At 43.6% G+C, this 46,306-nt stretch carries 44 protein-coding genes; 29 read left to right on the top strand and 15 right to left on the bottom strand.

The window, feature by feature from the left end; all coding sequences use genetic code 11:
* Window positions 1–204: 204 nt before the first annotated feature.
* On the bottom strand, window positions 205–1,176 hold the full coding sequence (locus BCU94_RS11960; protein ID WP_102476501.1) for a LysR family transcriptional regulator: 972 nt from the start codon (window positions 1,174–1,176) through the stop codon (window positions 205–207).
* Between the two features lie 250 nt (window positions 1,177–1,426).
* Here BCU94_RS11960 and BCU94_RS11955 point away from each other — a divergent pair, with 250 nt between their 5' ends.
* Both BCU94_RS11955 and mog read left to right on the top strand, forming a co-directional pair.
* Entirely contained in the window at window positions 1,427–2,011 is a 585-nt protein-coding gene (locus BCU94_RS11955; protein WP_102435897.1) for an NlpC/P60 family protein, read from the top strand.
* 110 nt (window positions 2,012–2,121) lie between these two features.
* On the top strand, window positions 2,122–2,655 hold the full coding sequence (gene mog / locus BCU94_RS11950; RefSeq protein ID WP_102435899.1) for a molybdopterin adenylyltransferase: 534 nt from the start codon (window positions 2,122–2,124) through the stop codon (window positions 2,653–2,655).
* A 72-nt stretch (window positions 2,656–2,727) separates the two neighbouring features.
* Here mog and BCU94_RS11945 read toward each other — a convergent pair whose 3' ends face one another.
* Window positions 2,728–2,907 (bottom strand): hypothetical protein, encoded by a 180-nt coding sequence (locus tag BCU94_RS11945; RefSeq protein WP_102435901.1) that lies wholly within the window; start codon window positions 2,905–2,907, stop codon window positions 2,728–2,730.
* A 164-nt stretch (window positions 2,908–3,071) separates the two neighbouring features.
* Here BCU94_RS11945 and BCU94_RS11940 point away from each other — a divergent pair, with 164 nt between their 5' ends.
* Window positions 3,072–4,076: a helix-turn-helix domain-containing protein gene (locus tag BCU94_RS11940; protein ID WP_102476500.1), complete on the top strand. Its 1,005-nt coding sequence runs from the start codon at window positions 3,072–3,074 to the stop codon at window positions 4,074–4,076.
* Window positions 4,077–4,241: 165 nt separating this feature from the next.
* Here the strand turns inward: BCU94_RS11940 and BCU94_RS11935 are convergent, their stop codons facing one another.
* From BCU94_RS11935 to BCU94_RS11925, 4 genes are read right to left on the bottom strand one after another with little or no spacing between them, the layout of a single operon-like run.
* The gene (locus tag BCU94_RS11935) at window positions 4,242–5,375 is read right to left on the bottom strand and encodes an ABC transporter permease (protein ID WP_102476499.1); all 1,134 of its coding nucleotides are present in this window, start codon (window positions 5,373–5,375) and stop codon (window positions 4,242–4,244) included.
* Window positions 5,375–5,497 carry a hypothetical protein gene (locus tag BCU94_RS19890; RefSeq protein ID WP_277869075.1) on the bottom strand — a complete coding sequence of 41 codons (123 nt, stop codon included), beginning with the start codon at window positions 5,495–5,497 and terminating at the stop codon, window positions 5,375–5,377. Before BCU94_RS19890 ends, BCU94_RS11935 begins: the two co-directional genes overlap by 1 nt.
* Window positions 5,497–6,231 (bottom strand): ATP-binding cassette domain-containing protein, encoded by a 735-nt coding sequence (locus BCU94_RS11930; RefSeq protein ID WP_102435907.1) that lies wholly within the window; start codon window positions 6,229–6,231, stop codon window positions 5,497–5,499. The genes BCU94_RS19890 and BCU94_RS11930 overlap by 1 nt, the downstream gene beginning before the upstream one ends.
* Window positions 6,232–6,233: 2 nt before the next feature.
* The gene (locus BCU94_RS11925; RefSeq protein ID WP_241904993.1) at window positions 6,234–7,784 is read right to left on the bottom strand and encodes an alpha/beta hydrolase; all 1,551 of its coding nucleotides are present in this window, start codon (window positions 7,782–7,784) and stop codon (window positions 6,234–6,236) included.
* Between the two features lie 664 nt (window positions 7,785–8,448).
* On the opposite strand from BCU94_RS11925, the gene BCU94_RS19885 reads away from it, so the two are divergent.
* The 3 genes from BCU94_RS19885 to BCU94_RS11910 all read left to right on the top strand — a co-directional run bounded on the left by BCU94_RS19885 (window position 8,449) and on the right by BCU94_RS11910 (window position 11,103).
* Window positions 8,449–8,583: a hypothetical protein gene (locus BCU94_RS19885; protein ID WP_277869669.1), complete on the top strand. Its 135-nt coding sequence runs from the start codon at window positions 8,449–8,451 to the stop codon at window positions 8,581–8,583.
* Between the two features lie 119 nt (window positions 8,584–8,702).
* The gene (locus tag BCU94_RS11915) at window positions 8,703–10,496 is read left to right on the top strand and encodes a long-chain fatty acid--CoA ligase (RefSeq protein WP_102476497.1); all 1,794 of its coding nucleotides are present in this window, start codon (window positions 8,703–8,705) and stop codon (window positions 10,494–10,496) included.
* 196 nt (window positions 10,497–10,692) lie between these two features.
* A complete protein-coding gene (locus BCU94_RS11910) occupies window positions 10,693–11,103 on the top strand; it encodes a thioesterase family protein (RefSeq protein ID WP_102476496.1) in 411 nt (136 codons plus the stop codon).
* Between the two features lie 13 nt (window positions 11,104–11,116).
* On the opposite strand, the gene BCU94_RS11905 is transcribed toward BCU94_RS11910, so the two are convergent.
* Window positions 11,117–11,542, bottom strand: coding sequence for a thioesterase family protein (locus BCU94_RS11905; protein ID WP_102476495.1), 426 nt, complete (start codon window positions 11,540–11,542; stop codon window positions 11,117–11,119).
* 148 nt (window positions 11,543–11,690) lie between these two features.
* Here BCU94_RS11905 and BCU94_RS11900 point away from each other — a divergent pair, with 148 nt between their 5' ends.
* The gene (locus BCU94_RS11900) at window positions 11,691–12,959 is read left to right on the top strand and encodes a hypothetical protein (RefSeq protein ID WP_133149788.1); all 1,269 of its coding nucleotides are present in this window, start codon (window positions 11,691–11,693) and stop codon (window positions 12,957–12,959) included.
* 103 nt (window positions 12,960–13,062) lie between these two features.
* Here BCU94_RS11900 and mtnC read toward each other — a convergent pair whose 3' ends face one another.
* Window positions 13,063–13,743, bottom strand: coding sequence for an acireductone synthase (mtnC, locus tag BCU94_RS11895; protein WP_076541452.1), 681 nt, complete (start codon window positions 13,741–13,743; stop codon window positions 13,063–13,065).
* Window positions 13,744–14,003: 260 nt separating this feature from the next.
* Here mtnC and BCU94_RS11890 point away from each other — a divergent pair, with 260 nt between their 5' ends.
* From BCU94_RS11890 to BCU94_RS11875, 4 genes are all read left to right on the top strand, one after another.
* Window positions 14,004–14,453: a cytidine/deoxycytidylate deaminase family protein gene (locus tag BCU94_RS11890; RefSeq protein ID WP_102435917.1), complete on the top strand. Its 450-nt coding sequence runs from the start codon at window positions 14,004–14,006 to the stop codon at window positions 14,451–14,453.
* Between the two features lie 345 nt (window positions 14,454–14,798).
* Window positions 14,799–15,125, top strand: a complete 327-nt coding sequence (locus BCU94_RS11885) for a c-type cytochrome (protein WP_102435919.1) — start codon at window positions 14,799–14,801, stop codon at window positions 15,123–15,125.
* A gap of 186 nt (window positions 15,126–15,311) precedes the next feature.
* Window positions 15,312–17,039 carry a DUF3373 domain-containing protein gene (locus BCU94_RS11880; protein WP_102476493.1) on the top strand — a complete coding sequence of 576 codons (1,728 nt, stop codon included), beginning with the start codon at window positions 15,312–15,314 and terminating at the stop codon, window positions 17,037–17,039.
* Window positions 17,040–17,077: 38 nt separating this feature from the next.
* Complete coding sequence (locus tag BCU94_RS11875; protein WP_102476492.1) at window positions 17,078–18,469, top strand: tetrathionate reductase family octaheme c-type cytochrome; 1,392 nt, start codon at window positions 17,078–17,080, stop codon at window positions 18,467–18,469.
* Window positions 18,470–18,639: 170 nt separating this feature from the next.
* On the opposite strand, the gene hutI is transcribed toward BCU94_RS11875, so the two are convergent.
* The gene (hutI, locus tag BCU94_RS11870) at window positions 18,640–19,884 is read right to left on the bottom strand and encodes an imidazolonepropionase (RefSeq protein ID WP_102476491.1); all 1,245 of its coding nucleotides are present in this window, start codon (window positions 19,882–19,884) and stop codon (window positions 18,640–18,642) included.
* A gap of 121 nt (window positions 19,885–20,005) precedes the next feature.
* Here hutI and hutC point away from each other — a divergent pair, with 121 nt between their 5' ends.
* The 3 genes from hutC to hutH all read left to right on the top strand — a co-directional run bounded on the left by hutC (window position 20,006) and on the right by hutH (window position 24,019).
* The gene (gene hutC / locus BCU94_RS11865; protein ID WP_102435927.1) at window positions 20,006–20,710 is read left to right on the top strand and encodes a histidine utilization repressor; all 705 of its coding nucleotides are present in this window, start codon (window positions 20,006–20,008) and stop codon (window positions 20,708–20,710) included.
* A gap of 91 nt (window positions 20,711–20,801) precedes the next feature.
* Window positions 20,802–22,475, top strand: a complete 1,674-nt coding sequence (gene hutU, locus BCU94_RS11860; RefSeq protein WP_102476504.1) for a urocanate hydratase — start codon at window positions 20,802–20,804, stop codon at window positions 22,473–22,475.
* Complete coding sequence (hutH, locus tag BCU94_RS11855) at window positions 22,475–24,019, top strand: histidine ammonia-lyase (RefSeq protein WP_102476490.1); 1,545 nt, start codon at window positions 22,475–22,477, stop codon at window positions 24,017–24,019. The genes hutU and hutH overlap by 1 nt, the downstream gene beginning before the upstream one ends.
* 104 nt (window positions 24,020–24,123) lie before the next feature.
* Here hutH and BCU94_RS11850 read toward each other — a convergent pair whose 3' ends face one another.
* Complete coding sequence (locus tag BCU94_RS11850; RefSeq protein WP_102476489.1) at window positions 24,124–24,660, bottom strand: hypothetical protein; 537 nt, start codon at window positions 24,658–24,660, stop codon at window positions 24,124–24,126.
* Window positions 24,661–24,948: 288 nt separating this feature from the next.
* Between BCU94_RS11850 and BCU94_RS11845 the strand changes: the two genes are divergently transcribed.
* Entirely contained in the window at window positions 24,949–26,205 is a 1,257-nt protein-coding gene (locus BCU94_RS11845; RefSeq protein ID WP_102476488.1) for a mechanosensitive ion channel domain-containing protein, read from the top strand.
* Here BCU94_RS11845 and BCU94_RS11840 read toward each other — a convergent pair.
* Window positions 26,202–26,774 (bottom strand): lysophospholipid acyltransferase family protein, encoded by a 573-nt coding sequence (locus BCU94_RS11840; RefSeq protein ID WP_102476487.1) that lies wholly within the window; start codon window positions 26,772–26,774, stop codon window positions 26,202–26,204. The two genes, BCU94_RS11845 and BCU94_RS11840, sit on opposite strands and share 4 nt — an antisense overlap.
* A 643-nt stretch (window positions 26,775–27,417) precedes the next feature.
* On the opposite strand from BCU94_RS11840, the gene BCU94_RS19800 reads away from it, so the two are divergent.
* Window positions 27,418–27,816 (top strand): SgcJ/EcaC family oxidoreductase, encoded by a 399-nt coding sequence (locus tag BCU94_RS19800; RefSeq protein WP_102435939.1) that lies wholly within the window; start codon window positions 27,418–27,420, stop codon window positions 27,814–27,816.
* A gap of 30 nt (window positions 27,817–27,846) precedes the next feature.
* Here the strand turns inward: BCU94_RS19800 and BCU94_RS11830 are convergent, their stop codons facing one another.
* Together BCU94_RS11830 and BCU94_RS11825 are read right to left on the bottom strand one after the other, a co-directional pair.
* On the bottom strand, window positions 27,847–28,623 hold the full coding sequence (locus BCU94_RS11830; protein ID WP_102476486.1) for an NRDE family protein: 777 nt from the start codon (window positions 28,621–28,623) through the stop codon (window positions 27,847–27,849).
* A gap of 100 nt (window positions 28,624–28,723) precedes the next feature.
* A complete protein-coding gene (locus tag BCU94_RS11825; RefSeq protein ID WP_102476485.1) occupies window positions 28,724–30,343 on the bottom strand; it encodes a metal transporter in 1,620 nt (539 codons plus the stop codon).
* 224 nt (window positions 30,344–30,567) lie between these two features.
* On the opposite strand from BCU94_RS11825, the gene BCU94_RS11820 reads away from it, so the two are divergent.
* The 3 genes from BCU94_RS11820 to BCU94_RS11810 all read left to right on the top strand — a co-directional run bounded on the left by BCU94_RS11820 (window position 30,568) and on the right by BCU94_RS11810 (window position 34,045).
* Window positions 30,568–31,161, top strand: a complete 594-nt coding sequence (locus BCU94_RS11820; RefSeq protein WP_102435945.1) for a YhgN family NAAT transporter — start codon at window positions 30,568–30,570, stop codon at window positions 31,159–31,161.
* A gap of 211 nt (window positions 31,162–31,372) precedes the next feature.
* Window positions 31,373–31,654, top strand: a complete 282-nt coding sequence (locus BCU94_RS11815; RefSeq protein ID WP_102435947.1) for a hypothetical protein — start codon at window positions 31,373–31,375, stop codon at window positions 31,652–31,654.
* Between the two features lie 12 nt (window positions 31,655–31,666).
* Entirely contained in the window at window positions 31,667–34,045 is a 2,379-nt protein-coding gene (locus BCU94_RS11810) for an immune inhibitor A domain-containing protein (RefSeq protein WP_102476484.1), read from the top strand.
* Between the two features lie 82 nt (window positions 34,046–34,127).
* Here BCU94_RS11810 and BCU94_RS11805 read toward each other — a convergent pair whose 3' ends face one another.
* Window positions 34,128–34,706, bottom strand: coding sequence for a chorismate lyase (locus BCU94_RS11805; protein ID WP_102435951.1), 579 nt, complete (start codon window positions 34,704–34,706; stop codon window positions 34,128–34,130).
* Between the two features lie 107 nt (window positions 34,707–34,813).
* On the opposite strand from BCU94_RS11805, the gene BCU94_RS11800 reads away from it, so the two are divergent.
* A complete protein-coding gene (locus BCU94_RS11800; RefSeq protein WP_102435952.1) occupies window positions 34,814–35,215 on the top strand; it encodes a flagellar basal body-associated protein FliL in 402 nt (133 codons plus the stop codon).
* Between the two features lie 11 nt (window positions 35,216–35,226).
* A complete protein-coding gene (gene rlmF, locus BCU94_RS11795; protein ID WP_241901053.1) occupies window positions 35,227–36,279 on the top strand; it encodes a 23S rRNA (adenine(1618)-N(6))-methyltransferase RlmF in 1,053 nt (350 codons plus the stop codon).
* A 73-nt stretch (window positions 36,280–36,352) separates the two neighbouring features.
* Here rlmF and BCU94_RS11790 read toward each other — a convergent pair whose 3' ends face one another.
* A complete protein-coding gene (locus BCU94_RS11790; RefSeq protein ID WP_102435956.1) occupies window positions 36,353–37,192 on the bottom strand; it encodes a formate dehydrogenase accessory sulfurtransferase FdhD in 840 nt (279 codons plus the stop codon).
* Window positions 37,193–37,593: 401 nt separating this feature from the next.
* On the opposite strand from BCU94_RS11790, the gene BCU94_RS11785 reads away from it, so the two are divergent.
* From BCU94_RS11785 to BCU94_RS11750, 8 genes are all read left to right on the top strand, one after another.
* Window positions 37,594–38,058: a DUF3305 domain-containing protein gene (locus BCU94_RS11785; protein ID WP_076541409.1), complete on the top strand. Its 465-nt coding sequence runs from the start codon at window positions 37,594–37,596 to the stop codon at window positions 38,056–38,058.
* Entirely contained in the window at window positions 38,058–38,681 is a 624-nt protein-coding gene (locus tag BCU94_RS11780) for a DUF3306 domain-containing protein (protein WP_102476482.1), read from the top strand. Before BCU94_RS11785 ends, BCU94_RS11780 begins: the two co-directional genes overlap by 1 nt.
* A gap of 152 nt (window positions 38,682–38,833) precedes the next feature.
* Window positions 38,834–40,513, top strand: coding sequence for a 4Fe-4S binding protein (locus tag BCU94_RS11775; RefSeq protein WP_102435960.1), 1,680 nt, complete (start codon window positions 38,834–38,836; stop codon window positions 40,511–40,513).
* Between the two features lie 10 nt (window positions 40,514–40,523).
* Window positions 40,524–41,219 (top strand): molecular chaperone TorD family protein, encoded by a 696-nt coding sequence (locus BCU94_RS11770; protein ID WP_102435962.1) that lies wholly within the window; start codon window positions 40,524–40,526, stop codon window positions 41,217–41,219.
* Window positions 41,220–41,355: 136 nt separating this feature from the next.
* Entirely contained in the window at window positions 41,356–41,559 is a 204-nt protein-coding gene (locus BCU94_RS11765; RefSeq protein ID WP_102476481.1) for a twin-arginine translocation signal domain-containing protein, read from the top strand.
* A gap of 17 nt (window positions 41,560–41,576) precedes the next feature.
* Window positions 41,577–44,426, top strand: a complete 2,850-nt coding sequence (locus tag BCU94_RS11760; RefSeq protein ID WP_102476480.1) for a formate dehydrogenase subunit alpha — start codon at window positions 41,577–41,579, stop codon at window positions 44,424–44,426.
* A 26-nt stretch (window positions 44,427–44,452) separates the two neighbouring features.
* A complete protein-coding gene (gene fdh3B / locus BCU94_RS11755; RefSeq protein ID WP_102435967.1) occupies window positions 44,453–45,049 on the top strand; it encodes a formate dehydrogenase FDH3 subunit beta in 597 nt (198 codons plus the stop codon).
* Between the two features lie 48 nt (window positions 45,050–45,097).
* On the top strand, window positions 45,098–46,108 hold the full coding sequence (locus tag BCU94_RS11750; protein WP_102476479.1) for a formate dehydrogenase subunit gamma: 1,011 nt from the start codon (window positions 45,098–45,100) through the stop codon (window positions 46,106–46,108).
* Window positions 46,109–46,306: the final 198 nt, after the last annotated feature.

The raw sequence follows: 46,306 nt of genomic DNA, 5'->3' as shown, positions 1-46,306 counted from the left end.
TCAAGTCGAAACTAATACACTTTATTTGAGTACCATACATTTCCTAATCCCATGCCCCATCTTTAGACCTTTTGCTCTAACTCGTTTCTGTCCAGAAGTGAGTTTGAAACAGATCAAACGTTATTTTGCCATTATACTTACGGGCAAACTCTATTGTCGCTGCACAAGCTTGTTTATCGCGCCAGAGCAGGGTAAACAAGCTCACTACTGCAGCTGGGTATTTTCATAGCAAGCCTGATATTCAGCTAGGTTCGTTGTCATCACCTGAGTTAACGCATCTGTGAACTCTTGCTCATGGGAATCATGGTATTGCAATGAATGTAGTGGTACTTTCCATTCATGCATGATCTTAATATTTTTATTATAAAAGTCAGTTATATCAACCAGTTCAATATCATCGCGTTTTTCACCAATAAAGTAGGGAAATATCGTTGATGCCAAGCAAATATCATTAGAATTTACCACTTTTTCAAATGCCATAAATAGGCTTGAAGTCATTAAGCTTACCTCGGGTTTCTGGTTAACTTTTTGCGCGCAAAGTTCAAAAAGGTCATTCAAGTCTGCAATGGGACCATTATTGGTTAATACCAGTTTGTGATTAAAAATGGCCTCCATGGTGATTTCATTTTTCAAAATAGGGTGGTTCTTTTTAACGGCTAAAAACCAATATTTCACCTCAGCTAACGTGCTAATTTGGACATTTTCCTGCTGACGAGTACGAGTGCCAAAAGCGTAATCAATTTTACCTTGGGCAATATATTGTTCAACGTTGTCAGCCCAGGGGTGGATGTCAACGGTTCTAGATATGCCTAAGTCTTGATTAACCTGTTCAATGGCATCAAGAATAAAGCTCGACATATGCTCTGGCGCAGCGATATGTAGCACTTTCTGCTGCAATGGCTGTCTGTTTGCAACCTGGGCCATTTCATCGTAAGCGGCAATGATGGCTTTCGCTAAAGGGTATAGGCGCGAGGCCATGGCGTTGGGCTGTAAGCCATATTGCTTTCTGATAAACAGTTCATCATGGATAACTTCACGCATGTTGCTTAGCGCTCGGCTTATCTTAGGCTGAGTGCTATTGAGTTTCTCTGCCACTATGCTGCCATTTTTAAATTCGAATAAACCGATCAGCACTTTTAACGTAAAATAATCTAGTCTTGACAGTTGTTTTTGCATAGTTTTTTACCAAGTGAGCCAGTCTGGATGAGTAAGTTAGCATAATATGTAGTTGCTAAAGTGTGCTTAAATCACACAAATACCTAAATAGGGGTATGTTTTGGGTTTTGTACGATCTATTTCTCACTATATTCAGTTAGATACTGCATTAATTTGAGGTGCTTGTTGTTGGTTTGTTCTGGTTTGGTGACGTTGAGGTTTAAGATGCTAAACTTTTATCTGCCTTGTTGGTCACAGGGGGCTTTAATTAATGAAAACCATTCCCAATACGCAGATAAAGCGTAAAAGTATTGATAGTTTCCTAGATAATGGCGAGTTAGTAGCGGAATACATCACAGAGGTGACTTTGTACAAAAAAATCCTTATTGCGTTTATTGCACTTGTCATTAGTGGTTGTGCTGCACGTATTGAGCAAACTGCTGGCAATGGCATTGCTGTCGATGGGTATAGCGTAATGACTGATGCTCAACGATGGAATGAAGCTCGTTTACTGCAATTTCACCAGCAGTGGCAGGGCACACCATATCGATTAGGCGGATTAACCAAAAAAGGCTTAGATTGTTCTGGTTTGGTGTATGTGGCTTATCAAGATCTCGTGGGGCCCAGTATTCCAAGAACTGTGCAAGGTCAAACAAGCTTAGGTATTCGCATTGCTAAAAGTGACTTACAAAGTGGTGACTTAGTGTTTTTTAAAACCACGGGCAGTGGACGTCATGTTGGGGTGTATTTGTCTGGTAATCGCTTTTTACATGTATCGACCAAAAAAGGGGTGATTATTTCCAGTATGGATAATGTTTATTGGAAACCGCGATACTGGTTTGCTAGTCGTATTTAACACCGTTTCGCTATCTGTTGATCAATCTCTCCGCTATGGCAGATAAATTATGTTATTTTAGCCTCATCTAAGTCGTTATTGTTTATGTGATCAAGTTTAAGGACCCAGTCATGACTAAAGCTAAAATCGGTATTGTTACTGTAAGTGATCGTGCCAGTGCAGGTGTATACGAAGATTTATCAGGTAAGGCCATCATTGCTGTACTAAATGAGTACTTAACCTCTGAATGGGAACCTGTTTATAAAGTTATCCCTGATGAGACAGATGTGATTGAAGCCACCTTGATAAAAATGGCCGATGAGCAAAATTGCAGTTTGATTGTGACCACTGGTGGTACCGGCCCTGCTAAGCGTGATGTGACCCCTGAAGCCACAGAAGCGGTGTGTGATCGCATGATGCCAGGCTTTGGTGAGCTAATGCGCGCTGAGTCATTAAAGTTTGTACCAACGGCTATTTTGTCTCGTCAAACAGCAGGTTTACGCGGTGATTCACTGATTGTTAATTTACCAGGCAAGCCTAAGTCAATTCGTGAATGCTTAGATGCAGTGTTCCCAGCGATCCCTTACTGTATTGATTTAATGGATGGCCCATTCTTAGAATGTGATGAAGCGGTAATTAAGCCATTTAGACCGAAAGCTAAATAATGAGCTGAGAAGTTTGTTATAGCGATGAATAAAAACCAGCCGCGGCTGGTTTTTATGTTTGTAATCTAGCATTTAAGCCCCTTTTCGGAGGATTAAATTGGCACTGTAACCGGTAAATAACACCAAACTTGGTATGGCAACAAGGTGGGCAAATATATCGGGTTCAGTACTAAAGTTTAGCCAAAATAGTAATCCCCAGCTTATTAATAAATAGCCAATGCTGAGTGCGATATGTGGTATGTACTTTTTCATTGTAGTTTCCTTACTGGGTATTTCATTCACTAAGTTGTTACTGGCTGAGCTCCTCAATGACCAGCTTTAAACTTACCTCTATCAGTATAAAAACTAGACAATCCGTTCGTAAGTGTCATTATTGACAAAATCAGGGTCGATAGTGACATTGTTTGGGGTTTATCATGAAAAGGATTTACATTCTTGCTGCGGGTAATGTTGTCGCAGGTGGTTTAGTCAGTTTTCTCGATGTGTTCAGTTTCTGTAATAGTTATTGGCGGCGGATGCATGCCGAGGTGACTGAAGACTTATTCCATTGTCAGGTCATTTCCAGTGATGGCGAAAACGTTAAAACCACCCAAGGATTCGAAATTCCTGCCAAAGGCTTTGAGCATCCTGAAGATATTTTGCAAGCTGATGCGGTTATTTTGGCAGCCTCTTTTGTGACCAATCGGCAGGAATTTCAAGCGCTGTTAACCGATTTTGAGCCATTGTTTGCGCCGCTAGCCACCTTTGTGGAAAGTGAAAAACCGTTAGCGGCTTATTGTTCTGGGACACTATTGCTAGCGGCATCGGGGCTACTTAACCAAAGGCGAGCCACGACGGTGTGGTGGCTAAGGGAAATGTTTGAGCGCAACTTTAAAGAAGTTGATTTGAGTATGGATACATTCATTGTGTCTGATGGTCAGTTTCACACCGCTGGGGCGACCACCTCAAATTTAAGTTTGGCGCTGCATTTGGTATCAATGTTGGCTGGCGAGGAGCTGGCGCAACAGATGTCGAAGATATTATTGATTGACCCCAATCGCTCTCAACAGCCTTTTATGACCATGTCTATTAATCCTGAGCAACATAATGATGAGCTGATCCAAAAGGTGCAGTTATGGATGCAAGTAGATTTGAGTCAGCATTGGTCATTGGATGACATTGCCGATAAATTTGCGGTAGGTAAACGCACGTTAATAAGACGCTTTAAAAAAGCGGTTAATGAAACCCCAGCCAGTTATATGCAGCGCTTACGTGTGGATGAGGCGAAACGCTTACTGGAAACTACCGATCTTGCCATTGAGCATATTGTTCAGCGGGTCGGCTATGAGGATGTCAGTTCATTTAGAAAGCTGTTTATTCAACTCACCAGCTTAAGCCCTAGGGCATACAGGCAAAAATTTAATATGAATATCCGTTGGTAACTTTAATCTGGTTATTCATGATGACGAAGTCTATGACAATTACAGTCAATTAATCAGCTGCTTAAGTTCATCGCCTGTTTCAGTGTAAACTCCTTGTAGATGATTGAACATGACTGGCTCGATGTTACTTGAGCCAGTCATGTTCAAATGATTAATTAACAGGCATTACAATCCAAAGACCACTTTTTCACTTTTAAGTAGTCGCTCTAACCCTAGTGCAAGGGCGATTGAAATCACTATGGTGGCAGCTGATGAAACTAACAGCTGCAACATAGGCACTTCACGGCCTTTAATAAACGCCATTAACGCTTGCTGCTGGCCTGAAACCGGAAGCCACTCAAGTACATCTGGAGCAATGTTATAACTGGCGGCCATGGATAATGCCAGCGGCACAAATAACACCATAGTCAGATAAGACTGCGCCTCTTTAAAACTCTTTGCCATAAATGACACAAACAGTTGCAGTGTTGCTGCCATAATCGCTAATGGGATGCCAATGAGTAGCATCAGCGCCATAAAGTCAGGCGAAATAGTGACGCTAAAGCCCAGCTGCTGCCAAGGCACAAAGGTATAAGCGAATTTAGAGACGATTAAAATCAAGATTAACCCCAGCAAGGCAAAGCAAGTAACGGCAATAATTTTGCCTAACACTAACTGGCGGGTGCTAATCGGGTGGCTTAACAGTAATGCCAGCGAGTTACGTTCACGTTCACCGGCACTGGTATCAATGGCCAAGTTCATGCCAGAGATAAACACCGAATAAATCATGGTGAAAATGGCAATGCCGAGAATAAAGCCGCCTTTAGAGTCAGGTGTCGCCTGATCTTCTACAACAACTTTAACTGGCTGTACAACCGCTGGATTAATTCCGCGAGCAATTAAGCGTAAACTGCCCATTTCACTGCTGTAAGCTTGCAACTGTAGCTCAACTCTACGAATTGATTTTTGTAGCTTTTCATTAGAGTTATCTGCAATTAAGGTTACTTCAGCAGGTTTAGCTGCCGCCATTTGTGCGGCGTAATCAGCACTGATGAGCAGCTCTATTTCTTTGGTGTCGTTATCATCAGTATGGGTAATACCGCGATTATTTAAAAAGCGCACTAAGTCAGGGGCATTGTCAGCATTGCTGATTTTAATGTTGAGATCTTCTGGGCTTGAAAGCTGACCAATAAGCACCATAAACATGCCGCACATTAAAATAGGTGTACCAATGGCGTAATATAATCCCGCCATCACCGAACGCTTGTCACGCATTGCATCAATCAGTTCTTTTTGAACCATAGCTATCACTGTTTTCATTAGGCTGGCATTCCTTTGTCAGTATTGAAATCAAGATTGATCAATGCGGGGTTATTTGCTGGCTGCATTTTACTTTTGAACGGGATAAGTTCTTTTTCAATTATGGCTAATATGGTTTTCATTAGGCTGCGATCCCTTCGTCAGTTCCAATCAGTTTTATAAAGGCTTCTTCTAATGAGTCTTCGCCTGTTTGCTGGCATAACTCGGCAGGGCTACCAGTGGCAACAACCTTACCGTCGGCCATCACAATCACTTGGTCACACAGCGCGGCGACTTCTTGCATCACATGGCTTGAGAACAGCACACAATGACCGGCTTCTTTAAGCTCGATTAGAATGTCACGCAGTAAGCGGGTACTCATCACATCCAAACCACGGGTTGGCTCATCCAAAATAATATTAGTTGGCTGGTGGACTATGGCCTGGGCTAATGCTGTTTTCATCCGCTGACCTTGGGAAAACCCCTTACAACGTCTATCGGCAATATCTTCTAGCTTAAGCTGTGCAATCACATTAGTGGTTGCTTGCTTAGCATCAGCTTTTGACATGCCGCTAAGTTGGGCAAAATAACTGATATATTCTCTAGGAGATAAACGCTCATAGAGGCCAAATGGATCAGGAAATAAGCCTAACTGGGCTTTGGCTTTAGTGGGCTCTTTGGCGACATCAATACCGTCGATTTCAGCATGACCTTCATCGGCAGCGAGTAAGCCAAATACTGTGCGCAGACAGGTGGTTTTACCTGCGCCATTGGGGCCAAGTAGGCCAGTAATATGGCCGTCATGGGCACTGAAACTTAAGTTGTCTAACGCTTGTACGTCACCAATTTTCTTCGAGAGATTAGATACGGTAATCATGATTATTCTTCCCCTGCTGGAATGGTTTCAACAGTATTGGCATTGAGGTAAAAGCTGCGGCGGGTGTCTTGTTCAAGGCATTCAGCATCGATACCGTCAATTGAACCTGACTTGACTAAATCGGCGATTAACTCATTACCACAGCTTTGATAAGCCACGCCGTGAGTCGCATACTGAGAGGTAAAATGTTTCGCATTAGTCAATTTTTCAGTGGCCATATCGCCCCAGCTTGGCGGTGTTGCTGGGTCTAACTCACCTGATAGTAAAAGTGTTGGTATATCACTTTCAATTGCGTCGCTGAAACTGTCATCTACCGTCGGAATTGCCCACACGTTACAGGTCGCTTCTAAGCCTTCGAGCATGGTTCTACTCATATAAGAGTTTTGCGCTTGCTGGCGTATATCATCGGTAATGCGGTGAATATCTTCACCACACACGACAGAAGCGTGCATGCCCATGGCGATACCTGTGCTATCAGCTGTCAGGGTGTAAATACCAAGTATTGGTTGGTAATTCCCTAATGCCGCTTGATGAATAGCATGAGGGATTAAAGCGCGAATATTGGGCATATATAACGCCATTCTGATAGCGCCATTATATTTACCGCGAGTGAGGGTAAAGCTGGCTATCTCATCGGTTTGTGGGTCGCGAGTTTGGGTAATAATAGGCGCTTTAGCTAGGGCTGAGTCTACCGTTTCAAACTCTTGCTTCAACTCAGGGAACTGCTGCTGACATTGGGCGTTTTGCTGGCAATCTTTAAATAATAAATCATAGCCACGGTCAATAGCGCTGCCAATGGCGATAACACTTTGCTGCATTGGCACAACGCCATCTAAGGTTACTGTGGCTATGGCTTGCGGGTATTCACGCATATAAAGCTGCGCCATGCGGGTACCGTAAGATACACCATAAAGGTGCAGTTTTTCATAACCTAAATGCTGACGCACGGCTTCAAAATCGATTAGTGCAGTTAAGCTGCCATATTGGCTGACATCGGCATCAAGGTTATCAAGGCATTCTTGGGTGTCTTTGGTGATATCAATATCGTCATCATTAAAAGATAGCATCGACATATTGTCATCATCACAAGCCAGCAGGTTTGATTGGCCCGTGCCGCGCTGATCTATCAGTAATATATCCCTATCTTGGCGTACTTTGGCTAACATGCGATCAAAGCCCGCGGCATTTTCAATGGCCGATTGACCAGGGCCGCCTGCAATGGCGAGCATGGCTTGTTTTTTAAAGCTGGGCTTGATGGCTGGCAATACTGCGTAATGAACCGCAATTTGTTTGCCATCAGGTTTGGCTGGGTTTTCAGCAAGCTCAAGTGAGCCACATTGCATTTGCTCTGATAAACCATCGAGGTAGCAGCTAGATAAGATGTCGCTGTTACTTACTGCAATCTTGTTTTGACTAGCATCAGCCAAAGCGGCGCTACTAAGCCCCAAGCTACAGATGCTCATAGCAACGCTTAGACCAATACTGATGCTTAGCGCCGAAAGTAATAAAGACGAACGCTTTTTGCTGCCCACCTTTATTGGTTGGTTAACCATGTCTGACTCTCCTTGTGACATTAGTTGGTTGATGTTCATGATATCTTTCCTTTTTGCATTTCATGATGATTATGGATAAATCATGACTGCTTGCTTAAGTGCGACCGTCGTTAAGGAGGCTGGCAAAGGACCTCACAGTTAATCCGACGGCAATTTTTAGCTTTAATAAATGCTGAAAATCTCTAACTTGTAGCTTTAACTCGCACTGCGATAGCAGTCATGTTGTAAATTCTTAAATTGATTCTAAATAACATTGCTGTCAATTACTTAGAGTGTACTTATTTATAAGCTCACTATGAAGCTGTCAATTAAGGTTATTTGAGCATTATGACTTAATCACCTGTTAGCTACTGGCGGTGTGTTCACTAATTTATCGAACACGTGTCCAGTATTGTCTATGTACCTCAAGTGTATTTGTATTGCCAAATTTTAGCGCGAAACAGGGTTTAGCGGGTCCATTTTGTAAGCCTCAACAGCGCTTGTTAATGACTATAACGCGAATAATGAGGTTACTTTTTTGCTGCTAGTCGCTTTAAAGCCACAATATCGCAAGTTGTAAGGCTACATTGTCCGATGACAATTGTTAGATAAGTTGATCAATATAGTAAACCACAGCCAGTCGCTAATTATCATGCTCATACAGCTTATATGGTTAGCGAGTGTCTTGTTGCAGTTACCAGAGCAGGGCGAGATTGAGGTAATATATTATTGCGGTGACATCGAGTTACTGGTGTTAATGGCTATTTTGCTGGTTATCAACAAAGACAAGTTATGGGAAAAACCTGTTGCGCAAATGTAAAAATCGACCTAAAACTGTGAATTGCGCTTAATTTAGACTAAAAACGCTTATTATTCCTGATGGCTTGCAGTAGAATGCCCGCAAAAGCGGAACACTTGTAAGCTTAAAGGTGGTTAGTAATGTCTCTTGAAAAATTTCACTTAGTAAGACTGCTACAGCAGCAAAGCCAAGCATTAAAAGATAAAATCGCCCTCGAAGGATTTGAGATGGCCGCTCCATGGAATAAAGTTTCTTGGAGCCAGTTTGATACTATTACCAACAAAGTCGCACAACTGTTGATCGACTTTGGACTAAAAGCCCAGGACAAAGTTGTCATTGTGGCGCAAAACAGCCCCCAGTGGAGCTGTGCTGATATCGGCGCATTAAAAGCCCGTACTGTTGTCGTACCTGTATACCCAACAAGTACAATGGAACAAGCGGTGTTTATCGTTAACGATGCTCGCGCTAAAGTTATTTTTGCTGGTGATGAAAGCCAGTATGTCACCGCTCGTAAAATTCAAGCTCAATGCCCAAGTGTTGAGCACGTGATTGTATTCGACAGTCAAGTCGCATTAGTATCAGATGAGCATTTTCATTTTGATGACTTATTAATTTCTGAGACCTCGCCAGCAAGTGCAACCGAGCTAGAGTCTCGTTTATCACAAACCAGCCTTGATGATTTACTGACCCTTATTTATACCTCAGGCACCACAGGTGACCCAAAAGGTGTGATGCTGGATTACCGTAATATCGCTTCTATGGTTGAGCAGCATGATGCTGAAATCGCCTTTAAATCAGGTGATGTATCGTTAGCCTTTTTACCATTAAGCCATGTATTTGAGCGTGGTTGGACCTTCTACGTACTTTGCCGCGGCGGTCATAATGTATATCTAAATGACACCAACCGCGTTAAAGAAGCCATTGCTGCGGTTAGGCCTCATACTTTATGTGTGGTGCCACGCTTTTTAGAAAAAGTGTATAGCGCAGTTCATGACAAGGTGAATAGCGCCCCGGCAATCCGTCAAAAGCTGTTTAACTGGGCAATCGGTGTGGGTGCGCGTCAGTTTGAAGTAAGCCAAGGCCGTAAACGTGCCAGTTTCGCTTTATCTACACAGTGGAAATTGGCCAACAAATTAGTCTTTAGTAAATTGCAAAATGTACTGGGCGGACGCCTTAAATTTATGCCTGTGGGCGGCGCTGCATTAGATGTTAATGTCGGCGGTTTTTTCCATAGCATTGGCGTACCTATTTTATGTGGTTATGGCATGACAGAAACCTGCGCTACAGTAACCTGTAATACGTTAGATAACCGAGTATCGGGGTCAAACGGCAAGCCATTACATGCAATGGAAGTTAAAATTGGCGATAACAACGAAATTCTAATTCGCGGTGAGACGGTAATGCGTGGTTATTATAATCGCCCACAAGATACCGCAGAAGCTTTTGAAGAGGGTTGGTTAAAAACCGGTGATGCCGGCATGCTAGATGCTGAAGGTAACTTATATATTACCGATCGCATTAAAGAGTTAATGAAAACCTCAAACGGTAAGTATATTGCGCCGCAACGGGTTGAAGGTAAGGTCAGCTGTTGTCCGTTCATCGAGCAAGTGGCTATTGTCGCAGATGCGCGCAACTATGTTTCTGCTTTGATCGTACCTGCATTTGAGTCGTTAGATGCGTGGGCAAAACAGAAAGGTATTACTTACGAGTCGCCGCTGGAATTACTGCGTCACTCTCATGTGATTGAGCATTTTGAGCAACGTTTAAAAGAGCTACAACATGAATTGGCTGGGTTTGAAAAAATTAAAAAATTCACCTTACTACCGGAAGCATTCTCGACTGAGTCAGGGTTAATCACCCCAACCATGAAGTTGCGTCGTAAGAATATTTATACTAAATATGACCGTGAAATTAATGCGATGTACGCTCGCTAGTACGGATTAAATCAGTACGGCAGTACGAATAAGTTACTGGTTTACATTTATTTCAAAAGGGAGCTGATAGCTCCCTTTTTTTGTGGCCATTATTTATAGGTGACTCAAACACGAAGGTCGCTTAAGCTATCGGCTGCCGAGTTTAAATCCGCTGGTTATAACAGCTTAAAAACAATAATAATAAAAGGACTTACCTGTGTCTGATACTCAATTTACCCTGAATCTTACGCCACGTTTTTGCGAAACCGATGCCTTAGGCCATATCAATAACACAGTGATCCCAGTGTGGTTTGAAGCGGCGCGTGAGCCGATTTTTGAGATTGTGAATCCCGGCCAAGATTTGTCGAAATGGAACATGATTATTGCTGGTTTTACGATAGCTTTTAACGCACCGACTTTTTATGGTGCTGAAGTAACGGTAAAAACCTATGTGAGCCGAGTGGGTAACAGCAGTTTTGAAATAGCTCAAAGCTGTTGGCAAAATGGTCGCCAAACAGCAGAGGCCAAAACCACTATGGTGCATTACGATTATCAAGCAGAAAAGAGTAAGCCGTTAACTGATGCAGTAAAAAGCCAACTAGCGCAACTAACTGGCCCTGCAGAGTAATCTAGCTTATAAGCTATTCGCCATGCTGCTCTAATGCTGCTAATAATTCAGCAGTCAGAGTGGCTTTTTGGCCAGTTTTAAAGTTAAACATCACCACTTTTGCGCTGCCTGTAGTGGTAATCGCTTGTTGGGCTTTACTAAAAACACGGTAATGCATCATAAAGCGGTCTTGTTTAATATCGCTGATAGTGATGCCAACCAGTAGCGTGTCAGGAAAGGTCACTGGGCGCTTAAATTTCGCTTGAGTTTCACTAAGCACTGGGCCCACCGAGGTTTTTTTCAATTCATCCATCATGTTTATTTGACTGAAAAATTCAATTCTTGCGGTTTCAAAATAGCGAAAATACACCGCATTATTGACGTGATTAAGAGCATCCATTTCTCCCCATGCCACAGGGATTTCAGTAATAATTGAGTTTTGCGCGATAAACTGTTCCATAACACCACTTTATTTAAACGTTCGTTTGAATTTTGTGCAGCATATCAGTCGCTAACAAATTCAACAACCTCGGCTAATTCTTTGCTATCGATTTGCCAATATGCTTTGATGATTAATAATGATGTCATTGCTAGGGAACGCGCAGAACTTGAAATCCTTAAACTATGCTCGCTTGCAGCAGCTAATCAGCGAACCCATAAATAGTTGGCGCGCCTTGCCAGGCGCTATTATCACCTACTTTAAAACCGTTATCGGCAAGCTCACCGTGGCGCAAAAGCTATACTTTATTGCGTTTCTGCTGATGCTGGTTTTTGATGGTTTCACCTTAGTGGCTATCATTGCCATGATTGCGATGATGGTCGAGTTTTGGCCACTATTTACTAAAACCTGGCATAGTTTGGCCGGCAAAGCCTTTTTATTATTATTTTATGCGGTGATAGCTAACTTTTCACTAGTATGGGCTGGTACCGTGGTGAATGAAGTCACCGGTATTTCGGCTCAGCACTTAGCTTATACCCACAATTTAGTGGTGCTGCTGTATATGCCTGTGTGGTTTGTGGTGATCAGTGGCATCGCTTTAATGCTGCTTCAGTTTGCTATCCCACTATATTTTGTATTCCGACCATTTTTTAAATTGGTTGGTGTGAAAGCGATTAGCTTTACCAACAGCGAGCATTACCGTAAACGGACTATTTTGTTACGGGTGATCCTGGCTTATATCGTGCTGACCAATATCTTGCTGCTGGGAGATTTTGAACACAGTTTTGATAGCATTGACCCCAAGGCCAGAATGGCGAGCTTATTAAAAGAAGAAGCCAGTGTGCAGGGAAGAAATGTTGTTAAAGCGCCAGAGCCTACAACGCAAGAGCCAATTTCTGCAAAGCCAATCGCTGAAGAGAAAATCCCCCAAGAGCTTGAACAGCTGGTTAAAGATATGACGGGTAATTCTATCGCTGAAATTAACCAGGGTAATTTAGCGCCAGCGGATATTACTGCAGATTTAGCAGAGCCTACCTCTGAACAATCAACACCTGAACAAGTTGGCTTTGAAGAAGTTGAATCTGAAAAGACTAAGCAGCTGATTGAAGATATTACCGGAGAATCAACCGAAGATATTGAGGCCGCTGATTCATTTAATATTAACTTTAGCGATGAAAATACTGAGCGCCGTTATGACTTAGTGCGTGAAGCTTACCGAGTGTTGGTAAGAAGCATGGTAGCAGGCTTTGTGTATTATTTTGAAGCTGACCAATTTTCTCGTTGTGAGCACATTAAAGACAGTAAAGTGGTTGAGCTTAATGACTATGAAATTTTAGAGATTAGCGCTGATAAAGAGAAAGGTAAATACGGCTACACATTTACAGTTAAGCAGTGTATTTCTCCTGCGTTTCCAGCGTCTTATTATTCGGCCCAATAAGTGGTTTTGCAAATTTGAAGGCTGGTTTTAGATAGCTTATTTTGTAAGACGTAAGCCATAAAAAACGACCATCAAGGTCGTTTTTTATGGTCGTTAATCATGCTTAATCAATGGTTAACTCAGCAAAGCTTTTGATTTGCGCAAACTTAGCCGTTTTTTGGTTTTCAAAACGCACCATATGGCGGGTATGTAGACCTGCTGCTTCAGCGGCTTTTAGCTCTTCTACCACATCAGAGATAAACAATACCTGCTTAGGGCTCAAGCTGATGGTATTTAAGATATTGCAGTAGGCCTGCTTATCTAATTTGTTACCGGTACGGGTATCAAAATGGCCACTAAATTTAGGGGTTAAATCACCCGCATCGCTGTGGCTAAATAATAGTTTTTGCGCTTCAGCAGAGCCTGACGAAAAGCTATAAAGACGAATATTGCTCGCTTCTAAGCCTGGCATGGCATCAATAAAATCTGGATAGATATGGCCTGTAAACTCGTTAGCGGCATAACCTTGCTTCCAAATTAACCCTTGTAAGGTTTTTAATGGCGTAGCTTTGCGGTCTTCATCAATCCATTGAGAGAGGATTTCAGTAACGCGTTCAATTGAAGCGTCTGCTTCTAATGCTAAGTCGCGTACATCACTGATACAGTATTCAACTAGCGGGTTATGTTGATTTTGCGCTAGAAAATCACCCATAGCCTTTTTTGAATAAGGAAATAGTACATCTTGAATAAAATCTAGATCAGTGGTGGTGCCCGCTGTATCTACGATAATCGCTCTAATACCCATAATGAATATGTACTCCAATCCTTAAGTTTGCCTGCTGAAGATCCTAAGCTTTATTGGGGCTATTGGCTAGTCCAAATAACAACTTGTGGCGCAGTAACGCACAAATCAGTCGGCAGTATTTATATTTTTGCTAGCTACGCAGATGAAAACAGCCAATATTCAACAATCTTACTGTAGAAAAGGTGAGAATGTTAACAACATTAGGTATGATGAATTCAGTTACTTAGCTAAAAACATCATCATCTTAAAAGGCTATTACTATGATCTCAAAATGGGCAAAACGATTTTTCCAAATGGCAGAACTGGTAGGCTCTTGGAGTAAAGATCCCTCTACCCAAGTGGGCGCGGTGATCACCAAGCATAACCGTATAGTGTCTGTTGGCTTTAATGGTTATCCCCATGGTATTTCTGACAGTGCAGAAACCGATGACCGTGATATGAAGCTACTTAAAACCCTGCATGCGGAAGAAAATGCCATTTTATTTGCTAAGCGAGATTTAGATGGTTGTGATATTTGGGTGACCCATTTTCCTTGCCCTAACTGTGCTGCCAAGATTATCCAAACCGGGATAACCGGGGTGTTCTGCCCAGAGCAAAGCACAGACTTTTTGTCTCGCTGGGGCGACAAGATTAAAATTAGCCAAGATATGTTTTTACAAGCTGGGGTTAAAGTGAACTGGTTACCGATAAACGAACTTAGCGACGATTAACCTTACTGTAACTAATACGCTGAAGAAGTCGCCTTATTGGCGACTTTTTTGTGGTTGATTTTCGGGTTATAGCTTGCGTCATTTTATTTCACTGCTGTACTCATTCACCCCCTAGCTAAGTTTTTCACAACTTACTAATACTTAAAAAGTATAAAAATCAGTATTGTTATTACTCGCTCAATTAGATTTTATTCAATTATATTTTTATCAATTAGATTTATCTCATGAATATGATCAAGGTCAAATTAATGTCTACCTATTTTAAGTAACATCTTTAACAAGGCATTAAAGATTTGGTTTGTCTTGATTGATAAAAAGAACTAAAGAAAAATTGATGAGGTAGTAATGATGAACAAAAAAATAGCGATGACAGTAGCCTTAGTGGCAATGTGCATGATTGGCGGCAGTTTTGCAGCTGATGGCGGCAACCCTAAAAAGGGTAAACATCTGTATAAAAAACAATGTAAAGCTTGCCATAGTGTCGGCACCGAAGGCCCTGAGTTAACCCCAATGGCAAAAACCATGAGCCAGTGGGACAGATTTTTCAAGCGCGATCAACATAAGGCTAAGCCTGAAGTATTCAAAGCCCTATCAGAAAAAGATCTGAAAGATATTCAGCAGTTTTTATATGACCACGCAGCGGACTCTGATCAGCCACAAACCTGCGGCTAGCGGAAATCGTGCGTCCTGATGGCGGCTTAGACTTAATGCAAAAGTCAGAATAAGCCAGCAACACCATCAGTTAATCCAGATAAAAAGCAGAAAAATTGAGTTTATCGCTCAGGGATTTCTGCAGCCAAAATTTAGCCTAAACCTATGTATTTGGATGGTTTAGGCAAAATAAAAGGAAGCCAAATTATGCGTACCTTAATATCAATACTCGTTGCCAATGCATTAGCGTTTAGTGGTGCGGCCATGGCCGCAGCACCGTCATCAGCCAATGATGATGCTCAAAAAATGGCAGAGCTAAAACAGCAATTAACCGAAATAACCGAAGAGCTTGACGATCTTAATTCACGGGTGGATAAAACTGAGCGCCATAGCGCCTTAGATAGATTAACTATCACAGGTGACTTTAGAACCAAAGTGCATTCATTACACTATCAAGATGTGACTTGGAATCCTGCCATTAATGTTAATTTTTCAGATTTTGGCGCCAAAGCCATGTCAGGAGCATTTGGCGACCCTACTAGCGCTGACTCACCACTTGGGCAAATGATGGCGACCAATCCTGCTTTAGCTCAAGCATTTCAAAGTGGCCAATTACAAGGTGTTATGCCCTATGTACTCGCGCCTAAAACAGTTCAAGACATCGACAATGACTTACTTTATACCACTCGTTTACGCTTAAATATGAAAGCTAAAGTGTGGGATAACGTCAGCTTTGCGGGTCGTTTATCTATGTATAAAAACTGGGGCGATTCAACTGGCACACAAGTGTTTGATTCATGGCGCTCATTCACCATGGATGGCACCAGTAGTGGCAATACCAGTGGTGATTGGCTCAGAGTGGAAAGAGCCTATTTTGACTGGCGTAATATAGGTGGCAGTCAAACTTACCTGTCAATTGGTCGTCGTCCATCAACTTACGGCCCACCAAGTCATTACCGTGAAAACGAAATGCGTGGCGGTACCCCATCTGGTCATTTAGTTAACTTTAACTTTGACGGCGCCACTTTAGGTTACAAACTCGGTGAAATTACTGGTATTGATGGCCAAGTGGTGCGCTTTTGCTATGGCCAAGGTTTTGAGTCTCAGTGGGGCAATGGCGAAATGTTTGGCGATATCGTCACCAAAGATACCCATTTAGGCGGCTTTAATATTGATGCCATTAACGATGGTAACCACTTCTTACAGTTAACCTTATTTGGCGCCAAAGATGTTAATGATGGCTTCAAAGGCACCATGGCATTTCCAACTCAGTTGGCAGGTATATTTGCGCCAACCATGTATCAAGATATGCAAAAGTTCGACAACTTTAACTTTGTCACCCGCGTACAACCCAGTGGCGTGATTGGTGATATGTACTTAGGTGGTTTGGGTTATGCCTATGAAAGTGATGAAGACTTTAAAGCCTTTGCTTCATTAGGCTGGACTCGCGCTGAGCCAAATGGCAACAGCGGTATGTTTGGTGGCATGTTATCTGATGCCGTTTTTGAAGCGCAGCTTAACAGCACCGGTACTGAAATCATTATGATGCCAACGGTTGCTGATGATGCCTCAACAAAAGACGGCTATGGTATTTATGTTGGTTTCCAAATGCCTGCACCAATGGGTAAATTTGGCCTTGAATATAACTATGGCTCTGAATACTGGACGCCGTTCACCCAAGCTCAAGATGACCCAATTGGCAGCAAATTAGCGACTCGTGGCCATGTTGCTGAAGCCTATTACATCTTTGATATCAATCCTAAAATGTTTATCAAGGTCGCAGGGCTGTATTACGACTATGAATATACCGGTAGTGGCACTCCAGTGGGCGCACCGCAAAAAATTGATGATGTGATTGCAGGCTCTGCCTATTCCATGTTGCCTGTTGTTGATACTGCTTATGATGTAAATGCATCATTAACAGTTAATTTCTAAACATGGTGCCCCTGCGTGGCAGGGGCTAGGAGTGCTATATGAAAACCATGAAATTAGTAGTCGCATTAGCCTTTTGCAGTCAGATGGCCTATGCAGAATTTGATCATAAAGAAGTGATTGAGGGGCCGTTTACCCAAGGCTCTGACGTCACTGAGCAATGTATTGAATGCCATGAAGACCATGCGAAAGAGTTTATGAAATCTTCCCATTGGACTTGGGAGTTAGAGCAAGAATTACCAGGCCGCACTGTGAAGCGCGGTAAAAAAAATAGTATCAATAATTTTTGTGTCTCCATTAGTGGTAACGAGCCGCGCTGCACCAGTTGTCATGCGGGTTATGGCTGGAAAGACAACAGCTTTGACTTTACTGATATGACTAAAGTGGATTGTTTAGTGTGCCATGACACCACAGGAACTTATATCAAAGAGCCTGCAGGCGCGGGTGAAGCGATGGCGAAAGTGAATCTTGAGCGGGTAGCACAAAATGTCGGCCAACCGGTTCGAGATAACTGCGGTACTTGCCATTTTTATGGTGGCGGTGGTGACGCGGTGAAGCATGGGGATTTAGACTCTTCCATGTCATATCCTGAAAAAGATACCGATGTGCATATGGACACTGACGGCAATGACTTCCAATGCCAAACCTGTCATACCACTGCAAGTCATCAAATCTCTGGCAATGCCATGGGCGTGTCACCGGGGGGAGAAAACCCCATTGGTTGTGAAAACTGCCATGACAGTGCGCCCCATGACAAGAAAAAGCTTAATACTCATACTGCTGCGGTCGCCTGTCAAACCTGTCACATCCCATTTTTTGCTCGTAATGAGCCAACAAAAATGCGCTGGGACTGGTCAACAGCAGGGCAAGAGTTAACTGAAACCAAAGACAAAAACGGCAAAAAAACCTTTATGAATAAGAAAGGGAGTTTTGAATGGCAAAAAATGGTGCCGCCGCAATATGCTTGGTTTAACGGTAAAGCTGATGCCTATATGGCGGGTGATAAAATTGATCCAGCTCAGGTGATAAAACTCACTTATCCTTTGGGTGATATCAATGACAGCAAAGCCAAAATCTACCCGTTTAAAGTCCATACTGGTAAACAGATATTCGACAGCAAATTGAATATTTTAATTACCCCTAAAGTGTTTGGTAAAAATGGCTATTGGGACAAGTTCGATTGGGACTTAGCATCAAAACTTGGCATGGAAGCTAATACCACCATGAAAGACAAAGGCCTCAGTTATAGCGGTGAACATGGCTTTGTGGAAACTGAAATGTGGTGGCGTATCAATCACATGGTTTCACCTAAAGAGCAAGCCCTACAATGTAGCGATTGCCATAACAAAGGTCAGCGCCTTGATTGGCAAGCATTAGGTTATGACGGCGACCCAATGAAGAATAAAAAGGGCAAACGTCACCCAACTGATTAAGGTTATTGGTTTAATCAAAATCGTTTAAATTTGAACCTTGTTTACAGTGATTAAAAAGTGCTTAGCCCGAAAAGGTTAAGCACTTTTTTGTTGTTACGCTTGAGTCAAAGGAAATACTCGCGGCGGGTCGAGATTGAGCTGACTCAATAGTCGCAAGTTAAAGCAAGGCTTTATTGATGCACTAACACGCCGTTTTTAACCACATCCTTACAAGGATTCACCCCATAAGAGTAGGCCAGTTGCGCTGGAGTGCTGATATCCCATAAGCAGAAATCAGCTGTCATGCCGGCGGCTAAACTGCCGACATTGGCTTCAATACCTAAAGCTTTGGCGGCATTAATGGTCACGCCTTTTAAGGCTTCCTCTGGAGTCAGCTTAAATAAGGTGCAGGCCATGTTGAGCATTAATAAGGTTGAGCAAATCGGCGATGAGCCCGGATTAAAATCACTGGCGACCACCATAGGTACATTATGTTTGCGTAACAGATCTATTGGCGGCATTTGGGTTTCACGTAAAAAGTAATACGCGCCGGGTAACAAGGTTGCGCAGGTACCATGTTCACTGAGCGCGATAACCCCTGCTTCATCAAGGTATTCAATATGATCGACTGATTTAGCCCCCATTCTTGCCGCCATAGCGGAGCCGCCTAAGTTAGATAATTGCTCAGCGTGGAGTTTGATATCTAAACCGGCCTGTTTGGCGGCGGTTAATACTCGCTCGGTTTGCTCAAGGTTAAAGGCAATGTTTTCACAAAAACCATCCACTGCATCGGCAAGGTTTTGCTCGATAACCGCAGGCAGCATGTCGTTAATCACCATATCAATATAGGCATCACTTCGTGCGGTGCTGTTTGCAGTGTCTTTATATTCCTCAGGTATCGCATGAGCGCCTAAGAAAGTGGTTTTAACATCAACATGATGATTACGGCCAAGTTCGCGGGCCACTTTAAGGATTTTGACTTCGGTTTGGGTATCCAAACCATAGCCTGATTTAATCTCGACCGTGGTGACGCCTTCTTTGGCTAAGGCGTTTAATCTTTGTCTGCCAAGTTCAAATAGCTCGGCTTCGTCAGCTTCACGACACGCTTTTACGGTTGAAATAATCCCACCGCCAGCGCGGGCGATATCTTCATAGCTGGCGCCTTTGAGGCGCATTTCAAATTCGTTAGCGCGATTGCCAGCAAAAATTAAATGGGTGTGGGCATCAATCAGCCCTGGGGTGATCCAGCCGCCTTTGCCGCGATAGATGGGCATTTCAAATACATCAAATTCAGGCATTTCTTTACGCGGGCCCATCCAAGCAATTTTACCGTCTTTTACTGCAATGGCGGCATCGGTTATTGCGCCATAAGCGACTGAACTGCTTGGATCCATTGTTGCAATATTGACATCAATCCACACATGATCCCACGACATAACCGCTCCTGAAAATACTCATTTTTTAGACTTTATCACAAAACAGTACTTGTTTTAACTTGTATATACAAGGTAAGGTTGTTGGTAGATTTTTAATCACATCAAGGGCTGGGCGAAATCCGTGTTGGCTAAATTTGCACAAATAAAGCAATCCATTCTGGCTCGTATCGAAGCGGGTGAGTGGCAAGAAAATGATCAAGTGCCATCAGAAAATCAACTTGCTGAGTTGTTTTCTTGTAGTCGCATGACAGCAAGAAGAGCATTGACTGAGCTGGTGGAGGCTGGGGTGTTAGAGCGCACTCAAGGTATTGGTACTTTTGTGGCGGGGATTAAATCGCAGTCATCATTATTGGCCATTCGAAACATTGCCGATGAAATTAAAGACCGTGGTCATGGCTACAGTGTTAAGCAGCTTAAGTTAACCCAAATTGCTGCCACAAGACCCGTTGCGGTGGCCTTAGGATTAGAAATTGGCGACCTTGTGTATTACTCGGTATTGCTGCACTGCGAGCAAGATGCGCCATTACAGGTCGAAGAGCGCTTTGTGAATCCAGAATTAGTGCCTGACTACTTACTGCAAGACTTTACCCAATTAACCCCCCATGAATATTTATCCAAGGTGGCGCCTTTAACCGAAGCCCGTCATCGCATCGAAGCCATTATTGCCAGCGAGCAAATGCAGCAATTATTAAATATTGAGCCAACAGAGCCTTGCTTACAAATTTTGCGTCGCACTTGGTCACGCAAAGGCGTGGTGAGCTTTGCGCGCTTGGTTCACCCCGGCAGTAAATTTAGTTTAGGGGGCCATTTAACCTTTAACAGTTAACTGCTTCTAAACAGAACATCATTAAAAAAACCTAAAAATATTAGACATCAAGCTGACAATGTTAGTTGAAGAGGAAAATATGGATAACACCATTAGTAAAAGACACGACCCTAGCCGCCGCATTATTGCCCCTCATGGCAGTCAATTGAGTTGTAAAAGCTGGATGACAGAAGCGCCAATGCGGATGTTAATGAACAATCTGCATCCTGATGTAGCCGAGCGCCCTGAAGATTTAGTGGTTTATGGCGGTATTGGCCGCGCGGCGCGTGATTGGCAGTGTTACGACAAAATAATTGAAGTACTGCAACGTCTAGAAGATGACGAAACCTTGATGGTGCAGTCAGGTAAACCTGTGGGGGTATTCAAAACCCACACTAATGCGCCGCGGGTGATTATTGCTAACTCTAACCTAGTGCCACATTGGGCTAACTGGGAACACTTTAATGAGCTGGATAAAAAAGGTTTGGCGATGTACGGCCAAATGACCGCCGGTTCGTGGATTTATATTGGCTCCCAAGGCATTGTTCAGGGCACTTATGAAACCTTTGTCGCCATGGCCAAGCAGCACTTTGGGGGCTCATCTGCGGGTAAGTGGATTCTAACTGGTGGACTGGGCGGCATGGGCGGCGCGCAGCCTTTAGCCGGCACTATGGCGGGTTATTCAGTATTAACCTGTGAAGTAGATGAAACTCGCATTGATTTTCGTCTGCGCACTCAATATGTCGATAAGAAAGCCACCTCATTAGATGAAGCATTAGCGATGATTGATGAGGCTAATGCCTCTGGTAAGCCTGTGTCCGTTGGCCTATTGGGTAACGCTGCCGATATTTTTGCTGAGTTAGTTGAGCGTGGTATTACCCCAGATGTGGTGACCGATCAAACTTCTGCCCATGATCCATTAAACGGTTATTTACCTCAAGGCTGGACATTAGAGCAAGCTGCTGAAATGCGTAAAACTGACGAAGCGGCAGTGGTTAAAGCGGCTAAGCAGTCAATGGCGGTGCAAGTTAGAGCCATGCTGGCGCTGCAAGCGGCAGGGGCGGCCACAACAGATTATGGTAATAACATTCGTCAAATGGCCTTCGAAGAAGGGGTTGAAAACGCCTTTGATTTCCCCGGTTTTGTGCCAGCTTATGTGCGTCCACTATTTTGTGAAGGTATTGGTCCGTTTCGCTGGGTGGCATTATCGGGCGATCCTGAAGATATTTATAAAACTGATGCCAAGGTCAAAGAGCTTATTCCTGATAACCCTCACTTGCACAACTGGTTAGATATGGCCCGAGAGCGTATCGCCTTCCAAGGTTTACCGTCACGAATTTGTTGGGTGGGATTAAAAGACCGTGCCCGTTTAGCATTAGCGTTTAACGAGATGGTTAAAACGGGCGAGCTATCAGCGCCGATTGTCATTGGCCGTGATCATTTAGATTCAGGCTCAGTTGCCAGTCCTAATCGTGAGACCGAATCCATGCTCGATGGCTCAGATGCGGTTTCTGATTGGCCATTAATGAATGCCTTACTTAATACGGCTAGCGGCGCAACTTGGGTGTCATTGCACCATGGCGGCGGTGTGGGAATGGGCTTTAGTCAGCACTCTGGGGTGGTGATTGTAGCCGATGGTAGTGATGATGCTGCAGTGCGTTTAGGCCGAGTCTTATGGAATGACCCAGCCACAGGCGTGATGCGCCATGCGGATGCTGGATATGAACTTGCGCAACAATGCGCCCAAGAGCAAGGCCTAGATTTGCCAATGCAAGGAGCTAAATAATGACTGCAACACCTTATAAACTGCTGCTAAAACCAGGCACACTGACGTTAGCGCAATTACGCCGTATTAGCCGTGGTGCAGTTCATCTAACCTTGGCAGAAGAAGCGATTCCTGAAATTAATACCAGTGCCGCGATAGTGCAACAAGTATTAGATGAAGGCCGAACTGTATATGGCATTAATACTGGCTTTGGCTTATTAGCTAACACCAAAATTGCCCCTGAGGATTTGCAGTTATTGCAACGCTCAATCGTGTTGTCACACGCTGCGGGCACGGGGCAATACATGCAAGATGCCACTGTGCGTTTAATGATGGTACTAAAGATTAACTCATTAAGCCGCGGCTTTTCAGGTATTCGCTTAGAGGTGATTAACTTTCTTATTCAGTTGGTTAATGCCGGTGTTTATCCCTGTATTCCAGAAAAAGGCTCAGTGGGCGCATCGGGTGATTTAGCCCCGCTATCGCACATGTGTTTGCCTATGTTGGCAGAAGGTGAGATGAGCTACCAAGGTCAAATCATTACAGCAGCAGAAGGGCTTGAAATTGCAGGGCTTAAACCAATAGAACTGGCTGCAAAAGAAGGTTTAGCACTGCTTAATGGCACCCAAGCGTCAACCGCTCTAGCCCTTGAAGGTTTATTCCATGCTGAAGATTTATTTGCTGCAAGTTCAGTTATTGGTGCCATGAGTGTTGAAGCGGCTATGGGCAGTCGTAGCCCGTTTGATGCCCGTATTCACGCGGCTCGTGGCCAACAAGGTCAAATTGATTCAGCGGCTATCTTCCGTCACTTGCTAGCTGATGAGTCTGAGATCAGCCAAAGCCATGTTGATTGTGAAAAAGTGCAAGATCCATATTCTTTGCGCTGTCAGCCACAGGTGTTGGGGGCATGTTTAACCCAAATTCGCCATGCTGGTGAAGTGTTAGGGGTTGAAGCTAATGGTGTGACCGATAACCCACTGGTATTTCAAGACACCGGCGATATTATCTCTGGTGGTAACTTCCATGCTGAACCTGTTGCTATGGCGGCAGATAACCTTGCCATTGCTATTGCTGAGTTAGGCTCAATTGCCGAGCGCCGCATAGCATTGTTGATTGACTCTAGCTTATCGAAATTACCGCCATTTTTAGTGAAAAATGGTGGGGTGAACTCAGGCTTTATGATTGCACAGGTGACGGCGGCGGCATTGGCATCTGAAAACAAAACCTTTGCGCATCCAGCTTCTGTGGATAGTTTACCGACCTCAGCGAATCAGGAAGATCATGTCTCGATGGCAACTTTTGCAGCTCGTCGGTTACGTGATATGTCTGAAAATACCCGTGGGGTGTTAGCGATTGAGCTATTAGCTGCGGCGCAAGGGTTAGATTTTCGCACTCCATTACAACCCAGTGATGCGGTAGTGAAAGCCAAAGCCGAGCTGCGTGAAGTGGTTGCGTATTACGATAAAGACCGCTTTTTTGCGCCGGATATCGAAGCGGCGACAGATTTACTCTATAGCGCCAGCTTCAATACTTACTTACCTGCGGGTATGTTAGTGAGCTTTTAGGGGGTAGCGAGTTAGCAGCTTGAAACAAAAGGCTTGAACAAAAAGACTCAAAACAAAAAAAGGACCAGCGGGTCCTTTTTCTATTATGAAGATTTTGATAATGCTTACATGGTAAAACCAATGGAGATTATTGCCGCTTCGGCACTGGTGTCGTAACCCGCGCCGATGACAAAGCTATCAAACACTGTGTAGCGCACGCCAACTTCAGCGCCCCAGTCTTTATCACGGTTAGATTCCCAGCGCGGCTTGCCGTTAACTTCGCGGGTGGAAATATTGTTGGTGTAGTTTTGTTCGTTTATAAAAACCGTGGCGCCGCCATAGAGATTAAAATTTTCAGTTAGGCTATAGCTTAACCCAAAGCGCCACATGTATTCTTCGGCATAAGCTTCAGCCGGCTCTGGTACATCAAGGTCGTATTTATCACCCCAAGCATAACCAATATAATAGCCCCAGTCGGCGTAATCAGGGTCAAAATGTTTCATGGCAAGGGTGATACCAAACATATCGCCGCGGCTATCGATAAAATCCACTAACAAGGCAGTCGAAGGCTTAAACTTTTGTTCATCCGTTTCTGCGCGGGCGTTACTGCTAACCGAGAGAATGCTCAGTGTTAGGATGACTGCTAGCCAAGTGTGTTTCATAGGAACCTCAATTCGTTTTAATGTTACCAATGGTAAGTGAAGGGAGCTCTAGGTCAATTAATGTGCTCAACTTTGCAACCAATATCATGAGTTTACTTTGGTATGCTGTCGCCTTGTTTGAATGCGGTGGTGATTTGATGGCGAACTTGTTATCAAATTGAAAGCGGGTTAATTAATCGATAAATATGCTATTTTGGATCGTTCTCAATAAGTCTTTGTTCTCTATAATGGCTTTGGATGTTGTAAACCTAGTCTTTCAATCAGTATAAATGTGTAAGGAATTAATGCGTGGATAACGAGTTACGTGATGATATTGCCAGTTGGTTGCTTGATATTGGGGTGAATAGTCAGCCCTCTGACAGTGTAGCAACATCAATATTACTGATGGTGAGCTTTATTGTGGCAACTATCGCTTATTACATTACCAAAAAGGTATTTGTAAAAGCGGTTAATGCGATGATCCGTAAATCGACCGTGACTTGGGATGATATTTTCATGCGCTATGGCGTATTGGAAAAATTGTCCTTGTTAGTGCCAATCATGACCTTGGACTTACTGATCCCGATTATTTTAACCCATCAACAGTTGCTTGGCTCAGTCATTGACCGTGGCCTAAGCGTGCTGGTGGTCATTTTTGTTATTCGGGCGATTTACGCCTGTTTAGATGCGGTAAATGAAATTGCTGATGTCAGGCTGATTAGTCGCCGCTTACCGGTTAAAAGCTTCGTACAACTATTTAAACTATTTTTATTCTTTGTTGGTTTTATTATTGGCATATCAGTGATTGCAGATGAGTCGCCAATTTACTTTTTAAGTGGTTTAGGTGTTGCCACCGGTTTAGTGATGTTGGTGTTTAGGGACACCATTTTAGGCTTTGTTGCTGGGATTCAATTAGCTGCTAACCGTATGGTGAGTAAAGGCGATTGGATTCAAATGGACAAATATGGCGCTGATGGTGCTGTAGATGAGGTATCACTCAATACCGTAAAAGTACGTAACTGGGACAATACCATCACCATGATCCCAGCTTATGCGCTGGTATCAGACGCCTTTAAAAACTGGCGCGGTATGTCAGAAAAGGGCGGCCGCCGAATTAAGCGTTCAATTAATCTTGATGTTAATAGTATCCACTTTCTGACAGAAGACGATATTACTCGGTTGTCGAAAGTGAATTACCTTAAAGATTACTTCCCTAAAGTATGCTCAGAAATTTCCCATGCCAATGAGCAGGTTAGTGATATTGATATGCCGGTTAATGGCAGACGCTTAACCAATGTGGGGACGTTTAGAGCTTATTTAGATGCCTATTTACGTCAAAATAATAAGCTACACAAAGACATGACTCTGATGGTGCGCCAACTTGCGCCAACGCCAGAAGGTCTGCCTATCGAGTTATATGTGTTTACCAATGACGTCCGCTGGGCCTTTTATGAAGGCATTCAAGCAGATATCTTTGATCACGTCTTTGCCATCTTACCTGAATTTGGTTTACGTGCTTTTCAAAGCCCTACTGGGGATGATATTCGTAGCATCAAGCCACACTAGCTTTTTGGCTGCTCATCCGAGGGAATATAGTGCGGGATAACCTTAGGGTGGCGACCGTTAATATTACGGAAAAAATCTAAAATACGATTCATGTCAGTGGCAACATCGCCACTGGGATGCAGCGGTTGATTAATCACAATAGACTTGGTTTTAAAATCTAATCCCACGGTGATTATCGGCACCTTGGCTTTAGTGGCAATATGATAAAAGCCGGCTTTCCAGCGAGTAACCGCGCTTCTGGTTCCTTCGGGGGCCAGCGCCAACTTATATTGGTTATCGTCATTAAATAGCTGCACCACAGCATCGACCATATTGTTGTTTTTGCGTCGATCCACAGGGCTGCCGCCTAAGGCTTTAAAAAACCAACCCCAAGGGGGAATAAACAGCTGATGTTTGCCTAAAAAGTGAATTTTTACCCCTATAGCAAAGCGGGCGATAATACCGACAATAAAGTCCCAATTACTGGTATGTGGGCCAACCACCATAATGAATTGTTCATCAGCGGCGACCTGGCCGTCTAATTTCCAGCCATTAATGGCCAATAGCCATAAACAAAATTTACTAAACATGCGCTATTTTCCAGTTTATTTCACTCTGATACGCTAGAATCTAACCATAACAGAATGAATTTATATATTAATTTCACAGAATCTCATGTTACAGATATCGCTTATCTCAACATGTTTTATAAGCCAAACCGCAGTTGGGATTAACACGACACAGCATGCTTACTGGGTTATTAATCTAATGCAAAAGTACTAAATCATTGTTATTACTGTGGCACTCGTGTTGGGTAATTTCAACCTTGGTACAAATTAAGGAGAGTGTGTGAAGCACCCGATAATTATTTTATTCGCCGTTATTTTTGGTGGTTTTACTACTATGTTAGCGGCAGAAGATAAACCAACAGCGACTCAAACCGCCTCAGATGTTGCACTCAAACAAGCTGAATTAAAAATCGTGCCATTAAAACCTGCTTCAACTGCCAAGGTCGAAGTTGGCGTGATTGAACCCGTTGCCGATTTAAAGGTAGAGCCAAGCCCTTCAGATAGCTCACCTAAAACCACGAATACAGCAGATATTGCAGCAGAGCAGCTAGTTAGTGCCGTTACCGACACCTTAACTTCAGCGCCGGCTGAGGCTGAGGTTGAGGCTGAGACTGAGACTGAACCTGATGCCGTCAGCGCAGTTGTCTCACTTGAACAACAATCCGTGTCACTAGACGAAGTTAATACCAATAGTGCTATACCTACAGATAGAATTAGAGCAGTGATTTCACAGCAAGAACAAGCCTGGAATAGCGGCGATATTGATGCCTACATGCAAGGCTATTGGCAAAGTGACAATTTACGTTTTGTGTCTAATGGTAAGTTTAGCTACGGTTGGGATGTAATTCTTGCTAGCTATAAAAAAAGTTATCCTGATTCAGCGCGCATGGGCAAACTGTCGTTCAATGTGAAAGAGATTAAAATGCTCAGCAACTACGCCGCATTGGTTGTGGGTCGTTGGCAATTAGAACGTACAAAAGACAAACCTAATGGTGTGTTCACCCTACTGATAGAGCGTATTGATGATAAGTGGGTGATAACCCATGATCATTCATCTGATTAATTGCTTGGCTGCGAATAGATTAATTCGGACTTAGGGTGTTATAACAAAATGCTGTTGCCCTAAGTTTCGAGCTTTGCCGTCATAACGCACTTCATAAAAGTCGATGTTGCCGTTTTTATCTCGCATTACCACACTGGTTGAGCGGGTGCCATATTCTGGATGGCGAATAAAAATCGACGACAACAGCCTTTCCCACTCAATTTCAATGCCAGTACTAGGTAGGCTGCTATCTTCAGCTTGAGATTCATCACGCATAAATGCCAACATTTGTTCAATATTGGGCTGCTTTTCAGCTAATAGATGCTGCTCTAACGCCTGTAATCCCTTGGCCATTTTCGGCCAGACGTCATCTATAGCGCCATTACTCACAGCATGAAAACCTTTAGTTAATGGCGTGTTCTCAGCAGTGACGCTATTAAAACAGTAAAGTTGCTGCTGTTGCTGATAAACAAGATTAAACGGACTGTAATTAGCGCTGTGTTGGCGTAGCCAATCAAGGCTGACATCTTGGCGAAGATCGAGAGCGTTAACCACCAGTTCGCCGCGACTTCTTAGGCCATCGGCTTGTTGATTGCGAATATTGGTAAGGCCTGCAAAGTGACCTTGTTGATTCACTCCAAGCCAAGTGCCGCCAGCTTGTAGGTCTTTGCCTGCTAATATCGACTGAGATTGAGGTAAACTGCTGTTAGCAACTGTTTGCCAAAAATGGGCTGGATCGGTGGCGCGATGATGAAACTCATCACGATTAGCGCACACAATCAGTGGCCATTGGGGATGCATGTCTACCGCGATAAATAAAATACACATAGGCTTGGTTAAGTCGGCTCAGTTATTCGGTCGATGATAAAACATCATAGCCTGAATAACATGAACCTGACAGTAACCCTCGCTTAATGCGGCGGCTTAATTAGTGGTGATGTTTATGCTCTGTTGGCGCAGCCGCAGATTTATCTGAGGTATTAGCACCATGGGCGTGTCCATGGGCGTGTCCATGGGAGTGATCGTGGTTATGATCATGGTTATGACCGCTAAACTTAATCATTAAGCGACTTAAGAACTTACGTGGTCCTAAGCGCAGTAAGCTAGCACTAAAGATTAATCCCACCACAACTAATCCCGCAATATTAACGTTATTTGGCAAGGTGAGTAACTGGTGCCAATCAACCAGATACTGGTGTGCGAATAACAACGCGACGGCTAATACAGCTGACAATGACAAGCGCATGCTCCAGCTCATTAGCTTTAACTGGCTAAGGCTAAGCACAGGCGCTGCAATAAGTGCAAATGCCACTGCGACATTGCTCCAGCCGCTATAGGCTAATGATAATGCCAGTACTGCCGCGCCTAAATTACAAAAACGCATCGGTAGAAAGACGACTAACAAGATTAATACTTGCAGTGCTGGGTGCTCAAGATGTACCGACGGATGACCAATGAGGTTGGCTAAAATTAAGCTAAGGGCAATCCAGGGCGCGCTGCGATCCACTAAATGTGCAAACCCAAAGCGCCAAGCCGATTGCGGTAAATTCTCGTGGGGATCGGTAAGTTCAACTTTACCCAAGCTGAGTAACGTGCCAATCGCCAACAATGAAATAGCTTGATATATGGCAAACCAAGGCCCCAATAATAGCAAGGTGATCAGCAAGGCTTCAGGGCCCGCTAGACGCTGTAACCAGCGACTGGAGAGGCTACTGTTTTGCGGGGTTAACCCAGCTTTGAAGCGCGCAGTGGCAATTAAGTAACTGGCAATTAATATTGGCGAGATGGTCAGTAACCAAGACATAAACTGATCCGAGCCATGGCTGTGATGGGCGTGTGCGTGGGCATGGCCACCACTGTCCATTAACAATAATACAGTTAGTAATGCGACCCCCAATAAACTGCCAATGCCTGCTTGGTATTGATAGCGACCTTGATGATCTTCTTCGTGTTGTCCGTGGGGCTGATGTAGCACCACATGCAAAATTGATCCGGTAACAAAGGCTTGTAAATAAACGGTATTATCTAAGCTGAGGCTATCGAGTAGTTGCTCGCCAGCAAAGTAACCCAAGCCTGTGAGTACCATCATCGCAGCTAATACCGCACTGGCCCAGCGGGTACCAACCTGGGGTTTTAATAGCCACCAAATTGCCACACCAACGGGTAAGCGATGCATAATCACTCCCAGCGCTAATAAGCTAGAGTTACCCTCTTGTTGGGCTAAAACCATGGCGCCACCATCGGTAATGGTGTGCAGCAATAGTCCGCCAATCCCTAAAGTTAGGGTAACGTTATGGGTAATATCTGAGTAGCGGTGGAAAAGCCGTTCACTGGCTGTGGGACCCCATAAGCCAAGCACCACGAACAGCAAAGTGATAAAACCACCATGTTCAAGGAGTTCAGGCAAAATATGGATAAGCACCAACCCGCCTAATGAGACGAAGATAAATCCATCTAAGCCTTTTTGTAGCCCACTGCCTGATGAGAAGTAGCGATAAAAAAGCGGTCCGAATAAAAGTGCAATACAACTAGCAGCTAGATAGAGCATGGGATCCAAAGAATCAATGAAACGGAAAAAACACCGCAGTATATCGCAGTCTTTCAATTAACTTAATACTTGCTTTGCTTGATTATCACTCATGATGACAATTTACACGGTAAAGATAGCCTTCAGCGTTGCAAGATAGAGCGAAAGTCACGGTTATTTCTGCCAAATGACTGTATTAAGTATACAATAGTAGTTCATTGTTAATAATTAATAGAACTAATGTAATGGACATCTTTTCTGCTGCAGTCATGCTTTTCCTGATTATGGACCCTTTGGGCAACTTGCCTATTTTTGCTTCAATTTTGCGACATATTGAACCCAAAAAACGCCGCCGAGTGCTTATTCGTGAATTATTGTTTGCGCTGGCAATCATGTTGCTGTTCTTATTTGCCGGCGAGGTGATCCTTAATTTTCTTAGCCTGCGTCAAGAGTCAGTGAGTATTGCAGGCGGGATTATTTTGTTCTTAATTGCCATTAGGATGATTTTCCCACAACCGGGCGGCGTGGTAGGTTTAGCCGCCGGTGAAGAGCCATTTATTGTTCCTATGGCTATACCGTTAATGGCTGGGCCATCAGTGTTAGCTGCATTAATATTATTGGCGCACAGTGACAGTAGCAGAATGATGGATTGGACTATTGCCTTAGTGGCGGCTTGGGGTGTGAGCGCAGTTATCTTACTATTCTATAAAGTCTTTACTCGCATATTAGGCGAAAAAGGCTTAACCGCAGTCGAGCGTCTAATGGGTATGGTGCTGGTAATGATTTCGGTGCAAATGTTCTTAGACGGGGTGTCGAGCTATTTAAAAACTGCCGGCTAATCAGCTCATGTCAGGCATCGCTATAGTCAACAAGGCCGCTTAATGCGGCCTTTTGGTTTTCTACGCAATATTCTCTACCTTTCAGTTTATCTTCGATTATTTTTTACTTCTTTAGTTGTATAAAAATCGCTCTAAAAAGTTGTGTAAAGCCGTTTTAGCAACTTTACTTAATATTACTCTTTGATTCATCTTCGTTGTTTGGGCGTTCATTATGCGCATTGTATTCGCTATCTTTTTTAGCTGGGTTATTTGGGGCTGTAGCCATAGTAATAGCGCCGAAAACGGCTCTAATCAGACCCAATTAACGCATCAAAATAATACCATTCAATGTGGGGCAATACCTCCTCCTTTAGATATGTCCGGCGTTAAACAGAATTTAATCAAAAGTGGTGAAATAACGACAGATATGAGTGAACAACAGCAACAAGAGATTGTTCGTCGTTATATCGCCAAGCGTAACAATGCATTTAAAAAGTGCAATCAAAGGAAGTAAAGGAGGCACAGGATGCCTATTCAATGGAGTAAAATCTTTACTGGTGCTATGACCATATTGGCAATGACTCTTTTTTCGTTAAACGCCATGGCAGCGCCGAGTCAATACGCTTCTCCTGCAGATGCTGGGGTAATGAATCAGCAACAGATCCAATACTGGTTGATTAAGCGCGGTGAGCTGGCAATTGATGCCAGCGAGGCAGCAAAGCAAGCTGCGGTAGAGAAGTTCACTCGCAAAGCAAGTCATAATTATCTGCCTGCTGAGGTCAAAATACTAAAGCAAATAGCTGCCAAGAATCGATCCCAACGAATAAAAGTCTCACCAGTATCAGCTCCAGCATTGGCTGACGCAGATGTCACCAAAACCGTGAATGTGCTGGCGGTATTGGTCGACTTTCCTGATTTACCCTATAACGCCAATCGTTTAACCAAGTCTGATACGTCAATGTTTTATGACGATTATTCCGTACAACATTATCAAGATTTGCTTTTTTCTCGATCTGGATTTTCTGGACCTAACCGTGAGGTGCTTCAAACGGCTTATCAATATTTTGCTCAAGCCTCTGGTGAGAGTTTTTTCTTTCGTGGTCAGGTTAAAGGCTGGGTAACCGCCAGTAACAATGCTGCTTACTATGGCGCCAATAATTCGGTTTTCAGTGATAATGATATTGCAGTACCTGAATTGGTTATGGAAGCCGTTACTCAGGCCGTTAAAGGGATGAGCGCGACAGAATTAGCTGAATTCGATATTGAAGATCCATTTGATTTTAATAACAACGGCAATGAAAATGAGCCTGATGGCATCATAGACCACATTGTCATATTTCATTCCAGTATTGGTGAAGAGGCGGGCGGCGGCGTGTTAGGCACCGATGCTATTTGGTCGCATCGCTTTTTTGTTGGTGCCAATAGCCAAGGACAAGCTCTTCCTGGCACGTCAATGAAAGTTTATGGCTATACCATTCAGCCTATCGACTCAGGTACCGGGGTCGTTACCCATGAGTTTGGTCATGATTTAGGCCTGCCTGATGAATACGACACTAATCTGGGGGATGGCGCGCCAGTGGGTTACTGGTCGTTAATGGCAAGTGGTACTTGGGTGGGTCAAGCGCAAGCGGGTAATCCTTATATTGCTGGCAGTAAGCCTGCGGGCTTAAGTCCTTATGCCCGTTCATATCTGCAACAACGTTACCAAGGCAAGTGGGTCAATGAGCAAGCCATCGACTTGGCCGATATTACTGCTGAAGGTTTGACTGCTGAGGTTTTTGCAGCAGTTAATGCTGATGCTGTGAATCAATTGTCCATCGTATTACCCAATCCCCCCTTCGCCTTTAAGTCACCTTTAGTTGGCGACTATCAATACCATTCAGGTAAAGGCCATCAACTTACCAATAGTCTGAGTTTCGAGGTAGATTTACCCGCTGACGCACAGATTGAGCTTGTTATGCAGGCACATTGGAGCATAGAAACAGATTATGACTATATGCAATTGTTGATTGATGGCGTAGCCATTGTCGGCAACCATACCAGTGCCAGTAACCCTCTGTTCAACAATGTAGAGCACTATATTTCTGGGGTATCGAGCGATATAGCTGGCGCTTCAGGAACAGATGCTTGGGTTGAACTGGTTTATGACTTGAGCGATTTTTCAGGGCAAAGTGTGCAAGTTGAAATGAGCTATGTAACGGATCAAGCTGTAGGTGACTACGGTATTGTTATTGACCAAATTGAAATTAATCAGCAAGGCGTCAACATTTACCAAGACGGGGCCGAAGAGCAAGGCAAAGTTGATTTAGCGGGTTTTTCAAGGATCGATGATACCTTACCCGGTTTGCCGCAACGCTATATTGTGCAACTGAGAAACCATCAAGGTATTGATGCGGGCTTGCAAAGTGTCGGCTACGAGCCCGGTATTTTATTATGGCTCGAAAATAACAACTATGAAGATAACAATGTCGCCGAGCATGAAGGTTATGGCTTTATTGGGGTTATTGATGCTGACCAGAGTCTAATAACTGGCGGGTCTTCAAGTGTGCAGGTACGTGATGCCAGCTTTAGCTTATATCCTCAGTCAAGCTACGCTAACGATAGCGCTCTAAGTAACTTTAGTTTATTTGATGATAATGCTGATTACTCAGCGCCCCTGCAACCGCAATCAGGCATGGTGTTACCTGAACTGGGCTTAACGATGGAGGTGCAGGCGCAATCGTCAGACAGCTCAAGGGCAATCGTCGAATTTAAACTAAATGGTGTAGTTACTTCAGAGTTTATGGGCGAAAACCAGACAATTGCTGGCGACGATGGATCTCAAAGCAGTAGTGGCGGTAGTTTAGCTGGGGTGTATTTGTTGCTACTGAGCTTACTTCTTGTAAGGCTCTCGACTAAAACATAAGGCCATAAGCTTTATGGTTACTTTACAAATAGCCATGATGTTGCCAACGTATGGTAAACCGCATGGCTTTGTTGGACTAACTTTAACAAGATTGCTTTAGTGTTAAGGCGTTAATTTGCTTAACCGCATAAGGAAGGAAAATTTCGCTAACAATAATGTCTTGGTTGGCTAAGTTAAAGTAACGGCGACGCCCCCAAAGTGAAGAGGTGACAGGTTGGGACAGGCGGGTTGCCAGTTGGGCTAGCTTAGTGCAGCTTTCAAATTCAGCGACCTCTATTTTGCCCGGGACAATATCAGCACTGGTAAACAGTAGTTCACCCAATGGGCGCTTACCTAAGGCTTTAAAGTTGTGTTGATCATTGGCTAGGTTCTCAGGGATTAAGGTGCGTGCAAACACCCAAGGCTCGCCATCAAGGCACAGCAGTACTTCTCTTACCCAAACCTGCTTTTGCTGCGGGCATTCCCCTGCTAATGGTGTAGTAAGTTGTTCGCCAAGGACTTTAACTTCAAAATCGTGGCAACAGCCTTTAAGCTTTTGGGTTAAACTACCGGTAGCGAGTAACCATTCTTTTAGTGCCGATTGCGGCATAGAATTGATTGCATCAGGTGAAAACCACTGGATTGATTCACCATACGGGAAGCTAAGACTGGTCACGTTCATTCAATACTCGTTACAATATACTCAAACGAGTGCAGTTTATCATGACAGAGCAATGGCTGGATAGCCGCTGCTATTAGGCAGATTTAAATAATGGAGTTTGATTAACTATGGCAAAGTACCTATTCGCAGTGTTAGTTGCACTGTTTTTTTTCCCCAATGCGCATAGCGCAGATGACAAAGCCACTGGGAACTTTGCTTACTATGGTTTCGAACCTGACATTGTCACTAACTATATCTCTAACCGCAAAAAACTCGGTTTTGTAAAAATCAGTGTTGAGTTAATGGTTAAAGATCCTAAACAATTGCAGCAGATAGAGCACCATGATCCGTTACTGCGAGCCGCCATCGTTGAAGTGCTAGGAAATCAGCCTGAAGACAAGGTTAAGTCCTTGACCGGAAGAGAGGATATTCGTCGTGCGTGCTTTGAAACGGTTAATCGACTGCTAGAAGCTGAAACGGGTGAACAGTCCGTGGTTAATTTACTGTTTACTAAATACCTATATGATTAATGAACATTTGCATGAAAAACAGTAAAGCTGGCAACAAAACGAACAAGCAAACATCTGCGCCGACTAAGGTGGCAAGCAAAGGCGTCGCTCATACTCAAGTGAAAACACTACACCCGCGAAATAAGCATAATCAAGGTTATGATTTCGAAGGATTAATAAAAAAGTGTCCCAAATTGTCCCACTTTGTCAGACCAAACCCCTACGGTAATCTTTCAATCGACTTCTCAGATCCTGAAGCGGTCAAAAGCCTCAACGCAGCAATTTTATTGACTGATTATCACATTGAGCAGTGGGATATTCCGGCAGGGTTCTTGTGCCCGCCAGTACCAGGTCGAGTAGATTATTTGCATTACATTGCTGATTTACTGGCTGTTAATGGTAAAGCGCCTAAAGGAAATAAGATCCGTGCATTGGATATTGGCACCGGTGCTAATGGTATTTATCCATTATTAGGGGTTAAAAGCTATGGTTGGCAGTTTGTCGCCAGCGATATTGACCCAGTTTCAATTGCAAATGTCGCTGAAATTATTAGCCATAACCCTGATTTAGCATCGAAAATTGACCTGCGCCAACAGACTAATCCTCAAGCTATTTTTAGCGGAATTATCGGGGATAATGAGCGCTTTGATATTACTCTGTGCAACCCGCCATTTCATCGCTCATTAGCCGAAGCGAGTCAAGGCAGCGCCAAGAAAAATGCCAATTTAGCCGCCAACAGAGCTAAAAAGCACAGCCAAAAGCCAGCCGTTAGCTCAAGTAGTGCCGCACTTAATTTTGGTGGGCAAAAAGCTGAGTTATGGTGTGAAGGTGGTGAGCAGCAGTTTTTAACGAATATGATTAAAGAAAGTCAGCAGTTTGGGCAACAATGTTTGTGGTTTAGCTCATTAGTGTCCAAGTCAGAAAACCTAAAGCCCTGTTATCAATTATTAAAACAGTTACATGCCGATAGTGTGCAGACCATTGAAATGAAGCAAGGCAATAAAATTACCCGGGTTTTAGCTTGGAGTTATTTGCCCGAAGCGGCAAGAAAGCAGTGGGCTAAATTTAGGCATAATGCTATTTAGCATAGGGTTACATGATTAGTGATAACAAGGTGGTCATCACCTTGTTATCAATTGTTTGCGTTAATAGGTAACGCTAAACTTTCATCGCATCAAATTCAATATTTTCTGCGCCGTGGTAAACCAAGAAGTGACGCCCCTTGGCTCTGGCAATAATAGTGATCCCCAACTTTTGAGCTAGTTCTAACCCCATCTGAGTGACACCACTGCGTGATAACAATACTGGTATACCCATCTTGGCAATTTTTATCACCATTTCAGAGGTTAAACGGCCAGTGGTATAGAAAATCTTATCGTGCCCATTTTCACCTTCAAGCCACATGTCGCCCGCGAGGGTATCAACCGCGTTATGGCGGCCAACATCCTCAATGAAAGCTAAAATTTGGTCGTCTTTACAAATGCCGCAACCATGGACGGCACCGGCATTTTTGTAGGTTTCATTATAAGCACTAATGTTTTTTAGCAGGCTATATAAGGTTGATTGTTGTAATTGGGGCGTTGGCAGCTTTATATCATCGAGCCCTTGCATGAAACCACCGTAAACAGTACCTTGACCGCAACCTGAAGTGACGGTTTTTTCAGATAATTGTTTATCTAAATCAGCTGTTTGCTCTTTAGTCAAAATGGCTGCAGAGTTAACATCCCAATCGACGATAATTGATTCAAGTAAGCTGGCATCGTTAATAAAGCCCTGATTTTTCAAGTAACCCAAAGCTAATGACTCAGGTTTTGCGCCCAAGGTCATTAAGGTCACTATGGGTTGCCAGTTCAAATATACCGTTAATGGTCTTTCACAGGCCACGAATTTATCAACACTCTCTCCTTGCTCATTAATTGCTTTAACTGCAATTGTAAGGGGAACTTCAGCATTGGTTTTGACCAGTTTTAGCGATTTATTAGCATTTGATTGGGTCATTGAAAGTGTGGCCTCTGAAATAGTTAACTAGCTCGGTAGTGAGGATGGTAATGAAAACTAATTAACTATCAGCATAGCAACTTTTATTCCCGAGGCGGCAATGTAGTTTGTAAATGCGTGATCTAACTCTGATGTTAATCAGCAGCGACTAATTAACGTAGCCTTATGTCCTAGTATAATTAGCAATATAGACAAATTGTCCTACTCTTAGTGATAATTAGGAGATCTGGATCTAGCTTTTTGTTCTTATTTATCTGGCACTATTTTTGCAGTGTACTGATTAGTTAAGAGAAATAAAGTGGTTTTTAGCTTCTAAAAATAATCAAGAGCAACTTTTAAGTCGTTGTTAATATATATTTTATTTATTTCTTGTGGATTTATGTTTTAAGGGCAAGGCTTGTATGCAACACACTGAAAATGTTTGGCCTATGTATGTTTCGCTTAGAAAAGTCGAAAAAATGATGGGGCGTTGGCCCTCAATCACTTGGGAAGTGGAACAAATGGTTCCTGCGACTCATGAGGCACCTGAAGGGGCCAAATTAATATTGTTTCAACTTTATAAAGATGAACGTGGCAGTTACCGGATAAATTTAGACATGGATAACACCATGTTATATATCGTTTGTGATGAGTTATCGGATGGCACTTGGGTTCCTGCTGCTATCTCTGCAGACCAAAATATTGCCGCAGCCTGTTTGGAGTCTGAAACCCCAGTGCTGAATATCCCAATGCCAGAAGCACTGGCATGTTGGGTTGAAGCTTTCATCACCCGTCATGGCGAAGTTGAAATATCAGCTAAACGCCGTAAGCATGTGAACCGCCGAAAGGATACTGGCCCTAGCACAGATCACCTTCGGAGACATTAATGAGCAATAATTCGAAAGGTTTTTTCTCTCGTTGGACTGAGCGTCGTGAGCAAGTTGAAGCTGAAGCTGCTCGTGAGACTGAACTGCAGCAAAAGAGTGTGGCGGCAGAGGAAGAAAGCCTTGCTGACTCTTCCACTGAGGATGCCATACAAGAAGCGCCTCAGCCTGAGAAGATCCTTGAAGCTGAAGATTTACCGGATCCCGAAAAAATTGAAGTTGGAGGCAGTTTTGCTTCGTTTATGGGGGCGAATGTATCACCTCAAGCGAAATCAGCAGCGTTAAAAGCACTGTGGAAACAACCCCAATACAATGAAATCGACGGCTTACTCGAGTACGCCCTTGATTACAGTAATCAACCTAAATTGTCTGCCGAAGTTTCGGCTGAATTAGCCAAAAAAGTCTTCCGTAACGTCGTAAAAGACAAAGAAGAAACGGAAGAGCAAGAGTTACTTGCTCGTGAGGATGATGACACAGTTGTTGATACAACTGATGCCTCACCAGTATTAGATGATAAGAGCGAAATCGTGTCTGCCACTGACTTAGATACCAACCAAGACCAGAGTGATGTTCTGGGAATGGTTGATGAAGAAGCTATAACGGCTTCAAGTAGCGCTAAGGCTTAGTGTGTAGTTAAAAATTTTAGTCCACTATTTAGCGTATAAGGTGTTTTGTTTATCATTTTAAGCTGATGTATTTAAATAAATGTTTAAATACAAAATGGATTTGCAGCCCTGATAAATCACCTAAGCGTTAAAAAACTGTTCAGGAACGCAATGTGAGCAATAGTCAAACCCCGCTAGAACTAAAACAAGTTCGCCAGCAGGTATTAGCACAGACTCAAGTGATCCAAAACTTGATCCCGCCAACAGTCAGTTATACGACTGAAGGCAATGTGTTAGTCATCGGCCCAGAAGATTTGGCCCGATTAGCTGCGGATAAACTGTCAACCATGGCCAATACGGTTATTTTGGCAAATGAAGCCATTACCAGCCAAGATGAAGCTCATCTTGAAGCGGTAATGAACGCTGCAGTAAATAGCGAAAGCTATTACAACAAACTTATTTCTGTTAAAGGCTTTTTAGGTCAGTTTCAGGTAACCGTTGAGAATGAAGGCGCGGGTGAAAACCAAGCGGCGACTGAGTTAAGTCTTGTTGCTATTCGTAAGCCGCATTTTGATATGGTTTTAGACCTGAGCATGTCGCCATGTCTTAACCTTGAAATGCTACCACCAGGTTATTTCTATGTCGGTCAAGATGCAGATAAATTAGCTGATGCGCTGGAGCAAATTCCAGATTTAGTTGGTGAATTTGATAAGCCACGTTATGTGAAGGTGAACAGTGATATCTGTGCTCATAACCGTAATGGCGTCAATGGCTGTAATCGCTGTTTAAACTTCTGCCCTGCTGATGCAATTAGTAGCATCGAACAAAAAATCGAAATTGATCCTTACCTTTGTCATGGTGCGGGTAGTTGTACTAATGCTTGTCCTACAGGGGCTATCGCATTTGATTTACCAACGCCACAAGCACTTCATAGCTATATTCAAAAACTGGTTAGTCGTTACCTTGAGCAAGCACAAGCTGCCCCTGTCATCTTATTCCATGACGGTGCCGTTGGTGCAGAGCACATTACCGCTGATCTAGTGGGTGACATCATTCCAGTTGAGCTGGAAGAAATCACGGTTGCTAGCATTGATCATTGGATGTCAGCATTAGCATGGGGCGCACGTCAGGTATTAATTTTAAATACCGATGCGACTGCACCCACGTTAACGCAAATGTTAAATGGTGAACTAATATTAGCTAATAGCATTCTAGATGAAATGGGTCAGCCACAGCGCATTAGCTTGATAGACACCCAAGCATTAGCAGCCTTAGATGATAAGTTAGCCATAAGCCTAGATTGGCCATTAATCGTACCTGCTGCGTTCACGCCAAGTACCAAGCGCGAAACATTATACGCTGCAATTGATCATTTAAATGAACAAGCAGCAGCGACTGATAGTGCCATTGCAATGAGCAATGTGCCTTACGGTGTAGTTAACGTCGAAGTTGATAAATGTACCTTGTGTATGTCTTGTGTAGCAACCTGCCCAACACAAGCATTAACCGATGGTGGTGAATCACCGTCACTGCATTTTGTAGAGCAAGACTGTGTGCAATGTGGTTTATGTGAAACCTCTTGTCCTGAAAACGTGATTAGCTTAACGCCGCAAATCAATTTGGACCAAGCAGCACGTCAGCAGCGTCAAACGTTAAAAGAAGAGGCTCCGTTCGAGTGTATTCGTTGCGGAACCGCTTTTGCTACACAATCGATGGTTCATAGAATGATCGATATGATTGGTGGACATTCTGCATTTAACGCCAATATTGAGCGCCTAAAAATGTGTGGTGATTGCCGCGTAAAAGATATGTTTGAAGACATTCTTGAAGACCCAGAGAAGCAACTTCGATAAGAGATCCAATATGACCGAATTAGTTAGAGAAATTTCAGAAAACGATCAGCTACGGGCAGATATTTACCAATTATTAGCTGCATTACTACGTCGCCATCCGAGTGAAGAACTGCTGTCATTTTTAGCTGACATCGAAATAGAAACAGAAGCTGAAGATGATAACGACATGAGCACGGCTTGGCTGGCGCTAAAGGCAGCTGCGACCCAGTACACACAAGAGCAACTTGAAGAAGAATACTTCAATATTTTCTTCGGTGTTGGCCGTGGTGAAGTATTGCCATACGGCAGCTGGTTTATGACAGGCTCGTTAATGGATAAGCCATTAGCACTGTTACGCCAAGATTTAATGCAATTAGGTTTTGCTCGCGAAGAAGACGTTAAAGAGCCAGAAGATCATGTTGCAGCATTATGTGAAGTGATGGGTACCTTGATTTTAGAGGCGCCAGGTTATCGTCAATTAGCATTTTATCAGCGCCATATTGGCAGCTGGATTGCGCGCTTTTGTGACACCTTAGAGAAAACACCGAGTGCAGCGTTTTATGTGCCTGTGGCGCAGCTAGCAAAAGCATTTTTCATCATTGAAGCCAATGAGTTTGAGCAACTAAGCTTAGATATTCCAGTTAATTGCCCAGGTTCTGAAGCCGAAAAAACTGCTGCTGATGAAGCAGACAAGATTGAACCATCAACCAATGAACTTGCCTCTTAGGTAATTTTTAGGCTGTTGGTGCAAAGATTTATGCCACAGAGTTTGACTCTGTGGCATAGACTGAAAAGGAAGGCAACTTCCATAAAAACAGAGAGTAATTTTACTCTTATAACACGCGTTAAATTAAGGAGAGACTATGAAGAAGCAAGCTTCCGACATGGGTCGTCGTCAAATGCTAAAAGCATTGGCTGTCGGCAGTGCCGCTGGCGCAGTTGCCACTGTTAGCGGACAAGCTCTTGCCGCCTCACCAGAAGCTACACCCGTTGTAGGTAAAAGTGATGGTTATAGAGAAACAGACCATGTATGTAGTTATTACGACACATTACGTAGTAGCAAGTAATTTAAGGAGAATATGTGATGCGATTAACCCGCAAAACAGAAGCAGTCAAAGTCGCAGATAAACCTGCACTTGGACTCAATCGTCGCCAATTTTTGAAGTCTGCAACCCTTGCTACAGGTGGTATTGCTGCCGCTTCAATGCTGGGCGCCGGAATGATGCGTAAAGCTGAAGCAAAAGATGTTGCTTACGATGCGCCGACTGAAGTGATACGTACTATTTGTTCTCACTGCTCAGTGGGCTGTGGTATTTATGCTGAAGTGCAAAATGGTGTATGGACAGGTCAAGAACCTGCATTCGATCACCCATTTAACGCTGGTGGCCATTGCGCCAAAGGTGCTGCACTGCGTGAACATGGTCATGGTGAAAAACGTCTTAAATACCCAATGAAGCTAGAAGGAGGCAAATGGAAGAAACTTTCTTGGGAGCAAGCCATTGAAGAAGTGGGTCAAAAAGCCCTCGATATTCGTCAAGAATCTGGTCCTGATTCAGTATTTTTCATGGGTAGTGCGAAGTTTTCAAACGAACAAGCTTATATGTACCGCAAATTGGCAGCAATGTGGGGCACCAACAATGTCGACCACTCTGCACGTATTTGTCACTCTACCACTGTAGCCGGTGTTGCAAACACTTGGGGCTACGGTGCGCAATCAAACTCTTTTAACGACATGCGTAGCTCGAAAGCGATGATGTTTATCGGTTCGAACCCTTGTGAAGCTCATCCGGTTTCAATGCAACACATCCTTGAAGGTAAAGAGCGCGGCGCGAAAATTATCGTAGTCGACCCGCGTTTCACTCGAACTGCAGCTAAGTCTGACGAGTTCGTGCATATTCGTCCTGGTACGGATATTCCTTACATTTATGGTTTGTTGTGGCACATTTTTGAAAATGGTTGGGAAGACCAAACATTCATCGACCAACGTGTATACGGTATGGAACGTATCCGTGAGGAAGTGAAAAAGTGGACCCCTGCCGAAGTTGAACATGTTGCTGGCGTGCCTGAAGCGCAGATGCATCGTGTCGCCAAGTTACTGGCTGAAACTAAGCCTGGTACTGTGGTTTGGTGTATGGGTGGGACTCAGCATCACATAGGTAATGCTAACACTCGTGCATACTGTATCCTCCAATTAGCCCTTGGTAATATGGGTGTTTCTGGTGGTGGAACTAACATCTTCCGTGGCCATGATAACGTTCAAGGTGCAACTGACTTTGGCTTATTGTTTGATACATTGCCAGGTTACTATGGCCTTAAAACAGGTTCATGGAAACATTGGTGTAATGTATGGGACTTGGATTACGAGTGGGTTAAAGCCCGTTTCGATCAAGAGCAACGTCTAGGTCAAGATCCAATGACTTCAACGGGTATTCCATGTTCTCGCTGGCATGATGGTGTCCTTGAAGACAAATCTAAGATTGCGCAGAAAGATAATATTCGTATGTCATTCTTCTGGGGGCAATCAGTCAATACTGAAACCCGTGGTCGTGAAGTGCGTGAAGCATTGAACAAAATGGATACAGTTGTTGTTGTGGACCCATTCCCAACGATGGCAGGTGTCATGCACGAACGAACTGACGGTGTGTATTTATTACCTGCTGCAACTCAGTTTGAAACATACGGTTCAGTCTCTGCTTCAAACCGTTCACTGCAGTGGCGCTCACAAGTTATCGAACCATTATTTGAGTCAAAAGCTGACCACATTATCATGCACAAGCTGGCGAAAAAATGGGGTATCGATGCTGAGTTCTGTAAGCATATTAAAGTTAATGGCGATGAGCCGTTGATTGAAGATATGACCCGTGAGTTCAACAAAGGTATGTGGACCATTGGTTACACTGGCCAGAGCCCTGAGCGTTTGAAAATGCACCAAGAAAACTGGGGCACATTCGATATGGAAAGCTTAGAAGCGCCAGGTGGTCCAGCTAAAGGTGAAACCTACGGTTTACCTTGGCCTTGTTGGGGCACGCCAGAAAACAAACATCCAGGTACGCAAATTCTTTACCGCACTGGACGTGAAGTTAAGTATGGTGGTGGTAACTTCCGTGCACGTTACGGTGTTGAGCATAACGGTAATAATATTCTTGCTGAAGGTTCTTATTCAAAAGGATCTGAAATCAAAGACGGTTACCCAGAGTTCACCGCTGACATGCTGAAACAGCTTGGCTGGTGGGATGACTTAACTGCTGAAGAGAAAGTTCACGCTGAAGGTAAAAACTGGAAAACAGATATTTCTGGTGGTATTCAACGTGTTGCTATCAATCACGGTTGTATCCCATACGGTAATGCCAAAGCACGTTGTATTGTGTGGAACTTCCCAGATGATATCCCGATTCATCGCGAGCCGTTATATACCCCTCGTCGCGACTTAGTGGCTAAGTACCCAACTTACGAAGATCGTATGGTTGCACGTCTTCCAACTCTGTATAAGTCTATTCAAGAAAAAGACTTTGCTAAAGACTTCCCATTAGCGGTAACTACGGGTCGCTTAGTTGAGTATGAAGGTGGTGGTGAAGAAACACGCTCAAATCCATGGCTTGCAGAATTGCAGCAAGAAATGTTTATTGAGATTAACCCTGCTGATGCAGCCGACCGCGGCTTACGTGATGGTGATGATGTATTCGTTCACAGTCCAGAAGGCGCTAAAATCACAGTTAAAGCAATGGTGACTCCACGAGTCATTGCTGGTGAATGTTTCATGCCATACCATTTCGCGGGTGTATTCGAAGGCAAGAGCCTAGAGAAAAATTACCCTGAAGGAACCGTACCTTACATTATTGGTGAAGCTGCCAATACCGTAATGACCTATGGTTATGATGTTGTGACTCAGATGCAAGAGACTAAGTCTAGCTTGTGTCAGATCAGCAAAGCCTAATTAACTTGATGAGGAGATAAGCCATTATGGCAGTCATGAAATTTTTGTGTGACACAAAACGCTGCATCGAGTGTAACGGTTGCGTCACAGCTTGTAAGAACGAAAACGATTCCGCTTTAGAGTGGGGTATTCAGCGTCGCCGCGTGGTTACTATCAATGATGGTGAACCCGGTGAAGCGTCAATTTCTGTTGCATGTATGCATTGTACCGATGCTCCTTGTATGGCCGTATGTCCGGCGGATTGTTTCTATCAAACCGACGATGGCATTGTGCTACACGATAAAGATACTTGTATCGGTTGTGGTTACTGTTTTTATGCATGTCCTTTTGGAGCGCCACAGTTCCCGAAAAAGACCGCATTTGGTAGCCGCGGTAAAATGGATAAATGTACTTTCTGTGCCGGTGGCCCAGAAGAAAACCATTCCGATGCCGAGCGTCAGAAGTACGGTGCAAACCGTATTGCTGAAGGTAAGTTACCTATGTGTGCTGAGCTTTGTTCAACTAAAGCCCTGCTTGCTGGTGATGCCGAAATCGTATCGAGTATCTATCGCGAACGTATGTCTAAGCGCGGTAATCCGAATACCATTTGGGGCTATGATCCTAAAACGGGTGATATGGTTTAGACAGTGCAAAGGTTACGGGCTTTGTCCGTAACCAAGCAAGGAGTGACAATGTTAAACAAACAGTTAAACAAATCACTGCGTAGCTTGTTTGCTCTGTTGGTTCTGGTGATGGGGTTAGGTTTTGCAACCACAACCTTAGCGGCAGATGAACAATCAAGTAAGCAGCAGGCAGGGAAGGAAAACCCGGCTGAATTATGGCGAGCAGTGAAAGCTGGCGACTCTGGCTTTACAACAGCTCAAGGTATTGAACCCGGCGTACTGATTAATGTTGCGGGCAATCAAGGTCGAATAATCAGAGATGACTATATTACTCCCGGAGTGGCGTTAGCTCTCGTAGGTGTATTTGCTGCATTTTTACTATTCTACTTTGTTAATGGCCCAGCAAAATTGGCGAAGGGGTATTCAGGCAAGATGGTTGAGCGATGGTCTAAAGCAGATATTTGGCTGCATTGGATTATGGCCGTTGCCTGTTTAACGTTAATGCTAACTGGTCTGGTGATCATACTAGGTAAAATTGTTATTCAGCCCTATGTCGGTGCGAGTATTTGGGCTGGAATTATAGCCTTTTGCAAGCTAGTGCATGATTGGGTTGGTCCAGTCTTTATCGTATCTTGGTTGCTATGTATTGTTAAATGGATGCCACTGCAAACCTTTAAGATGTATGACTTAAAATGGTTTTTAGTGGTTGGGGGTTACATCAACTTCGGTCCATTTAAAGGTAAGCATCCAGACAGTGGTTTTGCCAACGCCGGTGAAAAAATGTGGTTTTGGACCTTAGTGTTCTTTGGCCTCTTTATCAGCGTATCAGGCATCATGCTAGTGTTACCGGGATTAGATTTACCCCGTGAAGCTTCAATGGCCGCGCTACTTATTCACGGCATTAGTGCTGCGATTCTCATTGCATTTACCATTGTGCATATTTGGATGGCAACAGCATTGAGTGAAGGTGGTATGGAATCCATGGTTTCAGGCTATTGTGATGAAAATTGGGCAGTGCAGCATCACAATGTTTGGTTCGATGAAATCAAAGCTAACGGTTCGATAAAATATCAGAAGTGATAGTGAGTTAGCCTTTTGCTGATTTAGTCACTTAATTACTTTCAAAACACCTCAACTGAGTCTATCTTGTTGAGGTGTTTTTATATCTGCCTGTTGGCGGAACGGGTAGTTTTGTCAGTACCTATTTTATTGCTCGCAGCAGGCGAATAAATCGCTTAATTTAGGCTGCTATTCCAACAGTTATTTCAATAGTTATTT

The organism is Shewanella sp. 10N.286.52.C2, from assembly GCF_002874545.1.
Classification (GTDB): Bacteria; Pseudomonadota; Gammaproteobacteria; order Enterobacterales; family Shewanellaceae; genus Shewanella.
This window is presented reverse-complemented; position numbering and strand designations above follow the sequence as displayed.

Coding starts and splice junctions, on each gene's coding strand:
- BCU94_RS11750 (WP_102476479.1), top strand. CDS start 45,098: ATGTTAAACAAACAGTTAAACAAATCACTGCGTAGCTTGTTTGCTCTG.
- BCU94_RS11820 (WP_102435945.1), top strand. CDS start 30,568: ATGGACATCTTTTCTGCTGCAGTCATGCTTTTCCTGATTATGGACCCT.
- BCU94_RS11830 (WP_102476486.1), bottom strand. CDS start 28,623: ATGTGTATTTTATTTATCGCGGTAGACATGCATCCCCAATGGCCACTG.
- BCU94_RS11780 (WP_102476482.1), top strand. CDS start 38,058: ATGAGCAATAATTCGAAAGGTTTTTTCTCTCGTTGGACTGAGCGTCGT.
- BCU94_RS11785 (WP_076541409.1), top strand. CDS start 37,594: ATGCAACACACTGAAAATGTTTGGCCTATGTATGTTTCGCTTAGAAAA.
- BCU94_RS11770 (WP_102435962.1), top strand. CDS start 40,524: ATGACCGAATTAGTTAGAGAAATTTCAGAAAACGATCAGCTACGGGCA.
- BCU94_RS19890 (WP_277869075.1), bottom strand. CDS start 5,497: ATGAAAACCATATTAGCCATAATTGAAAAAGAACTTATCCCGTTCAAA.
- BCU94_RS11940 (WP_102476500.1), top strand. CDS start 3,072: ATGAAAAGGATTTACATTCTTGCTGCGGGTAATGTTGTCGCAGGTGGT.
- BCU94_RS11905 (WP_102476495.1), bottom strand. CDS start 11,542: ATGGAACAGTTTATCGCGCAAAACTCAATTATTACTGAAATCCCTGTG.
- mtnC (WP_076541452.1), bottom strand. CDS start 13,743: ATGGGTATTAGAGCGATTATCGTAGATACAGCGGGCACCACCACTGAT.
- BCU94_RS11925 (WP_241904993.1), bottom strand. CDS start 7,784: ATGGTTAACCAACCAATAAAGGTGGGCAGCAAAAAGCGTTCGTCTTTA.
- BCU94_RS11815 (WP_102435947.1), top strand. CDS start 31,373: ATGCGCATTGTATTCGCTATCTTTTTTAGCTGGGTTATTTGGGGCTGT.
- BCU94_RS11765 (WP_102476481.1), top strand. CDS start 41,356: ATGAAGAAGCAAGCTTCCGACATGGGTCGTCGTCAAATGCTAAAAGCA.
- BCU94_RS11875 (WP_102476492.1), top strand. CDS start 17,078: ATGAAAACCATGAAATTAGTAGTCGCATTAGCCTTTTGCAGTCAGATG.
- BCU94_RS11880 (WP_102476493.1), top strand. CDS start 15,312: ATGCGTACCTTAATATCAATACTCGTTGCCAATGCATTAGCGTTTAGT.
- BCU94_RS11850 (WP_102476489.1), bottom strand. CDS start 24,660: ATGAAACACACTTGGCTAGCAGTCATCCTAACACTGAGCATTCTCTCG.
- BCU94_RS11810 (WP_102476484.1), top strand. CDS start 31,667: ATGCCTATTCAATGGAGTAAAATCTTTACTGGTGCTATGACCATATTG.
- BCU94_RS11935 (WP_102476499.1), bottom strand. CDS start 5,375: ATGAAAACAGTGATAGCTATGGTTCAAAAAGAACTGATTGATGCAATG.
- BCU94_RS11805 (WP_102435951.1), bottom strand. CDS start 34,706: ATGAACGTGACCAGTCTTAGCTTCCCGTATGGTGAATCAATCCAGTGG.
- rlmF (WP_241901053.1), top strand. CDS start 35,227: ATGAAAAACAGTAAAGCTGGCAACAAAACGAACAAGCAAACATCTGCG.
- hutI (WP_102476491.1), bottom strand. CDS start 19,884: ATGTCGTGGGATCATGTGTGGATTGATGTCAATATTGCAACAATGGAT.
- BCU94_RS11760 (WP_102476480.1), top strand. CDS start 41,577: ATGCGATTAACCCGCAAAACAGAAGCAGTCAAAGTCGCAGATAAACCT.
- BCU94_RS11890 (WP_102435917.1), top strand. CDS start 14,004: ATGATCTCAAAATGGGCAAAACGATTTTTCCAAATGGCAGAACTGGTA.
- BCU94_RS11960 (WP_102476501.1), bottom strand. CDS start 1,176: ATGCAAAAACAACTGTCAAGACTAGATTATTTTACGTTAAAAGTGCTG.
- BCU94_RS11800 (WP_102435952.1), top strand. CDS start 34,814: ATGGCAAAGTACCTATTCGCAGTGTTAGTTGCACTGTTTTTTTTCCCC.
- BCU94_RS11930 (WP_102435907.1), bottom strand. CDS start 6,231: ATGATTACCGTATCTAATCTCTCGAAGAAAATTGGTGACGTACAAGCG.
- hutH (WP_102476490.1), top strand. CDS start 22,475: ATGACTGCAACACCTTATAAACTGCTGCTAAAACCAGGCACACTGACG.
- BCU94_RS11840 (WP_102476487.1), bottom strand. CDS start 26,774: ATGTTTAGTAAATTTTGTTTATGGCTATTGGCCATTAATGGCTGGAAA.
- BCU94_RS11915 (WP_102476497.1), top strand. CDS start 8,703: ATGTCTCTTGAAAAATTTCACTTAGTAAGACTGCTACAGCAGCAAAGC.
- BCU94_RS11825 (WP_102476485.1), bottom strand. CDS start 30,343: ATGCTCTATCTAGCTGCTAGTTGTATTGCACTTTTATTCGGACCGCTT.
- BCU94_RS11945 (WP_102435901.1), bottom strand. CDS start 2,907: ATGAAAAAGTACATACCACATATCGCACTCAGCATTGGCTATTTATTA.
- mog (WP_102435899.1), top strand. CDS start 2,122: ATGACTAAAGCTAAAATCGGTATTGTTACTGTAAGTGATCGTGCCAGT.
- fdh3B (WP_102435967.1), top strand. CDS start 44,453: ATGGCAGTCATGAAATTTTTGTGTGACACAAAACGCTGCATCGAGTGT.
- BCU94_RS11885 (WP_102435919.1), top strand. CDS start 14,799: ATGATGAACAAAAAAATAGCGATGACAGTAGCCTTAGTGGCAATGTGC.
- BCU94_RS11790 (WP_102435956.1), bottom strand. CDS start 37,192: ATGACCCAATCAAATGCTAATAAATCGCTAAAACTGGTCAAAACCAAT.
- BCU94_RS11955 (WP_102435897.1), top strand. CDS start 1,427: ATGAAAACCATTCCCAATACGCAGATAAAGCGTAAAAGTATTGATAGT.